Source organism: Pseudomonas cremoricolorata, from assembly GCF_000759535.1.
GTDB classification, from domain to species: Bacteria; Pseudomonadota; Gammaproteobacteria; order Pseudomonadales; family Pseudomonadaceae; genus Aquipseudomonas; species Aquipseudomonas cremoricolorata_A.
The window spans coordinates 3,769,561-3,827,231 of record NZ_CP009455.1 but is presented as its reverse complement, the minus strand read 5'-3'; the positions used below and the strand labels follow the sequence as shown (position 1 = coordinate 3,827,231).

The following is a 57,671-nucleotide window of genomic DNA, read 5'->3' as shown; positions in this document are numbered from 1 at the left end:
TCGACGAGCTGTCGGACGACGCGGTGGCGCATTCAGGCTGAATAAGCCCAGGCGGTGGCTGGCAGGCACGCCCAGCGTGTCGTCAGCCCATCGCCTCATTGCCCGCCCGCGGCAGGCGAATCACGAACTGCGCCCCACCCAACGATGATGGCCCCACGTTCAAGGTGCCGCCCTGCCCCTCGATGGCCCGTCGGCTAATGGCCAGGCCCAAGCCGAAGCCACCGGTGCTGCGGTCACGGCTGCGATCCAGGCGATAAAACGGCTGGAAGATGCGTTCGCGCTCCTCGACGGGGATGCCGATACCGTCGTCCTCCACCGTGAGCTTGCAGCCTCCTTCGGCGTCCAGCTCCACGCGCAGTAGCAGGCGACACTCGCAATAGCGCATGGCATTACGGATCAGGTTCTGTACGGCCCGGGCGGTCAACCGAGGGTCGAGTACAAAGCGCGGCAGATCATCTTCGCTGTGGACTTCCCAACGGATGCCGCGACTGTCGAGCTCTTCGGCAAAACCGCCCAGAACGCTGTCGACCAGCTCCGGTAACGACACCTCGACCCGCTCGCGTTGCTGTTCTGCGTTCTCCAGACGGCTATAGGACAGCAGTTCGAGCACCAGTTCATCCAGTTCACGCACGTGGCCAACCAGCTCCAGCAAACGCTTGCGGCTTGCCGCAGGCACTTCGTCGAACAGCAGCACCAGGCCGAAGTCCAAACGGGTCAATGGCGTGCGCAACTCGTGAGACACCGCATTGAGCAGTTCGCGCTGCTGGTTGAGATGACGCTCCAGATCGCCGGCCATGGTGTCGAAGACCCGCGCCAGCTCGCCGATGTTGGAGTGCGGTGAAATCTGCGTACGTTCGCTGAGCTGTCCAAGGCCCAGACGCCGAGCGGTGTCCTTGAGCCGCTCCAGGTCACGCCAGTGCGGCCATACCCAGAGCAGGATGCAGCCGAGCAATGCCGCGCCGATCAGCACCGTCACGCCCCACGACAATACGTTGATGTCCAGGGGGTCCGGCGGGTTGTACAGGCTCACCAGCCACTCGCGGTCCAGCGGTGCCAGGGCTGTCTGATAGAACCCCCACTCACCCAGGCGGACGACGTTCAGACCCTGCTCCAGACGCGCGCGCTCCTCGCTCGACAGCTGCGCCTGATCCCAACGCAGGCGCTTGACCTCCAGCGGCGCGAAGCGTGAGGCCAGGTCGCGCTCGACCTGCGGCCATTGCTCGCGCGGCGCCAGCTTGAACTGCTCGACCAACAACGATTGCACGCCCTTGGCCATGTCCAGGTTGTAGGCGGTGTAACGGCCCTTGAACACGGTAACGATGGTATCGGGGATGAACAGGATGGCCCCGGCATACGCCAGGATGATCAGCACGTAGAGGCGTACCAGCAGCTTGAGCATCGTCCGTCAAAACTCCCATTCGCTGCGGCTGAACAGATAGCCCTTGCCCCACACGGTCTTGATCTTGCGCGCCTCGCCGGCGCTGTCGTCGAACTTGCGCCGCAGCTTGGAGATCGCCACATCCACCGAGCGGTCGGTACCGTTGAATTCGATGCCGCGCAATTGCTGCAGGATACGGTCGCGGCTGAGCACCTCGCCGGCATTGCGCGCCAGTACCACCAGCAGGTTGTATTCGCCGCTAGACAACTCCACCTGTTCGCCGCGCCAGGTGACTACGCGCTCGGCCAGGTCGATGCACAGGCCGCCGATGTGGATCAGCTCACTGTCCAGGCGCGGTTCGTTGACGCTGCTGCGGCGCAGCAGGGTTCGCACCCGTGCCAGCAGCACTCGAGGCTCGCAGGGCTTGGTCACGTAGTCGTCGGCGCCCATCTCCAGGCCCAGCACCTGGTCATGACTGTCGTCACGGGCGGTGAGCATGAGAATCGGCAGGCTCTGGGTTTCCTGGCGCAGGCGCCGGCACACCTGTAGGCCATCGAGACCCGGCAGCATCAGATCGAGCACCACCAAGTCAGGGCGATGCCGATGCACTTCATCGAGCACCTGGTCACCGCGGCTGATGACCCGCACATGGAAGTCGTTGCGTTGCAGGTAACTGGCGATCAGCTCGGACAACGCGCTGTCGTCTTCGACCAGAAGAATATTCGGCATAGGGGCTTCAAGGATGATGGCAACTTGGGCAGGATAAAGAATCCTACGCAGCATTAGCCGGATTCTTCACACATTTTCACACCTGACCTACAGAGCTTAACAGTCATACCGGGAAGCGTTGCCGTAGCATAGCGACATCATTATTGGGAAGAACCGTATGTACACTTCGTTTCCCTCGCGCCTGCGCCCCATGGCGCTTTTGGCGTTGCTGACCCTCACGCTGTCCGCCTGCGACGATGGCGCCGATCAGGAACAACAGCCGCCCGCGCCGCACGTGCGGGTGGAAACCTTGCAAGAGCAGTCGCTGGCCATCACCACCGAGCTCAGCGGACGTATTCTCGCGCCGCGGGTCGCCGAGGTGCGTGCACGGGTGCCAGGGGTGGTGCTCAAGCGGGTCTACCGTGAAGGCAGCGATGTCAAACAGGGCGATGTGCTGTTTCTGATCGACCCGGCCCCCTTCAAGGCCGACCACGACAGTGCCCGCGCCGCCCTCGCGCGCGCCGAGGCAACCCGCTATCAGACGCGCCTGCAAGACCAGCGCTACCGGCAGTTGGTCGACGACAAGGCCATCAGCCGCCAGGAAGCCGACAACGCCCGGGCTGCCTACCTGCAAGCCGATGCCGCGGTGGCCGAGGCCAAGGCCGCACTGGAACGGGCCAGGTTGAACCTGGGCTATGCCACCGTCACCGCACCGATTTCCGGGCGCATCGGTCGCGCGCTGGTCACTGAGGGTGCGCTGGTGGGCCAGGGTGAAACGACCCCGCTGGCGACCATCCAGCAGCTCGATCCGATCCATGCCGATGTCACCCAGTCGACCCGTGAACTCAACAGCCTGCGCCGTGCCATGCGCGCCGGCAAGTTGCAGCAGGTCGGCGATGAGCAGGCCCAGGCTACCTTGATCCAGGACGACGGCAGCGCCTATCCACTGCCGGGCAAGTTGCTGTTCTCGGACATCAGCGTCGACGCCAGCACCAATCAGATCACCCTGCGCAGCGAGTTCCCCAACCCCGACCTCGACCTGCTGCCCGGCAGCTATGTGCGGGTGCGACTCGAACAGGCCGTGCAGCCCAAAGGCATCAGCGTTCCGCAGCGCGCTATTTTGCGCGACAGTGCCGGCGTGCCCAAGGTGATGGTGGTCGACACCCAGGCCCAGGTCAGTGAGCGCAAGGTCACCTTGGGTACCGCTCAGGGCGATCGCTGGCAGGTACTCGAGGGCCTGAAGGCCGGTGAGCAGGTGGTGGTCGAAGGGCTACAGCACGTCAAACCGGGCGAGCAGGTTCAAATCGATAGCGCCGAGGGCGCTGACGCCCTCGCGCAGAAAAGCGCACAGTGAGGAACTGAACCATGCCGCAGTTCTTCATTGACCGCCCCATCTTCGCCTGGGTCGTCGCCCTGTTCATCCTCCTGGCCGGCGCCTTGGCGATTCCCAAGCTGCCGGTGGCGCAGTACCCCAACGTGGCACCGCCGCAGGTGGAAATCTACGCGGTCTACCCTGGCGCCTCGGCGGCGACCATGGATGAAAGCGTGGTCAGCCTGATCGAGCAGGAGCTCAACGGCGCCGACAACCTGCTGTACTTCGAGTCGCAGAGCAGCCTGGGCAGCGCCACCATCACCGCCACCTTCCAGCCCGGCACCCCGCCGGACCTGGCCCAGGTCGACGTGCAGAACCGCCTGAAGGTGGTCGAGTCGCGCCTGCCGCGCCCGGTCACCCAGCAGGGTTTGCAGGTCGAGAAGGTATCTACCGGTTTCCTGCTGCTCGGCACCCTCACCTCCGAGGACGGGCGCATGGATGAAACCGCGCTGAGCGACATCCTGGCGCGCAACGTGATGAACGAAATCCGTCGTATCAAGGGTGTCGGCAAGGCGCAGTTGTATGGCTCGGAACGCGCCATGCGCATCTGGATCGACCCGCAGAAGCTGATCGGCTTCAACCTCACGCCAACCGACGTGAGCGACGCCATTGCCGCACAGAACGCCCAGGTCGCCCCGGGCAGCATCGGTGACCTGCCCAGCCGGCCGACCCAGGAAATCACCGCCAACGTGGTGGTCAATGGCCAGCTGACCACCCCGGAAGCCTTTGCCGCCGTAGTACTGCGGGCCAACCCCGATGGTTCGACGGTGACCATCGGTGACGTCGCTCGGGTGGAAGTCGGCGCCCAGGAATACCAGTTCGGCACGCGCCTCAATGGCAAGCCATCGACCGCCTTCGCCGTGCAGCTGTCGCCGGGTGCCAACGCCATGGAGACCGCCACGCTGGTGCGCAACAAGATGGAGGAACTGGCCAAGTTCTTCCCCGAAGGCACCCGATACGACATCCCTTACGACACCTCGCCGTTCGTCAAGGTGTCGATCAAGCAGGTAGTCACCACCCTGTTCGAGGCGATGCTGCTGGTGTTCGTGGTGATGTTCGTGTTCCTGCAGAACATCCGCTACACGCTGATTCCGACCTTGGTCGTGCCCGTGGCGCTGATGGGCACCTTCGCCACCATGCTCGCCTTGGGGTTTTCGATCAACGTGCTGACGCTGTTCGGCATGGTGCTGGCCATCGGTATCCTGGTCGACGACGCCATCGTGGTGGTAGAGAACGTCGAGCGCATCATGGCCGAGGAAGGCCTGTCGCCGCGCGACGCCACACGCAAGGCCATGGGCCAGATCAGCGGCGCCATCGTCGGCATCACCCTGGTGCTGGTGGCGGTGTTCCTGCCCATGGCCTTCATGAGCGGTTCGGTGGGGGTGATCTACCAGCAGTTCTCGGTGTCGATGGCGGTGTCGATCCTGTTCTCGGCGTTCCTCGCCCTGAGCCTGACCCCTGCCCTGTGCGCCACCCTGCTCAAACCCCTCGAAAAAGGCGAGCATCACGAAAAACGCGGTTTCTTCGGCTGGTTCAACCGGCGCTTCGCCAGTATGACCGACGGCTACGAACGCTGGGTCGGACATGCCCTGGCGCGCAGCGGTCGCTACCTGCTGGTGTATGCCGTATTGCTCGGCGCGCTGGCTTTTGGCTTCAGCCAGTTGCCCAGTGACTTCCTGCCCACCGAAGACCAAGGCTACACCATCACCGATATCCAGCTGCCGCCGGGCGCCACCCGTGCCCGTACCGAGCAGGTATCGGCGCAGATCGAGGCCAATAACGCCAACGAGCCAGGCATCGACAACACCACGGTGATTCTGGGCTTCAGCTTCTCGGGCAGCGGGCAGAACGCAGCCCTGGCCTTCACCACCCTCAAGGACTGGTCCGAGCGCGGCAGCGACGACAGTGCGCAAAGCATCGCCGATCGCGCCAACATGGCCTTCAGCCAGATCAAGGACGCGGTGGCCTTTGCCGTGCTGCCGCCGCCGGTCGATGGCCTCGGTGAGTCCACCGGCTTCCAGTTCCGCCTGCAAGACCGTGGTGGCCTGGGCCATGCCCAACTGATGGCCGCGCGCGATGAACTGCTCAAACAGGCAGGCAACAGCAAGCTGCTGACCAATGTGCGCGAATCGTCGCTGGCCGAAAGCCCGCAGGTGCAGTTGGACATCGACCGCCGCCAGGCCAACGCCCTGGGCGTTTCGTTCGGCGACATCAGCACGGTGCTCGACACTGCCGTGGGTTCGAGCTATGTCAACGATTTCCCCAACCAGGGGCGCATGCAGCGGGTGGTGGTGCAGGCCGAGGGCGACCAGCGCAGCCAGGTCGAAGACTTGCTGAAGATCCATGTGCGCAACAGCGCGGGCAAGATGGTGCCGCTCAGCGCCTTCGTCAGCGCTCGCTGGGTCAGTGGCCCGGTGCAACTGACCCGCTACAACGGCTATCCGGCGGTGTCTATTTCCGGCGAGCCGGCGGCGGGCCAGAGCTCTGGCCAAGCCATGGCCGAGGTCGAGCGGATCGTGGCGCAGTTGCCGAGCGGTGTCGGCTTGGAATGGACCGGGTTGTCATTGCAGGAACGTCTGTCGGGCAGCCAGGCGCCGATTCTGCTGGCGTTGTCGCTGCTGGTGGTGTTCCTGTGCCTGGCGGCCCTGTACGAAAGCTGGTCGATTCCTACCGCAGTGCTGCTGGTGGTTCCGCTTGGGGTACTCGGTGCGGTGCTGGCAGTGACCCTGCGCGGCATGCCGAATGACGTGTTCTTCAAGGTCGGCCTGATCACCCTGATTGGCCTGTCGGCGAAGAACGCCATTCTCATCATCGAGTTCGCCAAGTCGTTGGTCGATCAAGGCGTACCTGCCCGCGACGCAGCCCTGCAAGCGGCACGCCTGCGCCTGAGGCCGATCGTCATGACCTCGCTGGCGTTCATTCTCGGCGTGGTGCCGCTGGCCATCGCCAGTGGCGCCAGCTCGGCGAGCCAGCAGGCGATTGGCACCGGGGTGATCGGCGGCATGCTCAGCGCGACCCTGGCGGTGGTGTTCGTGCCGGTGTTCTTCGTCGTGGTCATGAAACTCGCGGGGCGCGGCAAAGCCGAGCAGCCTGTACCGGCCGAGCCAGAGCGCGATTGACTGGACAACACGGCGGCGAAGTGGGACGGTTGCCAGCAGTGACGCACGGGGGTGCACATCCTCGTGCGTCGCGGCCTGCGGCGGCCAACCCCGCTGGCCCTCTACGCTGACGGCAACCTGCCAGGAGTCTTTCCCATGCTCGGCAACCCCCCTTGCTCAGTGCTGATCCTCGCCGGTGGGCGCGGCCAGCGCATGGGCGGTCGTGACAAAGGGCTGATCAGCTGGCGCGACGCACCGCTGGTGGCCCATGTGCAGCGTGTCGTGCGACCGTGGAGCGATGACCTGATCATCTCCTGCAACCGTAACGCCGAGCGCTATGCCGATTATGCCGATCAACTGGTCTGCGATGCGCAGACCGGCTTCCCAGGGCCCCTGGCGGGCGTGCTGGCGGGCTTGCGCGTGGCGCGCCACAACTGGCTGGCGGTGCTGGCCTGTGATGCGCCGCGAATCGATGTGGCGTTGCTCGATGGGCTACTGGCCCTGGCCCTGCGCCAGGATGCGCCGGCCATGGTGCGCCAGGGCGAGTACTGGCAACCGATGTTCTGCGTCTTGCCCACGCGCAGCCTGGCCTTGTTGGAAACCGCCTGGAACGAGGGTGAACGCAGCCTGCACAAGGCCCTGCTGCGCGGTCCGGTGGCAGCGCTGGAGTGCACCCAGGGGGATGTTCGCCTGGAGAACTTCAACAGCCCCGAGTTGCTGCAGCGCTAGCCAGGCCGGCGCACGGGGCACCGGCCTGGACTGATCAGCCCTGCTGCACCGCAGCGAAGGCTTCGGCAACCCGGCGCAGGTTGTCGGGACGCAAACCGGCCATGCAGACCCGGCCGCTGTCGATCAGGTACACACCGAACTCGTCACGCAGGCGCCGCACCTGGGCCACGCTGAAGCCGGTGTAGCTGAACATGCCGCGCTGACGCAGGAAGAACTGGAAATCCTGACCCGGCAGCAGTTCGCCGAGCAGGTCCACCAGCCCCTGGCGCATGGCCAGAATGCGCTCACGCATGGCCTCCACTTCACCGACCCACTGCGCGTTCAGCGCCGGATCGCCCAGCACGCCGGCGACCAACTGCGCGCCGTGGCATGGCGGGCTGGAGTAGTTGCGGCGTACGGTAGCCTTGAGCTGGCCGAGCACGTGCTGGGCGCTGCCGGCGTCGTCACAGACCACCGACAGCCCGCCGACACGCTCGCCATACAGCGAGAAGATCTTCGAGAACGAATTGCTCACCAGGCACGGCACGCCGGCACGGGCCATTTCGCGGATGGCGTAGGCATCTTCGACCAGGCCTGCGCCAAAGCCCTGATAAGCGATGTCGAGAAACGCAATCAGCTCGCGCGCCTTGACCACTTCCACCACTTGCTGCCACTGCTGCTCGTCGAGGTCGACACCGGTGGGGTTGTGGCAGCACGGGTGCAGCAACACGATACTGCGGGGCGCCAAGCCCTGCAGCGTGGCGAGCATGCCGGAAAAATCCAGGCCACGGCTGGCCGGGTCGAAGTACGGGTAAGTGTTCACGGTGAAACCGGCGCCCTCGAAGATGGCGCGGTGGTTGTCCCAGGTCGGGTCGCTGACCCACACCTGCGACTGGGGGAAGTAGCGCTTGAGGAAGTCGGCACCGACCTTGAGCGCGCCCGAACCGCCTACCGTCTGCACCGTAGCCACGCGCCCGCCCTGCACCGCCGGGTGCTCGGCGCCGAACAGCAGGGCCTGAATCGCCTGGCGATAGCTGGAAAGCCCTTCCATTGGCAGGTACAGCGACGCTTCATGGGGTTGCCCGGCCAGACGCTGCTCGACCTCGGCCACTGCTGCCAGTTGCGGGACCACGCCAGCCTCGTCGTAATAGAGGCCAATACTCAGGTTGACCTTGTCGGCGCGGAGATCGCCTTTGAAGGTTTCCATCAACGAGAGGATCGGATCGCCCGCATAGGCATCGACATGTTTGAACACAGCGCACAGCTCCTTGGTTCAGGTCAGTTCGGAAAGACTTGCCGAGCATACCTGCACTGCTGGCCGAGGAACATCACTGCAATGCAATGACTGCCTGCGCCCGTGCAGCATGGCGCCGCCCACGCCCGGCTCATAGCGCACGTAACTGGGTCAGCTCCGCCTGGGTCAGCGCCACACCCTGGCGCTGAGCGATGGCCCGCTCCTGGAAGCGGCGCTGACCCGGCAGCCGTGTCAGGCCTGCTGCGTGCATCTGCTCGACCAGGCGCTGACTGCGCAAGGCGAAGCCCTCGCCACTGGCCTTGCTGGGGTCGATGACGATCAACAGCTGGCCGGTCCATGGCGTTTTCGCACCGGGGTGGCGCGACCAGTCGAACTCCCACGAGAAGTGCCCGCCGGTAAGGCCGGCAGCCAGCAGTTCGACCATCATCGACAGCGCCGAGCCTTTGTGCCCGCCAAACGGCAGCAAGGCGCCGCCGTCGAGCACTGCCCGCGGATCACAGGTGGGCTGGCCGGCTGCATCGACCCCCGTCCCAGGCGGCAGTTGCTCACCGGCGCGGGCGGCGATCTGCACGTCGCCGTGGGCCATGGCGCTGGTGGCCATGTCGAAGACGATCGGCGCCGCGCCATGGCATGGCGCGGCGAAAGCGATCGGGTTGGTGCCGAACAACGGCTTGTGCGCACCGTGCGGCACCACGCAGGTCATGCTGTTGACCACGCTGAGGGCGATCAGCCCGGCTTCGGCGAACGGCTCGACATCCGGCCATAGCGCTGCGAAATGGTGCGAGTTGTGAATGGCCAGCACGGCAATCCCGGCCGCGCGGGCCTTGTCTTCGAGCCGTTCGCGCGCCGCAGCCAGGGCCGGCTGGGCGAACCCGCCACGGGCATCGACGCTGATGAAGCCTGCGGCCACCTCGCTGACCTGCGGTTGCGCCTGGCCATCGACCCAGCCGCTGGCCAAGGTCGAGACGTAGCCAGGCATGCGAAATACCCCGTGACTGTGCGCGCCATCGCGCTGCGCACTGGCGCAGTTGTGCGCCAGCACCGACGCCACTTCGGGCGAGCAGCCGTGGCGCTGGAAGATCGCTTGCAGCAGGCGCTGGAGGTCATCGAAGGGCATGCGCGTGATCGAAGCGGTGTCGCTGCTGGACATCTGCGGCTCCTGGGCTGGCAGTGATCGAGTCTTCGAGCATGGCTGCGCATACGGCGCTGCGCAACCGCAGCGCATTGCAGCACACCTACGGGCCGGCTTCATTGCGCCGCTGCAATGAACCGACTGCGGCGCTCTACAACGCCCGCCGCCACAGCGGGCCAAGCCCCGCCAGCACTGGGCTGCAGCGCTTTGAGCGGGGGTCCCAAGCGGACCTGGGCGCGTTTGACATATCGAACGGCTCTGGCAAGCTGTGGACAGCCCGGAACGACGTACTGCGGATGCGGACGTCGGGGTGTCAGGTGTCACACGCGGCTCGCCCCAGGCACCTGCAAGACAACGACAGGCCGGCCTGTCCCAAGGTGACTTATGTCCAACAGCAACAGTGGCAATACCCCCTCTTCCTCGCGCAAACCCGTGGTCCTCATGACCATGGGCAGCCAAGCGCGCAAAGGCCATGACTATCAGGTCATGACCCATAAATACATCACCCCGCTGGTCGAGTTCGGCGGCTGCGTACCGGTACTGGTGCCCACCTGCTGCGGCACCGACGAGCTGGAAACCTACCTGGACATGGCGGACGGTATCTACCTGACCGGCGCCGGCAGCAACATCGATCCAGGTTTGTACGGCCAGGAAAACCAGACCCCTGGCAAGGCGCAGGACAAATCCCGCGATCTATTCGACATTGCCTTGGTGCAACTGGCCTTGGCCCGTGGTTTGCCGATTTTCGGCATCTGCCGCGGCATGCAGGAAATCAACGTGGCGCTGGGGGGTGACATCTACCAGAAGGTCTACGCCGAACCTGGCTTCAACGACCACCGTGAGAACCCTGACGACCCGGTCGAGGTGCAGTACGCCCAGGTGCATGGCGTCGACATCGTTCCGGGTAGCTGGCTCGAGCGCGTGCTCGGCACCGAGCGGATCCGTGTCAACTCGCTGCACGGTCAGGGCCTGCGTACCTTGGGCCAGGGCCTGGAAGCGCTGGCTGTGGCCGACGACGGCCTCGTGGAGGCGATCCATGGTCCGTCCATTTCCCCTTTCCTGTTCGCAGTGCAATGGCACCCTGAATGGCAGGCCGCCAGCAACCCCGACTCCATCGCACTGTTCAAGGCATTTGGCGACGCTTGCCGCGTCCGGCTGAACGCACCGCGCGGCAGCGCGTTGCAGGCCACTTCAGCTTAATGACGCAGGTGCGCAAGGTGGCTATCGGTCATCTGGCGATGAAATCCTGAGCTTGGCGGCCATTCACGCCGCCGAGCCGGTCGCGCCTGCAAACCCTGGGGTAACGCGCCACCTCCCGTGACACCATTTTGCTGGCCCCGACCCTCGCAGTGCGAAGGCAAACTTGCCGCTCTTCAAGCGCTTAGGACAGCAACATGCGGCTTTTTCTACTTCCTCTCGCCCTCCTCACCGCCATCAGCCTGGACGCTCAAGCTCGCCCCATGAGCAAGCACGAGCAAGACCTGTGCAGTTGGGGGGCGCAGGTGGCTGGCCAGGCACAACAAGCCAAGCTCGCCGGGGTGACGCTCTATACCGAACGCAAGCGCCTGCAAAACCGCAAGTTCGCCAAGTCGTGGATGCGCATGACCGCGTTCGGTATCACCGAGCAGACCTACAACAGCCAGTCGCGCCTATCACCCGCCGAGATCAAGAAGACGTATTTCCAGCAATGCGTCTGGCATGCAAAGAATAGAACCTGATCAGTATCAATTAGTTAAAGCTCATTTCTGATGTTGGTTAGTTAATGTGATTTCTCGCTAATTTGCTCTGACCTCAACCGCGTTTGTCCACCCCGCCCTGGCGCGTCTCGAGTCTGGGGTTGGATGTGCAGATCACATGGATCCGGCCCGGCCTTTGACCTCTTTGCAGTCTTGGCAGGTGCTCGATCGGCAGAATCACGCTACATATCTTCGTATTCGATAATCAGATACATGGCATTCCGACATTTAATTTGTGCATGTGAACTCCAGCCCCCTATGCTGCACAGGCTTCCCTGCCCCACGCCGGCCGGCGCGGTTCAGTGCATGGGAAAAGAACAACAAGGTCGAGAATGTCCATGTCCAAGCACTCCTACTTCGCCCCCCACGGTGGGCACCCTGCTCAGACCGAGCTGCTGACTGACCGTGCCATGTTCACCGAGGCGTACGCGGTGATTCCCAAAGGCGTGATGCGCGACATCGTCACCAGCCACCTGCCGTTCTGGGACAAGATGCGTATGTGGGTCATCGCCCGCCCGCTGACAGGCTTCGCCGAAACCTTCTCGCAGTACATCGTCGAGGTAGCCCCAGAAGGCGGCAGCGAGCGCCCTGAGCTGGACGTCAACGCCGAAGCGGTGCTGTTCGTCGTCGAAGGTCAGATCGACATCACCCTGGAAGGCAGCGCCCATACGTTGGGCCCTGGCGGCTATGCGTTCATTGCGCCAGGTGCCGAATGGAGCCTGCGCAACCGCAGCGACAGCAACGTCACCTTCCACTGGCTGCGCAAGCACTATCAGCGGGTCGAAGGCCTCGATCTACCGACCTCGTTCGTCACCCACCGTGACAACGCCCAGGTCATCGAGATGCCCGGCACCGAGGGCTGCTGGGTCACCACACGCTTCGTCGACATGGCCGACATGCGCCATGACATGCACGTCAATATCGTCACGTTCAAACCCGGTGGCGTCATTCCGTTCGCCGAAACTCACGTCATGGAGCACGGCCTCTACGTGCTGGAAGGCAAGGCGGTGTATCGGCTCAACCAGGACTGGGTGGAGGTCGAAGCCGGTGACTTCATGTGGCTGCGTGCCTTCTGCCCGCAAGCCTGCTATTCCGGTGGGCCAGGCAATTTCAGCTACCTGCTGTACAAGGACGTCAATCGCCATGTGCACTTGACCCTTAATCCTCAGCGCTAACCCGCCTCACACCGGCCAGGCCGTGCGCCTGGCAGGTGCCTTGACGCCTGACATTTCTATCAGTTGTCCGCCCCGCAACCCCGCGCAACACTTCAAGCCTTGCATCTATCCCGCAATCGGAGCCCAAGGCCATGCCATCATCCCCTACAACGCGCTTTTTCTATCAAGGCGACAAGCTCGTCACCCTCGCTCAGCCCGGTGACAACCGGACCATCTTTCGCGGCAATGAGCTGCCGCTTGCTGAGCAATCGCCGGACAACGCAGAACCTGCGCAGCTGCTGGGGATCGATATCCAGCAGTCGGTGCTGATCAGCACTGGCAAGGACGATGACTGAACCGCCACTTGCACGCGCTTGAACACGTGCGCCTCCTGCCTGTCGAAACATTACTGTAGGCTGGCCGCTGAGCTGCCCCACGCGGCTCAGCATCCACGACATCGACGGAGCACACGCGTGAACCAAGACATTCTCAAAGCCCACCGCTTTTCCTCGTGGAACCGTGAACAACTTGAGGCCAGCAGCGACTGCGCCTGTTTCTACTGCCTTGAACACTACCCGCCCAGCGAAATCACCGACTGGACGGATGGCGGGCAGACTGCGGTATGCCCGAACTGTCAGGTCGACGCGGTACTGGGCAGCGCCAGTGGCGTGGACCTGGGCAGTGAATTTCTCAAGCGCATGCACGCTTACTGGTTCGACTGAATGCGCAAATCGCTATCGCAATGGTGGGCAAAGGCGGTATTTGCGCTTTACTGACCGTTAAGATCGCAAGCCAATGTGGATGAGCTTATGAAGATCGTGACCATCAGCCTCTTCGTTAACGACCAGGCCAAGGCCCATACTTTTTATCACCATGTACTCGGTTTCGAGCCAAGCATCGATGAGCCTCACGGCCACTATCGACGATTGACGCTCAGTTCACCCAGTGATGCACACGGTATCCAACTGCTGCTTGAGCCAACTACCCACCCTGCTATCCTTGCTTACCAGGCAGCACTGCGTGCTGATGGCATGCCTGTCGCGGCATTTGGGGTGAAGGATGTCAAAGCGGAATACCTGCGCCTGTGCGCGAGCGGCGTGCAGTTCATTTCATCGCCCAGTGAGAGTGACGCCGTCTCCACTGCGATATTCGATGATACCTGCGGTAATTTAATCGAACTGATCCAGCAGCGTTAAGCAGTGCAGTCAGGAGGCCTTGTGCGTTCGTTTGCCGGATTTCTTGACCACTGCACGCGCCGGCGTTTTCTTGGCGGGCAGTTTCTTCGCAGCAGTGTTGCCGGCCAGGCTGCGTTTGAGCATTTCTGTCAGATCAAGAATATGGGCACCTTTACCGGTGCTCGACTTGGCCTTCTTCACCGCGCTCAACTTGCCCTTACGGGCTTTTTCTTCGACCAGTTGCATGATCGTGTCGCGGAATGCGTCGTGATAGTCATCCGGGCTCCAGGGCCCGCTCATGTCCTCGACCAGACGCTTGGCCATGGCCAGCTCCTGCTTTTGCAGCTTGGGCGCGGCGACGCTTGCGTCCAACTCCAGGGTATCGAAGCTGCGTACCTCATCCGGCCAGCGTAAGGTGATCAGCACCAGCGCGTCGCCCAATGGGCGCAGCAGCGCCAAGTGTTGGCGGGTGTGCAGCACCAGGGTGGCGAGCGCCACCTTGCCGGTGTCTTGCAGCGTTTCGCGCAGTAGCGCATAGACTTTGCCGCCGCGTTTGTCTGGGCTCAGGTAGTACGGGGTGTCGAAGTGCTGCAACGGAATATCCGTCGCCTTGACGAAAGAAAAAATGTCGATGGTTTGCGTGGCTTTGGGCCGAGCCTTGCGGATTTCGGCTTCGCTGATCACGACGTAGCGGCCCTTTTCGTATTCCACGCCCTTGACCACGTCGTCCTTGTCGATGTCTTTTCCGGTGACCTTATTGACGCGCTTGTAGCCAACGCGGTCCATGCTGCGTTTGTCCAGCCAGTCGAAATCGATGCGCTCATCCTTGACCGCCGTGTGCAAGCTGACGGGAACATGGACCAGACCGAAGCTGATGGCACCCTTCCAGATTGCGCGCGGCATGGAAACGAGTCCTTGGAGTGTGAGGGTGATGATCGCGAGAGGGAGTTGTGCTGTGAATCGCAGTGCCAGCCGGGCCGGCACTGCGTCATTCAGTGGTCAGGAACGGCCACCTTTGCTGCCTGCCCCACCTTTGCTGGTACCGCCTGAGGATTGGCCACCTTTGCGCCCGGCTTCGGAAGCTTTTTCGCGGTCATTGGCGAAATTGCCGGGGTTTTTCGTCCCACCGTGGCTGCCGGACTTGGTGTCACCCATCTTGCTGTCTTTCTTGTCCATGATCTTTCACCTTGCGTGGCTAAAGAAAATGCACGACAACATGCCGTACGTAGCTGTGAGTGCGAAGGAAGCGGCAGATTCGGTTCGTCGAGCGATCTCCTGACCGGTGGCGCTAAATGCAGCGAACCGCTTTGTTGCTGCACCAAATTTCAAATTCCGCTCAGTCTTCTTTGCCCTGCCGCTCCTCAAGCAGCTGGATGAACATGCTCAGGCTGCGCGACACCGTACCCCGCCGCCACACCAGCCAGGTCTTGAGGTAGCGGAAATCCTCGGACATCGGCCAGGCGCTGACCATGCTGCAGCCGGGCATGTTGTCAAGCATGCTGCGCGGCAGCATCGCCAGCCCAGCCCCTGCGCTCACGCAGGCGAGCATGCCGTGGTACGACTCCATTTCGTGAATCTTGCCGGGCACCGCGTCGTCGCGCACGAACCAGCTTTCGAAGTGGTGACGATACGAGCAGTTGGCCCGAAAGGCGTAGATGTTCTCGCCATTGACATCCTGGGCGCGGGTGATCGGCGCGTGGTTGAGCGGTGCGATGATCACCATCTGTTCCTCGAACACCGGCATGCCTTCCAGCGTGGGATGCAGCAGCGGGCCATCGACGAACGCCGCCACCAGCCGCCCGCCCAGCACGCCTTCGAGCATGGTCCCCGAGGGACCGGTAGTGAGGTCCAGATCGACCTTGGGGTAGCGCTGGTTGTAGGCCGCCAGCAACGCCGGAATGCGCACCGCGGCGGTGCTTTCCAGTGAACCCAGAGAGAACGTGCCCTGCGGGTCTTCGCCTGCGACCGTCAACCGCGCCTCATGTACCAGATCGAGAATGCGCCGGGTGTACTCAAGGAAATTCCAGCCGGCCGGCGACAGGCGCAGGCGACTTTTTTCGCGAATGAACAGATCGACGCCGAGATCGTCCTCCAACTGCTTGATGCGCGTGGTGAGGTTCGAGGGCACGCGGTGAATCTGCTGCGCAGCGGCGCTGATACTGCCGTGCTCGGCCACGGCCTTGAAGATTTCCAGTTGCACCAGGTCCACAGCCATTCTCCAAACGTGAATGTTGCGCTCATTATTATTCAGTTTTCAAAAATAAGCATGACCACTAATCTGGCCCCACTCACTGATAACAACGAGGTCCGCCATGAGCCAGATCAGCAGCCAGACCCACGCCATCTCCACCGACCCGTACAGCGGCGAGCAGATCGGCCATTACCTGTTCGACACCGACGCCGCACAGGAAGCGGCGCTGCAGCGCGCCAAGGCTGGCTATGAACAATGGCGTCGCCTGCCAGTTGCGCAGCGCAGCGAACACCTGCTGGCCCTGGCCGACGCCCTGCACGACGACGCAGAAACCTTCGCGCAGATGATCAGCCGTGAAATCGGCAAGCCGATCAGCCAGGCCCGTGGCGAAGTCAGCAAGTGCGTGGGCCTGTGCCGTTGGTACGCCGAGCACGGCCCGGCGATGCTCGCCCCGGAGCCGACACAGATTGCCACGGCGCGCATCGAGTACCGTCCGCTCGGCTCGATTCTGGCGGTGATGCCGTGGAACTTCCCGCTGTGGCAAGTGCTGCGCGGCGCGGTGCCGGCGCTGCTGGCAGGCAACACCTACGTGCTCAAGCATGCACCGAACGTCATGGGCACCGCCTACCTGATGCGTGAGCTGTTTACCCGTGCCGGCTTGCCGCACGGCGTGTTCGAAGTGCTCAACGTCAGCCCCGAAGGCGTTACCCGCGCCATCAACGACCCGCGCATCGCAGCAGTGACCCTGACCGGCAGCGTGCGCGCCGGCATGGCCATCGGTGCTCAGGCCGGTGCGGCGCTGAAAAAGTGCGTGCTCGAGCTGGGCGGCTCCGACCCGTTCATCGTGCTGGCTGACGCCGACCTCGACGCGGCGGTCAAGGCCGCCGTGATCGGTCGCTACCAGAACACTGGGCAAGTCTGCGCCGCAGCCAAGCGCATGATCGTCGAGGAATCGGTGCTCGAGGCCTTCACCGCCAAGTTCGTCGAAGCCACCCGCGCCCTGGTGGTGGGCAATCCGCAGTCGGACGACACCTATATTGGCCCCATGGCCCGTTACGACCTGCGCGATGAACTCGACGGCCAGGTCCAGGCCAGCATCGCCGAAGGCGCCAAGGTACTGCTGGGCGGGCACAAGCTCGAGGGCGTCGGCAACTTCTACGCACCGACTGTGCTGGGCGAGGTGACGCCGCAGATGACCGCCTTCCGCCAGGAGCTGTTCGGCCCGGTGGCCGCGATCATCGGCGCCCGCGATGCCGAGCATGCCGTGGAACTGGCCAACGACAGCGACTTCGGCCTGACCGCGACCCTCTACACCGCCGACCTGGAGCTGGCCGAGCGCATGACCACGGCCCTGGACACCGGCGGCGTGTTCATCAATGGCTACAGCGCCTCGGACCCCCGCGTGGCCTTTGGCGGCGTGAAGAAAAGTGGTTTCGGCCGCGAACTGTCGCACTTCGGTGTACGCGAGTTCACCAACGCCCAGACCGTGTGGCTGGACCGTAACTGATCCAGCACGGCGCCCGCTCCTGCAAAGATCCCTGCAGGAGCGGACGGTCCGCCGCTGCGGTTTAGCCGCGAACCATCCGTCGGAAGACGCCGACCAGGCCCCCTACTCCCGCCCCTGATCCTTGACCCAATCAAGCATCCCGCCCGGCACGATCAATTCGTGCCGGGCGCGTGAGCAGGCCGTGTACAGCCCAGCCAAAGTCCGCGCACGGGCAGTGCGTCCGCCCGAGGTGGTGGGTGCGGCCATCAGCTCCGGCGAAACCATCACCCGCGCAAACTCACGGTTCTTCACATCCTGCACCCGTGCCAGGAACAGCGTCGGCGCCTGGGTGAAGCGGTAGCGGCTCTTGGCTTTGGCGAAATGCTCGGCGGTGTAGCCCTTGCGCAGCAGGTTGGCCACGGCGACGAAAGCGCGGTCATCGCCCTTGTCCTGTTCCAGCGCCTGCCAGCTGGCGTAGCGGAACAGCATGTGGTGACGCGGCCGTGTGCCGTAGCGGTACAGCTCGATGCAGTCCTCGACGAACAGCTCGAAGTCCTTGCGCGCACCCTTGAGCAGCACGAATGGAACGTTCTGGTGGGTCAGGCGCTGGAACCAGCCGAACAACCCCCACTCATCATCCACCAGCAGCACGGTGGGCTGGGTCGGCACCGTCACGGCGTCGTAGAAGCTGACCCGCGTGTAGTGCTCGGCAGTCCCGCTGAATGCTGCTTGAATGGCTGCTGGATGGGCCTGGATCAGCGGATTGAGTACGCCATCCATGGCCGCGCCGGCGCGCAACGAGCGGCCAATGGTGCGTTGGCGGATGAAACCGCCATGACGCGGGCTCAAGCCGTTGAGGTTCTGCAACTCGTCGCCCAGAGCGATGATCGCCTGCGGGCTGCGGTCCAGCACCGCCAGCATCGGCGCCGACAGCTCGTGGGCCTCGTCGACGATGGCATGGCTGAAGCGGCTGTCGATCACCTCATCGAGCAGCGACAGCAGCTTGATGCGGTGGTAGTCGCGCACCGGCAACTGGATTTCCCGCGCCGAGGGCCGAATCAGTTCCTGCCAGTAGCGCTGGGCCATTTCCAGCAGCACCTGCTGATCCAGCGGGGTGAAGCCAGGGCCGGCCCAGGGCAAATGCTTGAGCTGCAGCGTGACGTGGCTGTCGTGGCAAAAGCTGCGCACGGCAGCAGCGCACAGCGAGACCACCTCCTGGGCGCGCAGCGGGCCGATATCGGTGATGCCCAGCCACTGCACCACCTGGCTGTCCTGCGGGCGCCAGGTCAGCTTGGTGCGGTAGCGCTCTTGAATGCGCCAGCCATTGCGGGTCTGGTCACGGTTGAGGATCAGATCGGCCAGCTGGCCGAAGGTCAGCGCGGTGAACGCCTCGGCATCCTTGACCCGCGCGCACAACGCTCGCAGCTGGCCGTCGGTGCGTGCCAGCAGCAAGGTGCGCTGGGGGTCGAGCAGGCGGGCGAACTGGTGGATGAGAAACGTCTTGCCGGTGCCGGCAAAGCCCTGCACCGCCACCGATTCCTCGACGCCGCCGAGAAACTCGCGCAGCAAGCGCTGCTGCGGATCACTGAGCATCAGCTCGCTGGCAAGGCTAGGCAGATCGGCCGGGTGAAGCGGTGTCAGCTTCTGCCGGTAAGCGATTGAAAAGGCGAAGTTCCAGCCCCCTTCAGCAGTACGCAGATTGGTTTCGTCGATGGCCACTTCGGCATCGAGCAGGCCAATGCCATGCTCGCCGAGCAGGCCCAGACCGCTGGCGAACGCTTGCGCATCGAAGCGCTGGCGCACTTGGGCAAGAAACTGCCCCGGGGCGCTGCTTTCGATCTCATCGGCGATCTGCACCACTTCGGCAAAGCGCCGCTCCAGTGCCTCGGTGCCAAGCGCTCCAGGCGCCTGGCGTGGCAAATTGAGAATGAACAGCAGCGCCGCCGCTTGCAGGACGTTGGCCTGCTCCAGCAGTGAGTGCTCGGCAGTGCCAGCCAACTGATCGGCAAGGTGGCTGGTTAGGGGCAGGTAAAACATCGACACCTCGGTAGGCAATGCCCGGCACGATACCAACAATCGCCTGTCGCTGCAGACCGCGCAGGGCTAACGGTGCTACTGCCCGCGCAGGTCTTCGAAGAACGGCTGACGACCGTCCACCAGGCTGGACGCCCGCGGCAACCGGTGCGCGTCGACGGTCGGACGTTCCACATACCAGTAGCAGTGGCTGACAGCTCGGGTCACGGCCACATAGGCCAAGCGCTGCACTTCATCCTTCTGCGCCGCGTCGAACGGCATCGCATCACCTGCGCGCCCCAGGCCGGCCAGGCGGTAAACCTGATTCTTGTACGGCGAGCTGGTCTGGTACTGGCAATCGCCAAGCATGAACACCGCATCGGCTTGCAGGCCCTTGGCGCTGTGATAGGTCAGCTGGCGCAGCCTGCGCTGGTTCGCTGGCTGCGCGGCTTCAGCCGCGATTACGTCGCATAAATGCTCTGAAATCAACGCTTTATCGCTGGTTTTTCGAAACAGCAGCATCACGGTTTCGCCTCTGTCGTAGTGCGCTTTCAAGGTCTGCGCCAGGGCGACGTCATCGCGATCGAGCACCTTGACCGGCACCTGTTCGAGCCCAGCCGCAAGGCCGCTGGCGCTGGCCTTTTTGCCGGCGATGGCCGGTGTGCCTTTAACCAAATGTTCGGCCGCGTCGATGACATGCTGCTGGCTGCGGTAGTTGTCGGTGAGCATCACCCGCGTGTGGCTCGGCGAGAGGAAGGTCTTGGTGAAGGCCATGAAGAAGCTCGGCGAACTGCCGCGCCAACCGTAGATCGACTGCCAGTCGTCGCCGACGCACATCAGCGACGCGTGCTGGGCGGTGCGTCCAAGGTGCAGCTGCGGGCCACGCCGGCGGATTTCCGCAAGGCTTGCGCGCAACCAGCTGACGATCTGCGGCGACACGTCCTGGAACTCATCGATCAACAGATGGGCCAGAGGGCGCAAAAGGGGGTCGGGCAGCAGTTGCAGGTTCTCCGCGTTGGTTTCACCGAACAGGGCGAACATGCGGTTATAGGTCATCACCGGTGGCGACTGGGCCAGCAGGTGCCCTTCCAGGGCCTGGGCATACAACGCCAGGGCCTCGAAGAACAGCGCGTCCGGATCGCCGGGTGGGAACGTCATCTGCGCCACGGCATTGCCGACTTCCAGGCCCAGGTTCTCGATGAAGCTGCTGGCGGCCATGAACGCGTCGAGCAACGGCACCGCGGCGAGTTCGCCCTTGACCTTGTATTCGAAGCCAGGCCCCGCTACCGCATCCCCGGCCAAGGCAGCGGCCAAGCGTTGCGCAGCTGCATAGTTATCCAACCAAATCAGAGGCTTATCGCAATAAGCTTGAAACAGGGTGCGTTTGACTGCCCACTCGGCGCGTACCGTCAGCTTGGCGCCAGGGCGTTGGTACTGGGCGCTTTCCCGGGGATCGAAGCCGAGCATGACCCAGGCGTCGAGACCTGCCAGACGGCCATGCACATGAAAGCAACTACCACGGATTTCCACGGTTTCTCGGCACGGCTCGATTCCGGCGACGGGCCATGCGCCAGCGGCGAACCATAGATCCTCGATGACGTCGCAGAGTTCTTCATCGCGCTGGGCCGCCAGTTGCGTCACCTGCGCACGCTTCTGCACCTCAGGATGGTCAGGGTCTACAGGCTTGAGTTGCAGCGCCTGGCGGCGCAGTTCACCGACCAGTTCGGCGAAGCGCGGGTTGGCCTTGAGCAGGTCGCTGTAGCACTGATTCAACTGCTGGCGCTGGGCATCGTTCAGGCGCAGATCGAACGGGTTGCTCTCGGCCTCTTGCTCACGCCCAGCGGGCAACTCCCCGCCCAGGGTTTCGAAGGCCTGCAGTTGGCTCAAACCCGGCAGGCTGCGCACCATGGGCAGGATGCGGGAATGGAAGGTGCGCACCAGTTCGCGCGCCTGCACCGGTGTCAGCGCCAGTTGCCACAGGCCGAACACCTGCAGCAGACGCTGGATGAAGTCCTTGCGCGATTCGCGGGTGAAGGTGACCACAGTCATCGCATCGAGCTCGAAACCCAGGTAGCGGTGCAGCAGCAACAAACGCAACACCAGCGAGGTCGACTTGCCCGCTCCGGCACCGGCCACGACACAGGTGCTCGGAGTGTCGCTGAAAATCAGCTTCCACTGCGCTGCGCTGGGCTGGGCGGTGGCCGGCAGGCGCTGGGCGACATCGGCCTTGAAGCGTTTTTTCAGCTCGGCGCTAAGCGGCAGGCGCCAGTCATCGAACAGGTTGAGGTCCTGGCCGGGTACGGCCGGCGTCTGCGCTCGGCTGTCGCGAATCACCAGCACCTGGCGACCCGCCTGCAAGCCTTCGGCGTGACCGCGCTCGAAGCCGACTTCCTCACCCAGCGCATGACCCTGCTGCTGACCACTGGCGTGGCCCAGGGTGAAGGACTCACGGTGCTGCGCCTGCAAGCCGCTGAGGCCGCGCCCCAACAATCGGGCGAACAAGCGGCGCAGCAGCGGCAGCTCGGCAGGAGGCGTCAGCGTCGGTAGCGGTTCGGCGGTCGGATCGGACACGGCGGCTTCCTTGAACAATGGATCAGCCGCGCATGTTCGCCGCATCGACGCAAAAGTGCCAGCGATGGCTTGTAGATCAGTGAATTAGCCGATGAAACGCAGGTAATGTCTGATCCAGCCATCAATCTATGCATTCGATCATTACGAGCCAGAATTTACGCTTTTTTCCGATCTATGCTAAGCGCATCATGGCTCCATTCACTGATTCAAGGAGTCCGCCATGCTGCAACTGCGTCCTTTCGACAGCCTCGGCCACGCCAACCATGGCTGGCTCGACGCCCATCATCATTTCTCCTTCGCCGAGTACTACGACCCTGCGCGCATGCACTGGGGCAACCTGCGGGTGTGGAACGACGACCTGATCGCGGCCGGCAGCGGCTTCCCGGCCCACCCGCACCGCGATATGGAGATCATCACCTACGTCCGCGAAGGCGCCATCAGCCATGAAGACAGCCTGGGCAACAAGGGCCGTACCGAGGCCGGTGACGTGCAGGTCATGAGCGCCGGCACTGGCATCGTGCACAGCGAGTGGAACAGCGAGCCGGTGGATGTACGGCTGTTCCAGATCTGGATCATGCCCGATCGCCGTGGCGAGGCACCCTCCTGGGGCACCCGGCCGTTCCCCAAAGGCGAGCGCGGCGAAGGCTTCGTGACCCTGGCCAGCGGTCGCGACGGCGATGAACAGGCCCTGCGCATCCGTGCCGACGCGCGTCTGGCCGCCGCTACCCTGCGTGCCGGGGAAAGCGCTCGTTACAGCTTCGAAGAAGGTCGTCGCGGCTATCTGGTGCCGGCCCGTGGTGTGATCGAGGTCAACGGCCTACGTGCCAATGCACGGGACGGCGTGGCCATCGAGCAAGAGTCAGTTCTTCAGGTGACTGCCCTTGAAGACAGCGAGATCGTGCTGGTCGACGTCGCCTGATCGAACGCGGTGATATCGCCTGAAGCGTTATCACCGCGCGCTCACTGCAGGCCATTACCCATCATTCAGATCGATAATAACCTTCGCCTTATTCGATTCGTTCCCCGCGCACCCGCCGCGCACACTCCGCCCACTTTCTTCTGGTCAATGGCGGGCTTTTCCCATGGAACGATCACTCAAACCCTTGCGCTATCCCCTCGCCGCCTTCGCGGTCGTGGTGCTTGCCGCGTGCGGTCGTACCCCCGAGGCGGTGCAGGCCCCTGCAGCGCCCAGCGTCACCGTGGCCAAGGTCATCGAGCAGCCGATCAACGAATGGGATGAGTTCACCGGCCGCCTGGAGGCGCCGGAAACCGTCGAAGTGCGACCGCGAGTTTCCGGGCAGATCGACCGCGTGGCCTTCGCCGAAGGGGCCCAGGTCAAGCAAGGCGATCTGCTGTTTCAGATCGACCCTCGGCCGTTCCAGGCCGAAGTCCGCCGTCTTGAGGCGCAATTGCAGCAGGCCCGCGCCGCGGCCACTCGCAGCGACAACGAGGCTCGTCGTGGCGAGCGCCTGCGTGACAGCAACGCGATTTCCGCAGAGCTTGCCGAATCGCGCAGCAGCGCCGCCGCCGAGGCCCGCGCCGGGGTTGCGGCGATTCAGGCGCAGCTCGATCTGGCCCGCCTCAACCTGAGTTTTACCCGCGTCACCGCGCCGATCAGCGGCCGGGTCAGCCGCGCGCAGTTCACCACCGGCAACATCGTCACCGCCGATGTCACGCCACTCACCACGCTGGTCTCGACCGACAAGGTCTACGCCTACTTCGACGCCGACGAACGCGTCTACCTCAAGTACACCCAGCTCGCCCGGCAAGGCCAACGCGGGCAGAGCACCCCGGTGTACTTGGGCCTGACCAACGAAGACGGCACCCCGCACCTGGGGCAGATGAACTTCGTCGACAACCAGGTCAACCCGCGCACCGGCACCATCCGTGGCCGTGCGGTGTTCGACAACCGCGACGGTGCCTTCACCCCAGGCCTGTACGCCCGCCTGAAACTGGTCGGCAGCGCTGAGTACGATGCCGTGCTGATCAACGATGAAGCGGTTGGCACCGACCTTGGCAAGAAATTCGTCCTGGTGATGGACAAGGACAACACCGCCGACTACCGCGCCGTGGAACTGGGGCCCAAGCTCGAAGGCCTGCGCATCGTGCGCAGTGGCCTGGCCAAGGACGAACGCATCGTGGTCAAGGGCCTACAGCGCGTACGCCCCGGTTCGGCAGTGACGCCCAAGGACGCACCGATGGCCAGTGACGCGACCCTCGCCGCCCTCGCCCGCCAACGTCAGGCGCTGGAGGCCAACCGTGAGGCGCCCTCAGCGTCCGGGCATGCCGTCAATGTTGCCAGTGCCTCGGCACCACGCGGTTAAGGACTCACTCCGATGAATTTCTCACGCTTCTTCATCACTCGGCCGATCTTCGCCGCAGTGCTCTCGCTGGTGCTGCTGATCGCAGGCTCCATCGCGCTGTTCCAGTTGCCGATCAGCGAATACCCGGAAGTGGTCCCGCCGACCGTCGTGGTGCGTGCCAACTTCCCTGGTGCCAACCCCAAGGTCATCGGCGAAACCGTCGCCTCGCCGCTCGAGCAGGCCATCACCGGGGTCGAGAACATGCTCTACATGTCGTCCCAGGCCACGGCCGACGGCAAGCTGACCCTGACCATCACCTTCGCCCTGGGCACCGACCTGGACAACGCTCAGGTGCAGGTGCAGAACCGCGTGACCCGCACCCAGCCCAAGCTGCCCGAGGAAGTCACGCGTATCGGCATCACCGTCGACAAGGCTTCGCCCGACCTGACCATGGTCGTGCACCTGACCTCGCCGGATCAGCGCTACGACATGCTGTACCTGTCCAACTACGCCATCCTCAATGTCAAGGATGAGCTGGCGCGGCTCAATGGCATCGGCGATGTGCAGCTGTTCGGCATGGGCGACTATTCGCTGCGGGTCTGGCTCGACCCGAACAAGACTGCCTCGCGCAACCTGACTGCCAGCGACGTGGTCAATGCCATTCGCGAGCAGAACCGCCAGGTCGCCGCCGGGCAGCTCGGCGCGCCGCCAGCCCCCAACGCCACCAGCTTCCAGCTTTCGGTCAACACCCAAGGCCGCCTGGTGAGCGAGGAGGAGTTCGAGAACATCGTGGTGCGCGCCGGCGACAACGGCGAGATCACCCGCCTCAAGGACGTCGCACGGGTCGAGCTGGGCTCCAGCCAGTACGCCCTGCGTTCGTTGCTCAACAACCAGCCGGCCGTGGCCATTCCAATCTTCCAGCGTCCGGGCTCCAACGCCATCGACATCTCCGATGAGGTGCGGGCGAAAATGGCCGAACTGAAGAAGGACTTCCCCGAGGGCATGGACTACAGCATCGTCTATGACCCCACCGTGTTCGTGCGCGGCTCCATCGAAGCGGTGGTGCACACGCTGTTCGAAGCGCTGATTCTGGTGGTGCTGGTGGTGGTGCTGTTCCTGCAAACCTGGCGCGCCTCGATCATTCCGCTGCTGGCGGTGCCGGTTTCGCTGATCGGGACTTTCGCGGTGATGCACCTGTTCGGCTTCTCGCTCAACGCGCTGTCATTGTTCGGCCTGGTGCTGGCCATCGGCATCGTGGTGGACGACGCCATCGTCGTGGTGGAAAACGTCGAGCGCAACATTGGCCTGGGCCTCAAACCGCTGGAAGCCACGCAAAAGGCCATGGGCGAGGTGACCGGGCCGATCATCGCCACCGCCCTGGTGCTGTGTGCGGTGTTCGTACCGGCGGCGTTCATTTCCGGGCTGACCGGACAGTTTTATAAGCAGTTCGCCCTGACCATCGCCATTTCCACGGTCATCTCGGCGTTCAACTCGCTGACCCTGTCGCCCGCGCTGGCTGCCGTACTGCTCAAAGACCATCACGCACCCAAGGACCGTTTCTCGCGCCTGCTCGACCGGCTGCTGGGCAGCTGGCTGTTCGCCCCGTTCAATCGGTTCTTCGAACGTGCCTCGCTGCGTTATGTGGGTGGCGTGACCCGGGTCATCCGCTCCAGCGGCATTGCCCTGTTCGTTTACGCCGGGCTGATGGGCCTGACCTACCTGGGCTTCGCCTCGACCCCCACTGGCTTCGTTCCGGCGCAGGACAAACAGTACCTGGTGGCGTTCGCGCAACTGCCCGACGCCGCCAGCCTCGACCGCACCGAAGCGGTCATCAAGCGCATGAGCGAAATCGCCCTCAAGCAACCGGGCGTGTCCGACTCGGTGGCCTTCCCGGGGCTGTCGATCAACGGCTTCACCAACAGCCCTAACAGCGGCGTGGTGTTCACCCCGCTGAAACCGTTCGACGAACGCACCGACCCAAGCCAGTCGGCCGGGGCCATCGCCGCCGCGCTGAACGCGCAATTCGCCGATATCGAAGACGCCTACATCGCCATCTTCCCACCGCCGCCGGTGCAGGGCCTGGGCACCATCGGCGGCTTCCGCGTGCAGATCGAAGACCGCGGCAACCTCGGCTATGACGCGCTGTACGCCGAAACCCAGAACGTCATCGCCAAGAGCCACGAGGTGCCGGAGCTGGCCGGGCTGTTCACCAGCTACCAGGTCAACGTGCCGCAGGTCGATGCTGCCATCGACCGGGAAAAGGCCAAGACCCATGGCGTTGCGATCAGCGATATCTTCGACACCTTGCAGATCTACCTGGGCTCGCTGTACGCCAACGACTTCAACCGCTTTGGCCGCACCTATCAGGTCAACGTCCAGGCCGAGCAGCAGTTCCGCCTCGACGCCGAGCAGATCGGCCAGCTCAAGGTGCGCAACGACCGTGGCGAAATGGTGCCGCTGGCCAGCTTCCTCAAGGTCAGCGACAGCGCAGGGCCGGACCGCGTCATGCACTACAACGGTTTCATCACCGCGGAAATCAACGGCGCGGCGGCGCCCGGCTATAGCTCAGGCCAGGCCGAGGCGGCCATGGAACGCCTGCTCAAGCAGGAACTGCCCAACGGCATGGTGTTCGAGTGGACCGACCTGACCTACCAGCAGATTCTGTCCGGCAACACCGCGCTGCTAGTGTTCCCGCTGTGCGTGCTGCTGGCGTTCCTGGTGCTGGCCGCGCAATACGAGAGCTGGAGCCTGCCGCTGGCGGTGATCCTGATCGTGCCGATGACCCTGCTGTCGGCCATCACCGGGGTGATCCTGGCCGGTAGCGACAACAACATCTTCACCCAGATCGGCCTGATCGTGCTGGTGGGTCTGGCGTGCAAGAACGCCATCCTCATCGTCGAGTTCGCCAAGGACAAGCAGGCCGAGGGCCTCGACCCGCTGGCTGCGGTGCTGGAAGCCTGCCGCCTGCGCCTGCGGCCGATCCTGATGACCTCCATCGCCTTCATCATGGGCGTGGTGCCGCTGGTGCTGTCGTCCGGCGCCGGTGCCGAAATGCGCCATGCCATGGGTGTGGCGGTGTTCTCCGGGATGATCGGGGTGACCTTCTTCGGCCTGTTCCTGACCCCGGTGTTCTTCTTCCTCATTCGCCGTTACGTCGAGCGCCGCGAGGCGCGCAAGGCCAGCCACGCGCCGGCGCTGGAGAGCCATCCATGAACCTGTTGAAAGCCTTCGCCCCTGCCCTGCTGGCCCTGGCCGTGTCTGCCTGTGCGGTGGGCCCGGACTACCGCGCACCGCAACCGGCCCCTGCGCAACTGGACACCCAGGCGCAGCGCTTCGACCGCAGCCGCTTCGAGGCGCAGTGGTGGCAGCAGTTTGACGACCCGGTGCTGAACCAGCTGGTCAGTGCCTCGCTGCAGGGCAACCGTGACCTGCGGGTGGCCTTCGCCCGGCTCAAGGCAGCGCGTTCGCTGCGCGAAGAAGCCAGCCTCGATCAGCTGCCTGTGGTCACCAGCCGCGCCAGCAGCGAAATCGGCAAGGGCCAGGTGCCGGGCCAGACCGAACGGCGGGTCAATCAGGAACGCTATGACCTGGGCCTGGACATGGCCTGGGAAATCGACCTGTTCGGCCGCATTCAACGGCAGATCGAGGCCAGCCGCGCCCAGGAAGATGCCGCTGCGGCCGACCTGCAACAGTTGCAGGTCAGCCTGATCGCCGAACTGGTGGATGCCTATGGCCAACTGCGCGGCGCCCAGTTGCGCGAACGTATCGCCACAGACAACCTCAAGACTCAACAGCAGTCGCGGCAGATCACCGAAACCCTCAATGAGGCGGGAGTGGGCAATGAACTGGATGTGGTGCGTGCCGACGCCCGCCTGGCTGGCGTCGAAGCCACCCTGCCGCAGCTGCAGGCTGAGCAGGTGCGGGCGCGCAATCGCATCGCCACCCTGCTCGGCGAGCGCGCCGATGCGCTGAGCGTCGAGCTCTCGCCACGGGCATTGCCGGCCATCGCCAAGGCGCTGCCGGTGGGAGACCCCGGCGAGTTGCTGCGCCGGCGCGCGGATATCCGCAGTGCCGAGCGGCAGTTGGCGGCAGCCACCGCGAACATCGGCGTGGCGACGGCGGATCTGTTTCCGCGTGTGAGCCTCAGTGGATTCCTGGGCTTCACCGCAGCGCGCGGCTCGCAACTGGGCAGCTCGGCCGCCAGTGCCTGGGCGCTGGGGCCGAGCATCCAGTGGGCGGCGTTCGATCTGGGTAGCGTGCGCGCCCGCCTGCGCGGCGCCAAGGCCGACGCCGAAGGCGCGTTGGCGCGCTATGAACAGCAGGTGCTGCTGGCCCTGGAAGAGTCGTCCAACGCCTTCAGCGACTACGGCAAGCGTCAACAGCGCCTGCTGGCGCTGATGCGCCAGAGCGAAGCTAGCCGCAAAGCCGCGCAACTGGCCTCGGTGCGTTACCGCGAAGGCAGTGTCGACTACCTGGTGCTGCTCGACGCCGAGCGTGAGCGCCTGGCCGCCGAAGATGCCCAGGCACTGGCCGAAGTGGAGCTTTACCAAGGGATCGTCGCCGTCTACAAGGCGCTGGGCGGTGGTTGGCAACCGCAGGTACTGGCCAGGCGCTGAAGGCGTGTCACCGCTGCTGCGCCAGCCATTCATGGCGCAGCAGCGCGTATTGCTGGGTGTTTTCGTAGATCGGCTGGCCGTGTTCGTCATTGCTGAAGGTGACGTACTCCATGAATACCCCCTCACGGCGCATGCCGAGTTTTTCGCACAGGCGCTGCGAGGCCAGGTTGGTGTCCTCGACGTAGGCGTACAGACGCCGCGCCTGACGCTGTTCGAACAGCTCCCGCACCAGCGCAGCAGCGGCTTCGAAAGCATAGCCCTGGCCCGCGTAACGGGGGTTGAGGTGCCAGCCTATGGAGAAGGTGTCGCCCTCGGCTTCTGCGAACAGGTCGCCGATCAGCGCACCGGTTTCCCGCAGACACACCGCCCGGTAAGACTCACCCTCTGCTCGCTTACGCGCTTCGTTGGCAGCAGCGTCGAGGTCGGCTACGGCCAGCGAGAAAAAACAACTGGCGGTGGGTTGGTGCAGGTAATCCAGCAGCGCTGCGCCATCTTGGGCGCTGAAGGCTCTGAGGGTCAGGCGGCAGGTGTGCAGCGGCTGCATGGCAATCGGCGACTCCGGTCGATGGAGCAAAGCGCGTTGTGCGACGGGTTCATGGCGCCGTGAAAACGGCATCGACCACCCACCCCCACACGCCTGCCCTGCTCACGATAAAAAAAACGCAAGTGATAGGAGTTCACCCTCATCTTGGTTCTCCGCAGGGTACACGCAAGGGTAGAATGCGCAAAACCCGGAGCCTCGATGAACCAAGAACGCCTGCCCGCAAGCGACCACGACGCGATCACCGATGCCGCTGCGCACTGGTGCATGCGCATGCATGCCGATGACTGCACCCGCGCCGAGCGGCAAGCCTTTGAAGCGTGGCTGCTGGCCGACCCGCGGCATGCCGAGGAATACAAGGCCATCGCCAACATCTGGCAGGCCGCAGATCAGTTGCCGCGTCCCAAGGTGCATCTGGCCTACAACCCGCCCTATCGTCCGCCACCGCTGCGCTATCGCCTGCGGCGCCTGGCGCCGACCTTCGCCTGTGCCCTGCTGGCCCTGCCCCTGGCCGGCTGGATCGGTTGGGAACAGGGCTGGTTGCCCAACCACTACGAGCACTTCAAGACCACCGATGCGCTACAGACCGTACAGTTGAGCGACGGCAGCAGCGTCGAGCTGAACCTCAACAGCGAAGTGCGCTATTTCAATTTCAAGGACCAGCGCAAGGTCACCCTGGTCGAGGGCGAGGCGTTCTTCAAGGTCGCCCACGACAACGAGCATCCGTTCATCGTCCACGCCGGACGCGGCCAGACCCGTGTCACCGGAACGCAGTTCAACGTGTGGAAATATCAGGATCAGGTCAAGGTCACCCTGGTGCAGGGCTCGGTACTGGTCAGCAGCGATGGCGACGGCGGCTACCGCCTGGGGCCTGGCATGCAGGCCAGCTACCGCCTGGGCGACTTCGAGCCCCAGCTGGCGCAAAGCCCCGATCAGGACAACAGCCTGGCCTGGCGCAGCGGCAAGCTGGTGCTCGACAACATCAGCCTGCAACAGGCCCTGCCGATCATCAACCGCTACCTCGACAAGCCGCTGCGGGTTGCCGATGACAACACCGGTAAGATCCGCATCAGCGGGGTCTACAACACCCGCGACGTCGGGCGCATGGTCGCGGCGCTGCCCAAGGTGCTGCCGGTGTACCTGACCCGCAGCAAGGACGGCGGCACGGTGCTCAATCGTATCTCCCCGCCTCCGCCGCGCGGCTGAGCCCTAAAGCAGCATCGCCGCCGCCCAGCCGAAGGCCAGCAGCGGCAGGTTGTAGTGAATGAAGGTTGGCACCACGGTATCCCAGATGTGATGGTGCTGGCCGTCGACGTTGAGCCCCGAGGTCGGCCCCAGGGTCGAGTCCGACGCCGGCGAGCCGGCATCGCCCAAGGCGCCTGCGGTGCCGACGATACACACCGTGGCCAGCGGATCGAAGCCCAGCTGCACGCACAGCGGCACGAAGATCGCTGCCAGAATCGGCACCGTGGAGAACGACGAGCCGATACCCATGGTCACCAGCAACCCTACCAGCAGCATCAGCAGCGCGCCGACCCCCTTGCTGTGGTCGATCCAATGCGCAGCGGACTCGACCAGTGCCTTGACCTCACCGGTGGCCTTCATCACTTCGGCAAAGCCTGAGGCGGAAATCATGATGAAGCCGATCATGGCCATCATCTTCATGCCCTCGGTGAACAGGTCATCGGTATCTTTCCAGCGCACGATGCCCGATAGCGAGAAAATCAGAAAACCCACCATGGCGCCGATGATCATCGAGTCGAGCCACAGCTGCACGACGAACGCCGCCAGAATCGCCAGGCCAGCCACCAGCAAGGTCAGCGGGTTGTACTGCACCGCCACCTGCTCGACCTGTTCGATGCGCGCCAGGTCGTAGTCGCGTTTCTTGCGATAGCTCAACAGCACCGCCACCAGCAGCCCGGCGAGCATGCCGGCAGCCGGCAAGGCCATGGCATGGGTGACGTTGACCCCGCTCACGTCGACTCCGGCGCGGGCCACGTTGGCCAGCAGAATCTGGTTGAGGAAGATGTTGCCAAAGCCCACCGGCAGAAAGATGTACGGCGTGATCAGACCAAAGGTGATGACGCAGGCGACCAGTCGACGGTCGATGCGCAGGCGGGTCAGCACGTACAGCAGCGGCGGTACCAGCAAGGGAATGAAGGCGATGTGGATCGGCAGGATGTTCTGCGACGACACCGCCACCACCAGCATCAGGCCGATCAGCAGCCACTTGAGCTTGCCGCCCTCGCCATGACCCTGCCGGTCGATCATCGCCAGCGCCCGGTCGGCCAGGGCATGGGCCATGCCGGACTTGGCGATGGCGACCGCGAAGGCGCCCAGCAAGGCGTACGACAACGCAACCGTGGCGCCGCCGCCCAGCCCGCCGTTGAAGGCCTGCAGCGTGCCTTCGATCCCCAGGCCGCCGACCAGACCGCCTACCAGCGCGCCGATGATCAGGGCGATGACCACGTGCACGCGGGACAAGCTGAGAATCAGCATGACCCCGACCGCAGCAATGACTGCATTCATTTCGTGAACTACCTCGTTACGACAGACAAGAACCTGCCACCGGCGCGGGTCTGCTGGTGCAGGGCCGGGAAAAGGCAGGTTGTTATTGGAGGGCGCACACTCTGAAGCAGCCCCGCCTGCTTGTCAAAGCGCGCGAGCCAGACCTGCTGATACGGTTTTCTTGAACGCTTGATAAAGAAAGCCAGGGCCTCGTCGATACAGATGCGTGCCCTAACCCGTTTTCATGAGACTACCCCCCATGCCACTGCGCCAATTGTCCATCCAATGGAAGATCACCCTGCTGGCTGGCTTGTGCCTGGCCAGCATCGTCACCCTGCTGGTCGGCCTGTCGCTGTATCGCATGAATGCCAGCGCAGGCCTGGTGGAAGCGAGCAGCATGCAGATGCTCGGCAAGGTCGCCCAGGCCCGCCTGGAGGCGCAAAGCCAGGCCCAGGGCCTGAATGTGAGCCGCCAGTTCATGGACGCCTATCAATACGGCGCCGGCGTCAGCCGCCAGGTCATGTTCGCTCGCGAGCAGGCGCGCAAGCGTCAGATCGAGGCTCGCGACCTGCGCCAGGACCTCACCGAGCAGGTGCACAAGGCGCTGCAGGGCAACCCCGAGCTGCTGGGCTTTTCACTGGTGTTCGAACCCAACGCCCTCGATCAGCGTGACAGCCAGTTCGCCGGTGACGATGCCCTGGGCAGCAACGCCGAGGGCCGCTTCGCCCTGTACTGGTCGCAGCCTCGCCCCGGCCAGCTGACCGCCATGACGCTGCCGGAAAAAGACATGGCCGACACCAGCATCGGCCCCAGCGGCGAGCCAGCCAACACTTGGTGGGTGTGCCCGCGCAGCACTGCCAAGGTGTGCATCAGCGAACCCTACTTCTATGCCATCGACGGCCAGCAGGTGCTGATGACCAGCATCGTCTTCCCGCTGATCGAAGGCGACAAGGTGATCGGCACACTGTCCACCGACATCAACCTCAACAGCCTGCAGGCCATCAGCGAGCGGGCCAGCGCCGGACTCTACGACGGTCGCACCACCGTGGGCATTCTCAGCCCGGCTGGTCTGCTGGCCGGCTACAGCGCCGACGCCAGCAAGCTGTCGCAACGCTACGAGCAGGTCGACCCTGCCCAAGGCGCTGAACTGGTGCGAAACCTCAGCCAGGGTCAGGCGCAGCAGGTGGTCGAACACGAAGATCGGCTCAAGGTGCTCACCCGCTTCGAACCGGTGCCGGGCAGCAAGCCCTGGGGCGTGCTGCTGGACCTGCCAAAAAGCGTGCTGACTGCCCCGGCCGAAGCGCTCAAGAGCGAACTGGATACGGTCAACAACCAAGGCATGCTCATACAGCTGGCACTCGGCGTGGCAGCGGCCCTGGCTGGCCTGCTGCTGGTTTGGCTACTGGCCCGCGGCGTGACCCGGCCGATTCTCGGCGTGGCGGCGATGCTCAAGGACATCGCCAGTGGCGAAGGCGACCTGACCCGCCGCCTGACCTACGACAAGCGCGACGAGCTCGGCGAACTGGCCAGCTGGTTCAACCGCTTCCTCGACAAGCTGCAACCGACCATTGCCGAGGTCAAGCAGTCGGTCCAGGCCGCGCGTGGTACCGCCGATCAGTCGGCCGCCATCGCCAGTCAGACCAGCGCCGGCATGGAGCAGCAGTACCGCCAGGTCGATCAGGCCGCCACCGCCTCCCATGAAATGAGCGCCACCGCCCAGGACGTCGCGCGCAGCGCCGCCCAGGCTGCACAAGCCGCCCGCGAGGCGGACCAGGCTACTCGTGAGGGACTGTCGGTGATCGAACGCACCACCCAGAGCATCGACACCCTGGCCGCCGACATGAGTACAGCCATGGAGCAAGTGGTCGGCCTTGCGCAGAACAGTGACAAGATCGGTTCGGTGCTCGAGGTGATTCGTTCGATTGCCGAGCAGACCAACCTCCTGGCCCTCAACGCTGCCATCGAGGCTGCCCGTGCCGGTGAAGCCGGGCGTGGCTTTGCGGTGGTCGCCGACGAGGTGCGCAACCTTGCCCGTCGCACCCAGGAGTCGGTGGAAGAAACGCGCCAGGTGATCGAAGCGCTGCAAGCCGGCACCCAGGAAGTGGTCGGCGCCATGCAAGGCAGCCACCAGCAGGCGCAAGGCGGGGTCGAGCAGGTGTCAGCGGCAGTCACCGCGTTGCAGCGCATCGGCCAGGCCGTTTCGGTGATTACCGACATGAACCTGCAGATCGCCAGCGCCGCAGAAGAACAGAGCGCGGTGGCCGAAGAGATCAACAGCAACATCGCCACCATTCGCGACGTCACCGAGTCGCTTTCCGGCCAGGCCAACGAATCGGCGCGGGTCAGCCAGTCGCTCAACCAGCTGGCCAACCAACAACAGGGGTTGATGGATCAGTTCCGCGTCTGACGCGCGTTGCCTAGGCGCGGCCGGCCAGCGCCGCGCGACGCCGACGGTAGACCTCACGGCTCAGGCTGATCAACAGCAACAGCCCACCGGCGATACCCAAGGTCTGCGGCGCACCCAGGTGCGTCGCGGCCAATCCCGCCAGCAAGCCGCCGATCGCCTCGAAGCCAAAGCGCAGGGCAATGTAGAACGACACCACTCGCCCGCGTAGCGCACTGGGCGCGCCGCTTTGCAGCTGCATGTTGGTGCTGACGTTGCTGACGGTGATGCCAAAGCCCAGCAGGCCCAGGGCCAGCAGCGCCACCGCCAGCGGCGCCGGTGCAGCCAACCCGAGCAGGCCCGCCGCACAGAGCAAGGCGCCGGCCAAGATGAAGCGTTGCAGACGCGATGCCGAGCCACTGAACGCCAGCACCAGGGTGGCGAGAAACGCCCCCGCCCCCGCCGCGCCCCAGAGCCAGCCTAACGTTTGCGCATCGCCCTGGTACACCGCTTTGGCCAGAATCGGCAGCAGCGCGGTGTAGCACGAGGCAAGCACGTTGACCACCACCACGCTGACCATCAGCCGGCGCACTTCAAGGGTTTGCCACAAGTAACGCAGGCCCTCGCGGAAGACCTCGCCCGTAGAACCGCTGGCCTTGCCGCTGGGCTTGCCACGCACCTTGAACAGGCCCACCAGCAGGCCGGAAAACGCCAGAGCCGTGAGGGCAAAGCACAGCGCCTCACCGGCCCAGGCGATCAGCACCCCGGCCAGTGGCGGGCCAACGAAGCGCGCGGCGTTGATCAGCATGGCATTGAGGACCAGGGCGTTGGGCAGATCGGCCGGGTCGGAGACGAAACTTGCAATCAACGACTGACGCAGCGGTGTTTCGAAGGCATTGAGCAAGCCGAGCAGTAACGCCATGGCGAGAATACTGCGGGCGTCGAGCCAATGCCCATAGGCAAGCACGGCCAGGGCCAGCGCCTGCAACGCGAGGATCGACTGCACGATGATCAATAGCCGGCGCTTGTCGTGACGGTCGGTCCAGGCACCGGCGATCGGGCCGATCAGCAGTTGCGGTGCCAGGGTAACGAAGGCGATGGCGCCCAGCAGCGCCGCAGAACCGGTGACGTGGTAGGCCAGCCAGGACAGGGCCACCTGCTGCAGCCATTTGCCGAGGGTGGAGATGGCCTGGCCGCTGAAGTAGACCTGAAAGTCGCGATGGGCCAAGGCCCGCACAGCGGCGGGCCAGGTACGGCGAGAAGCGAGACGTGACTCAGGCAAACGATTCCTCCGAATGGGTCGATGGCCGCCTGCCAGGCCTGGTCTGTACCTCAGGCTTCAGGGCAGCAGGCAGCCTTTTTTCTTCAGCGACTCCAACACCCAGCTGCGGTCGTTGGTGCCTTGGGCGATCTGCTCGAGCTGGTGCTGCTCGGCGGCGTGCTTGGCGGCCGCGCGGTCGTAGACTTCAGCCACCTGATCGAACGGCACGCAGAGCAGGCCGTCGTCATCGCCAATCACCAAATCGCCCGGCTCGATCACCATACCATCGATAGCGATCGGCACATTGATCTCGCCGGGGCCGTCCTTGTAGGGGCCGCGGTGGGAAATGCCGGCAGCGAACATCGGAAAATCACCTGCGCCAATGGCGCCGGCATCGCGAATCGCACCGTTGATGACGATGCCGGCCACGCCGCGCTTGATGGCGTAGGCCACCATCATTTCGCCGATAAGTGCATTGGACAGATCGCCGCCAGCATCCACTACCACCACGTCGCCGGGCTCGGCGATGTCCAGGGCGTAATGCAGCATGAGGTTGTCACCCGGACGGGCCTTGACGGTCAGCGCGGCACCGGCCAGTACTCCTGCGCGGTGCATCGGGCGAATCCGTGCTCCGCCTGCGGTCATGCGGTTCATCGAATCGCTGACGTTGGCCACCGGCACTTCGCGGTAGCGCTCCACCCACTCGGCGTCGACTTTGCGCGCACGCTGCAAGACCCTGAATCCAATGCTCATGTGACGTACCTCTATTGATGTTATTCGATGTCGCTAGCGTAAGACTTAAGCGTTTTTTCAGAATGCCATTTCATTTAACGCAATGCAATACACGATTATCCATCAGAATGACCATTCGCGCCTTTTGTGATTATCGATATTGCAACGTCGTTTCATTGGAAGTAGTGTTGGTGCGTCCCGATGTCGCCCCCGGCATCTGCGCCACTCATAAGAACAAGGTAACGACCATGACCAGAACCGTTCTGCTGACCGGGCCCGCGCTTGCCGCCGATGCCATGCGCCTGGCCGAAAGCGAAGGCGTACGGGTGATCCCCACCACGCCGTACCTGCCCGCCGATGAACTCGAAGCGATCATCCGCGCCGAGCAGCCCGACGCCATCATCGTGCGCCAGGGCGAACTGACCGAGGCGATGATCGCCGCCTCCAGCAAGCTCAAGGTCATCGCCAAGCACGGCGTGGGCTACAACACCATCGACATCAAGGCTGCCGCTGCCCGCGGGATTCCGGTGACCATCGCCGTCGGCGCCAACGCCCAGTCGGTGGCCGAACACGCCTTCGCCCTGCTGTTCAGCGTGGCGCGGCAGACCGCCCTGCTCGATGCGCGCATGCGCGACGGACACTGGGACAAGGCCTCGGCCAACGGTGTCGAGCTGTTCGGCAAGACCCTCGGCCTGGTCGGCCTGGGTTCGATCGGCAGCATCCTCATGGACCTGGTGGCGCCGTTGCAGATGAAGGTCAAGGTGTACGACCCGTTCCTGCAGCAGCTGCCCCAGCGTGAGCATGTCGAACGCGAAGAGGATTTCGATCGGCTGCTCAGCGAAAGCGATATCATCAGCCTGCACTGCCCGCTGACCGATACCAACCACAACCTGATCGGTGCCGAGCAGCTCGCGCGCATGCGCCCAGGCAGCATCCTGATCAACACCGCCCGTGGCGAGCTGATCGACACCGCGGCGCTGATCGCCGCACTGAGCGAGCGGCGTATCGGCGGTGCCGGCCTGGACACCTTCAATCCCGAGCCACCGCCTGCCGACAGCCCGCTCTGGGGGCTGCCGACGCTGGTCGCAACGCCGCATATCGGCGCTAACACCAGCGAATCCCGTGACCGCGTCGGCCTGGTCGCGCTCAGGCAGATCTTCGCCGCGTGGGCGGGCAGCGAGCTTGACCCGCGCTGCGTGGTCAACCGCCAGTTGCTCGGCCACTGAATACCCTGCGCGCACCCGCCGACCGGGTGCGCTTTCGTTTCGCGTGACTCCAGCAAAAATAACAATTGGAGAGCCCCATGACTGCAACCGCCGCCCCCATCAGCGAACTCGAACGCAGCACCATGCGCCGGGTCGCCTGGCGCATCCTGCCGTTTCTCATCGTCTGCTACCTGATCGCGATCATCGACCGCGGCAACATCGGCATGGCCTCGCTGCAAATGAACGAAGACCTTGGCCTCACCGCCAAGGTCTTCGGCTTTGCCAGCAGCCTGTTCTTCTTCGCCTACTTCCTCGTCGAAGTGCCCAGCAACCTGGCCATGCAACGCTACGGCGCGCGTATCTGGATCGCCCGGATCATGGTGACCTGGGGCCTGATCTCGGCCGGCACCGCGTTCGTCACTGGCGCCAACTCGCTATACGTGATGCGCTTTCTGCTGGGCGCCGCCGAAGCCGGATTCTTCCCTGGCGTGCTGCTGTACCTCACCTACTGGCTGCCAGCGGCCTACCGTGCACGTATGGTGGCGATCTTCATGGTGGCCATTCCGGCGGCCAACTTCATCGGCTCGCCCCTGTCGGGCCTGCTGTTGAGCCTGGATGGCTGGATGGGCATGCGCGGCTGGCACTGGCTGTTCATCATCGAGGGCATTCCCGCAGTGCTGCTCGGCATCGCCTGCCTGTTCGTGCTCACCGACCGTCCTGAACAGGCCAAATGGCTGAGTGACGAGCAGCGCGGCTGGCTGATCCAGCGCCTGGCCAGCGAGTCGGCGAAGAAAACCGCCATCGGCCACATGTCGCTGTGGAAGCTGCTGCGGCACAAGGACATCTGGATTCTGGCGCTGATCTACTCGGGTGCGTCCGCCGCAGGTAGCACCATGAGTGTGTGGGCGCCGCAGCTGCTCAAGACCTTCGGCCTGACCTCCATGGAGATCGGCTTGGTCAATGCCATCCCTTACGGTATCGCCTCGGTGTTGATGATCGTCTGGGGGCGCAGCTCGGACCGTACAGGCGAACGTCGCTGGCACACCGCGATGACCATGCTGCTGATTGCCGCAGGTTTGCTGATGACGCTGTTCACCTCGTCGCTGCCGGCGACCATCGTCATGCTGACCATGGTGCTGGTCGGCGCCTACTCGATGAAGGGGCCGTTCTGGGCCCTGGTATCGGGCTGGCTGTCGTCTTCCACGGCTGCGGCAGGCCTGGCTGCGGTAGGTGCCCTGGCCAACCTGATCGGCGGCGGCATCATGGTCAACGCTTATGGTGCGATCCACGACGCCACCGGCAGCTACGCCATCGCCCTGATGCCGCTGGCGACGCTGTGCACCATCGCCGGGATCATGGTGCTGGTCATTGGCCGCAAACGTCAGCGTGAGCAGGCGCAGATGGCCGAGACCGCCACCGTTAAATAATCGCTGCCGCACCGACCCGATGCCCACGCTACGCCGTGGGCATCGTCGTTTAGACCCACAACAACAAGGAACGAACCATGTCTTTGACCCGCCGCCGCTTCATTCAGGCCAGCAGTGCACTAGGCGCTCTGGTCTCATTTGGCGCCTTGGCGAAAACGCCTTTCAGCCTCGGCGACCAGCCGCCAAGGCTGATACCTCCCGCTGGCAGCGTCGACTGCCATATGCACCTATACGACGACCGTTTCCCTACTGCTGCGGACGCCACCCTGTTTCCACCCAATGCTTCACTGGCCGACTACCAACAATTGCAACGACGCCTGGGCCTCAAGCGCATGGTCATCGTCACGCCTTCTACATATGGTACGGACAACCGCATCATGCTCGATGGCCTGGCGCGCAGCCAGGGCGCTGCAAGGGGTATTGCCGTGGTCGAGCGCAACATCAGCGATCAGGCCTTGCAGGCAATGGATGAGGCGGGCGTACGTGGCATCCGCTTCAATCTCAGTGTCGGTGGCGCTGCGCTGGAAGGGTTGGAATCGCTGGCGGCACGCGTACAGGACCTGGGCTGGCACGTACAGCTGGCAACAGGTCCGCGTCTGGCGGAGCTGGCCGAGCGACTGAGCAAACTGCCTGGCAAGCTGGTGATCGACCATTTTGGCCACGTACCTCAGCCTGAGGGAGTCGATTCTGCTGCCTTCGCGGCACTGCAGCGGCTACTCGACCAGGGCAATACCTGGGTCAAGCTGTCTGCACCTTACCTGCGTTCGCAGGTGGGTGCGCCGGGCTATGGTGATGTCGGCAAGGTGGCGCAGGCGCTGGTCGAGCGCAATGTAGAGCGACTGCTCTGGGGCAGCGACTGGCCGCATCCAACCCTGCCGGTGGATGGCAAGCCGGATGATGCGGCGATTTTCGATCTGCTGTCGGTGTGGGCACCCGAGCCTCGGGCCCAGGCGCAGATTCTGCGCGACAATCCGGTGTCACTGTACGGTTTCTGAATTCTGACCTGCACGCACCTCGGTGCCCTTGCAACCGAGGCTGCGCATCAGTTCGCGGGCGGTGACGAGCATGGTTTCCCTGAGAGTTTCGGCGGTCTCCTCGGTAAGCCGGCTGGCCGGCCCGGAGACCACCAGCGCGCCCATCAGCTCGTGTTGCGCGCCGTAGATCGGCAAGGCGATGGAAGCGGCATGGGGGTCAGTGGCACCACGCGAGTAATAGGGTTTGTGTAGCGCCATACCGACCGCATAAGGCGCACGCAGCGCCTGGGCACCAGCGGCTTCGTCCATGGGGCGCATGTCGCCGGGCTGCAGGTGCAGGCGCAGGCGGTGGGTGGAATTGACCCGGTACTGGCACATCCGATAGGCACCATGGCGCACATAGAACGAGGCGGTTTCACCGGTCAGTTCCGACAACTGGTGCAGGCGCGGCATGACATGCCGCTCCAGATCCAGCGCTTCCTGATACACCGCGTTGAGGCGCATGACCTCACTGGCCAGCTGGTAACGGCCATCGGCCATGCGGGTGATGAACCCGTGATTTTCCAGAGAAACCATCAAGCGCATGATTGTGCTCTTGATCAGGCCGGTGCGCTCGACCAGTTCGACCAGACTCAACGCCGTATCGCCGATGCGAAACGCCGTCAGCACGGTCAGAACCCGATCAGCCGACGCCACACCATTCACCGCTGGCCGCGGCCGCGCTTTTACCATTGGACAAACCTCTGTTGCTGGAAACGTGTAGGAGCGGACGGCCGGCGCGGCTATCTGCGTATGAACTGCGCCCCGAACCGTGCACACCTGTGCCAGTGTTCGGGGCAGCAGTGATTCAGTCCGCCAGCCGCCAGGTCGTCGTGCCTTTGCTGTCTTCCAGCACCACGCCCAAAGCCGTGAGTTGATCGCGAATGCGGTCGGATTCGGCCCAGTTCTTCTCGCTGCGCGCTTGCAGTCGCGCGGCGATCAGCGCTTCGACCTCGGCCGCATCGACCTTGCCTTCGGCACCGGCCCGCAGGAACGCGTCGGCGTCCAGTTGCAGCACGCCCAGCACATCGCCCAGCTCGCGCAGGCGCCCGGCCAGACCAGCAGCAGCCTGTGGGTCGCTGTCGCGCAGGCGGTTGATCTCGCGCACCAGGTCGAACAGCACGGCGCAAGCTTCAGGCGTGCCGAAATCGTCGTTCATCGCCGTGGCGAAACGTTCGACGAAGGCCTCGCCGCCCTGCGCTGCCACTCGCGGGAGGCCGCGCAGGGCATGGTAGAAGCGCTCCAACGCACCCTTGGCGTCGCGCAGGCTGTCTTCGGAGTAGTTGATGGCGCTGCGGTAGTGGCTGGCCACCAGCAGGTAACGCACCACCTCGGGGTGGTACTTGGCCAGCACGTCGCGAATGGTGAAGAAGTTGTTCAACGACTTGGACATCTTCTCGCCATTGATACGGATCATGCCGCAGTGCATCCAGGCATTGGCGTAGGGCTTGCCGGTGGCCGCCTCGCTCTGCGCGATTTCATTCTCGTGGTGCGGGAACTCCAGGTCGCTGCCGCCGCCATGGATGTCGAAACTCTCGCCCAGGCAGCAGGTGGACATCACCGAGCACTCGATATGCCAGCCTGGCCGGCCTGCGCCCCACGGCGATTCCCAGCTCGGCTCGCCGGGCTTGGCGCCCTTCCACAGCACGAAGTCGAGCGGGTCCTGCTTGGCTTCACCGACTTCGATGCGCGCGCCGATGCGCAGGTCTTCGATCTTGCGCCGCGACAGCTTGCCGTAGCCGACGAACTTGCCGACCCGGTAGTACACGTCGCCGTTGCCAGGGGCGTAGGCGTAACCCTTGTCGATGAGGGTCTGGATCATCGCGTGCATGCCGGGAATGTGATCGGTAGCACGGGGTTCCTGATCGGGGGGCAGGATGTTCAGGCGACGTTCATCTTCGTGCATGGCATCGATCATGCGCGCGGTCAGTTCATCGAAACGCTCGCCGTTGTCGTTGGCGCGGTTGATGATCTTGTCGTCGATGTCGGTGATGTTGCGCACGTAGGTCAGCTCATAGCCGCTCTTGCGCAGCCAGCGGGTGACCAGGTCGAAGGCCACCATGCTGCGACCGTGGCCCAGGTGGCAGTAGTCGTACACGGTCATGCCGCAGACGTACATGCGCACCTTGTTGCCATCGAGCGGTTTGAAGGCTTCTTTTTGCTTGCTCAGGGTGTTGTAGACGGTTAGCACGACGGTTCCTCAGCTGCCCCAGGAGTCACGCAGGGTGACGGTGCGGTTGAACACCGGACGGCCAGGCTGGCTGTCCTTCAGGTCGGCGCAGAAATAGCCTTCGCGCTCGAACTGGAAGCGGTCTTCAGGCTCGGCCTGGGCCAGCGACGGCTCGGCGCGGCAGCCTTGCAGCACTTGCAGCGAGTCGGGATTGATGTTGTCGAGGAAGCTGCCGCCGTCTTCGGTTTTCTCCGGGTTCGGCGAGCGGAACAGACGATCGTACAGGCGCACTTCGCATTCGACGCTGGCCTCGGCCGGCACCCAGTGGATCACGCCCTTGACCTTGCGCCCTTCGGGGTTCTTGCCCAGGGTGTCGGGGTCGTACGAGCAGCGCAGTTCGATGACATTGCCATCGGCATCCTTGATCGCCTCGTCGGCGCGAATCACGTAGCTGCCGCGCAGACGCACTTCACCGCCTGGCTCCAGGCGCTTGTAGCCCTTGGGCGGGGTTTCCATGTAGTCGTCGCGGTCGATGTACAGCTCGCGGGCGAAGGGCAAGGTGCGCACGCCCATGTCTTCCTTGGGGTGACGGGGCAGCTCGAGCTGTTCGACCTGGCCTTCGGGGTAGTTGCTGATCACCACCTTCAGAGGTCGCAGCACGCACATGGCGCGGGGCGCGGTGCGGTCGAGGTCGTCACGGATGCTGAATTCGAGCATCGACATGTCGACCACGCCGTCGGAACGGTTGGTGCCGACCATGTCGCAGAAGTTGCGGATCGAGGCCGGGGTGTAGCCGCGACGGCGATAGCCCGACAGCGTCGACATGCGCGGATCATCCCACGAGTCGACGTGCTTTTCGTCCACCAGCTGCTTGAGCTTGCGCTTGGAGGTGATGGTGTAGTTCAGGTTCAGGCGGCTGAACTCGTACTGGCGCGGATGCGCCGGCACCGGCAGGTTGTCGAGGAACCACTCGTACAGCGGACGATGACCTTCGAACTCCAGGGTGCAGATCGAGTGGGTGATGCCCTCGATGGCATCGGACTGCCCGTGGGTGAAGTCGTAATTGGGGTAGATGCACCAGGTGTCGCCGGTCTGGTGGTGATGGGCATGGCGAATGCGGTAGAGAATCGGGTCGCGCAGGTTCATGTTCGGCGAGGCCATGTCGATCTTGGCGCGCAGTACGCGCTCGCCGTCCTTGAACTCACCGGCTTTCATGCGCGCGAACAGGTCGAGGTTCTCGGCGACGCTGCGCTCGCGGAACGGGCTGTTCTTGCCTAGCTCGACCAGGCTGCCACGGTATTCCTTGGCCTGCTCGGGGGTCAGGTCGCAGACATAGGCCTTGCCCTGCTCGATCAGCGCCACGGCCCAGGCGTGCAACTGGTCGAAATACTGCGAGGCGAACCGCACCGGGCCGGCCCACTGGAAGCCCAGCCACTGTACGTCACGCTGGATGGCGTCGATGTATTCCTGGTCTTCCTTGGCCGGGTTGGTGTCGTCGAAGCGCAGGTGGCAGTCACCGCCGAACGTCTCGGCCAGGCCGAAGTTGACGCAGATCGACTTGGCATGGCCGATGTGCAGGTAACCGTTGGGCTCTGGCGGGAAGCGCGTGACGATGCGCGAGTGCTTGCCCGAGTCCAGGTCGGCCTGAACGATCGGCCGCAGGAAGTTCGCAGGGGCGGCGGGGGCGCCTTTGGCAGCGGCGTTGGGCGCGTTGTCGGCAGTGGGCTTGCTCATAGGATCCTTGAATGCACGTGTCTGGCCCGGGTAGGCCGATTCAATCAAAACGCCTATCATAGCCGATGCAGTCAAGCGGCTGACAGCCGCTGGCCGCAAACGACCGCTATTTGTCACCCTTTGCCCCATGGCACGGCACTGACGACGTGTCGCCAGGGTCAGACGCTGCGTCAGCCAACGGCACGCGCCCGGCGCAGCCCTCTACTTACCTGCCTTGAAAAGCGAGTTTCTCCATGTCCAAAGTCAAACTGACCACCAACCACGGCGATATCGTTCTGCAACTCAATGCCGAAAAAGCCCCGCAGACCGTCGAGAACTTCGTTCAGTACGTCAAGGACGGCCACTTCGACAACACCGTCTTCCACCGCGTCATCAAAGGTTTCATGATCCAGGGCGGCGGCTTCGAGCCTGGCATGAAACAGAAGCAAACCCGCGCCAGCATCCAGAACGAAGCCGACAACGGCCTGAAGAACATCAAGTACAGCATCGCCATGGCCCGCACCATGGAGCCGCACTCGGCCTCGGCGCAGTTCTTCATCAACGCCTCGGACAACGATTTCCTCAACCACAGCGGCAAGAACGTCCAGGGCTGGGGCTACGCCGTGTTCGGCGAGGTGATCGAAGGCCGTGAAGTGGTCGATGCCATCGAGAAAGTCGCCACCGGCTCCAGCGCAGGTCACCAGGACGTGCCGAAAGAGGATGTGATCATCAAGAAAGCCGAGATCATTGAGTGATTCTGCTGATCTCCGATCTGCACTTGCAAGAACAACGCCCGGACATCACCCGGGCGTTTCTCACTCTGCTCGAGGGCCCGGCGCGCGATGCCCAGGCCTTGTACATTCTCGGTGACTTTTTCGAAGCCTGGATTGGCGATGACGCCATGACGCCCTTCCAGCTAAGTATCTGTCAGGCACTGCGAGCCTTGAGCGACAGCGGAACCGCGGTGTTCGTGATGCACGGCAATCGTGATTTCCTCATCGGCCAGGCGTTCTGCAAGGCCGCTGGCTGTACTCTGCTCGCCGACCCAAGCGTGATCGAGCTGGCCGGGCAGCGGGTGCTGCTGATGCACGGCGACACCCTCTGCACCGGTGACGTTGCCTACATGAAATTGCGGCGTTACTTACGCAACCCGCTGACGTTATGGGTGCTTCGTCACCTGCCGTTGGCCACCCGACAGCGCCTTGCACGCAAACTGCGCAGCGAAAGCCGCGCCCAGACGCGCATGAAGGCCAGCGACATCGTCGACGTCACACCCGAGGAGGTGCCCAAGCAAATGGCCGCCCACGGCGTGCGCACATTGATCCATGGCCATACCCACAGGCCGGCCGTACACCCTTTGCACGTTTCAGGTGAACCCGCGCAGCGCATCGTGCTGGGTGATTGGGACAGCCTCGGCTGGCTGGTGCAGGCCGATGAACAGGGCCTGCACCTGCGCTCGTTCGCCTTGTCCTGAGGCGAACCCGCGCAAACCGACTACTCCGACCCCGTCACCTTGGGCTGGTCGTTTTCGTTGATGACGTCGCTGCGGTAGTGTGGATCGGCCTTGATCTGCGCCTCGGTGAACGGCAGCGGTGCCAGTTGTCTGGCCGCGAACGCGCGGGTCTGGTCGGCGAAGTGCGCCGAAGCCGCTTCACTCGACAGAGAGAACGCCAGCAAGCCCTGCGCCTGCGGACCCTGGTCGGTGAAGCTGACCACCTGCAGATAGCTGGTGCCGCCCACCACCAGGCGCTTGCCCGGCGCGCTGGGCACGCTGACCATGGCGTTGTACACCCCCAGCGCCTGCGGCCCGCCCGCTACCGGCGTGCCACTGGCGGCTTGCTGGATCTGCCCCCAGGTGGCGTCATTCGGCACGCCTTGCGCCTTCACGTGTTCCAGCGACGCTAGCGCCGCTTCACGCAGTAATGTCCGTACTGCCGCTTGTTCTACCGCAAGACCTCGCGGGGTGTGCTGCGGGTCAGCGGGATCGAATCCCACACGCCAGACCTCGGGATGATCGGCCAGAGCCTGGAAAATGTTCTGGAAATGCACGAACCCGATACCGCTTTCGGCGTCTGCCTTGCCGTTCCAGGCGCGCAGGCTGTTGCACAGTTCGGCCAGGTCCTGCTGCACGCCTTCGCACCACTGGCGCAGTTCGGGCAGTACCAGCTCAGCCAGGTACACGTCATCGTTCAGAACCAGGTCGCGCAGCGCCTCGGCATCAAGCCGCGCCGCGCCGTGCAAGCGATTCAAGGCAAAGCGGCTGCGCAACCCGAGTGGCTGGTCAGCGCGACTGACCAGCGGCGAAAAACCAGTCAGAGGGTGCGCTGGATTGACCATCCAGGCCGAGTCGTTGGAATTCTGCACAAAGTCCCGGCGCATCAGGCTGGGCAGTTGGTTGGCCGGAAAAATGCCCGGCTGCGCGGCCTGCGCATCGACTTTCCAGGCACAGGCGCTGCGCGAGCCGTCGAGTACCACCAGTGGGCTGTCCGCGGCCGGGTCACTGCATCGAGCCAGCAATGCGTCGTCCACATAGGGCACCACCGACTGGTTCAGGTACAGCGCCTGGCCGCCCTCGTCCACCGCCAGGGTGTTGACCCACGGAATGCCCTGGGTCTGGCTCACCGAGCGTTGCAGCGCGGCGAGGCTGCCTGCGCGGTTGATCTGATCCCACTGCTGTAACACCCGCGTATTGTCGAGGTTGGCGTCACGCAGGGCGTAGGCATGGCGATGGTCCCAGTCGAGCTTGCCGGGCCACTGCAGCAGCGGCCCGAAGGACGAGGTGTAAAACTGGCGCTCGACCTGCTCGAGGCTGCCATCGGCCTGCCTGACAGTGACGCTCAGGCGCTGGGTTTGCAGCGGCCTGGAGACACCATCGAGCAGGTATCGGGTGGAGTCCTTGGGATCGAGCTGCAGGCGGTAGAGCGTGAAATGCCTGGAGGTATCGACAGTGTGAGTCCAGGCCAGATGCGCATTGAAGCCGATATTGATCATCGGCAAACCCGGCAGCGCAGCGCCCATCACGTCCAGTTGCCCCGGTATGGTCAGGTGCATCTGGTAGAAGCGCAGACCACCCAGCCAGGGAAAGTGCGGATTGGCCAGCAGCAGACCGCGGCCGTTGGCCGAGCGCTGCGATCCGACTGCGATGGCATTGCTGCCGCGCTCGCTGGCAAAACGCTGCTGGCGTGCCAGGGCACTGGCGAAGCGTAACTCATCAGCGCGTGCGGCCAGCCCTGGGGGGGTGGCCGCCACCAGGGCTTCGGCGAACTGCCCCGCCCCGCCCTCGGCGAGCATGCGCCGGGTCAGCTTGACCAGATCGCGGCTTGTGATTGGCCGCAGTCCTTCGCCGGCGCCGCATTCGGCGGGCAAGCCGGCGCTTCGACGTTCGGCGAGTATGCGGTTGAAGCCGCTGGCGTAGCCTTCCAGCAGCGCGCGTACCTGGGCCGGTTGCGCTTGCAGGAACGCGTCCACCGCTTGGGGCGTATTGAGCCAGGTGAAGAACAGGTCGCTGTCCAGGTTAGTGCGCTGCTCGAGGGTAGTGGCCTCGGCGCCGTAATGCCGCGAACGCTCACCGTTGACAGTCAGCACTTCATCGGCGAGCAGGCACAGGTTGTCCTGACCATAGGCATACCCTACGCCATAGCCCAGACCGCGGGAGTCAACGGCCCGGATATGCGGCACGCCAAAAGTGGTGCGGCGAATCTCGGCGCTGGCCTGTCCTGAAGACTGGGCTGCCTGCGCAGCGCAAGAGGCGACGAAGATGGCCGTCAGGCCGAGGCACGCCACGTGGCGTGAAGATGTGGTCACAGGCACTCCTGATGAATCTGCGGGTCATCATGAGCAGACGAGTAGCGCGCAGTGAGGTTTAGGCGTGCCGGACGCAACCTGTAACAACCGAGTGGGAAAGTTTTTTCCACTCTGGTTGCAGATTTTTCGTTTTCATCCGTCTTACTTATTCGAGGCACCCAAAAAAACAATCGGGACAGTCCACGAAAAGGAGCATTCACATGTACAACCCGCTACCCGCTTCGCAACGCCCCAAGCCCGGCGGCAAATCCGCCAACTGCAGCGGCGAGCCCAGCGAAGAGCGTCTGGGCAACGAGCAGATTCGTGAGTTGCTGCGCGTCTACGGCCTGCGCACCAGCCTGATTCGCCTCAAGGTGATCGACGCCCTGCACGCGGCCGACCGCGATGGACGCAGCATCGGCGTACGCGGTGTGCACGCCCAGCTCGAGCAGTTGGACATCCCGTTGTCGTTCCTCAGTGTGCGCGAAGTGCTCAAGCGCCTGTGCGCAGAAGGGGTGATCGCGCTGGGTAGCGACAAGTGCTACAGCCTCAATGCGCAGGCGCGCGCGGTGCTGGAGCAACGCTGAAGCGCCGGCCGACCAATCGGTGGCCGGCCTGCGGGTATCACGAACGCTTGACCTTGCGCCGCAGTACGCCGTTGATCACCACCACCAACACGGCAATGGCGATCGCCAGGTACTGGAAGGTCTGCTCGGTGATGGTGCCCTGCTTCTGCAGGTGAGAAAGCCCCAGCATCGCGACGAACATCACCACGATGATCAGGATCGAGTACTTCAGGCGCTGCATGTGTGTCATGGGTAAACATTCCTACTGCATCGAAGGCAAAAGGCTCGAATGAGCTGCGCGAATGATACCCCGGTGATCGTTTGTGTAGGGCGTTGGAGCGTGCATTTCGGCGCCTTGCGCTGATTCAGCGAGGGTCATACAAGCCTCGATGCGGTCGATTTAGCTACGCCCCTCGAAAAAACAACGGCTGGACCACCTCCGAGCGGACTCTTCCTACACGCTAGTCTCACGCTGCCTGCAAACTTGGCCCCAATATGACTACAGAAGGCGGCCCGATTGGCGCCTAGCGACCCCTCAGACGCTACTCGACAATTCGCTCACGCCTCGGCCGTTCAGCGCCGTAGGCCGCAGATGTCTTCGTTCGTTACTGAGGAAATTCTTATGCACATGCCCGATCTTTCCCGCATCGACACCGAACAACTTCCCGAGTCCCTGCAATCGCTCATCGAATGCGTTGGCATTGAAAACGCCTATCGCCTCACCTATGCCTATGGCGGCAGGCCCAAGTACATACCCAAGCACCGCGAACGCACCCGACTGATCGAGATCCTGCCGGGCGATGCTCTGGATTCACTGATCAAACGCTTTTCGGGAATGGCCCTGGAAATTCCCAAGGTCGATCATTTCCAGCGGCAACTGCGCAACCTGCAGATCATCGAAGAAAGCGCCAACGGCCTTTCCCGGAGCCTGCTGGCTGACAAGTACGGTTTGAGCCTGAGGCAGATTGGGAACATCCGTCGTCAGCACTGACGCATCGCCAGCGGACCCCGCCCCATGATCCTGCCGACACGCCGGGACACACCTTGCGATGCGTCCCGGCCAGGCCGGCAAGTACCCTCCTCCCGTCGCGGTCGATGCGCCGCAGGCGTTCCTCAGAAGTCTCGCTTGTAGAAGATATCCAACGAACTGGCCAGACCGCTGGCCGCCTCCAGATACACCATCTTGCTCAGCTTGTAGCGCAAGGCGATGGTATTGGCTGGCTCGAAAACCCCTACCCCATAGCGCAAGCTCAGCTTCTCGGTGAGGTTGCCGCTGGCCACCACACTGGTGCTGTTGCCGCTGCCTTCGGTATCGAGCTGGAAGTCATCGATACCCAGTCGATTGGCGACGTTCCCAGTCAGACCAGCACTGCCTGCCAATCCCAGTCCCAGCGCAGCCTGCGCAAGCATGTTGTTGTCTTCACCCGTGGTGCCCAGCGGACGACCCAGGACCAAGTACGACAATGCCTGCTCCTGGCTCATGGCCGGCTCGGCGAACACCGTGGTGGTGGGTTGCTCGGCGTTGCCACTGAGGCGAACACCAGCCGTCACGTCATCGACCTGACGGATCGCTTCGATGTCCAGAAACGGCTGGTCGATGGGCCCGGCGAACAACAACCGTGCGCGGCGGATGGTCAGGCGCTGGCCATAGGCGCGGTAACGTCCGTCGGCCAGGCTCAGTTCGCCGCGGGTGTCCATGTTGTCACCCACATGGACGCCGCCCTTGAGGTTGGCGGTCAGGCCGAAGCCGCTGAACGAGAGCTTTTCTCGACCGACCTCGACGTCGACGTCCATCGCGATCTGCATCGGCGGCTTACCCTGTTCGGTCTGCTGGCCAACGATCACGGTATCGTCGGAGACCTTCACCGTCGAGGGCGGCAGCTCGCGCACAGTGATCTTGCCCTTGGGCACCTGCACCTTGCCGACCACGGCCAGCTTGTCGTCGACCAGACGAATGTTCAAGTCAGGTGCGACCTCAAGCGTTGCATAGGGCTCGACCGTCACCGGTAGCTGCTGGCCTTGCAGACGGACATCGACACCCAGCGCCTGCCCCCAGGTCAGGTTGCCACCGATCTGGCCACGTCCGGCGGCGCCACTGCGCCAGCCACCACTGAGCTCGACCCGCTCCCCGGCGATCATCGCCTGCACCGACAGATCCTGCAGGCTTATCGGCAGCTCGGCGCCGCTGACTTCACCCCCACTGAGGGTGAGGTTGCCATTGACCTGCGGGGCCATCAGCGTACCCGACAAGCGTCCGCTGCCGTTGAGCTGGCCGGCCAGACGCTCGACCATCGGCGCGAAGGGCCGCGCTACCCCGATGTCCAGCCCGCTCAGGCGGAAGTCGCCCGACAAGGGTTTGTCGGCGGCCATGGGATCGATGCGGGTAGTGAGGTTCAACGAACCCAGACCCTGGCCCTGGAAGGTCAATTGAGTATCGACCCGGCGTGGCGCCAGCGTACTGTCCAGGCGCAGGGCCTGATACGGGAAGGCAATCCAGCGATCCTGGTCGCGCAGGCTCAGGGTGCCGCCACTGGCATCGACCCGCACCGTGCCTTTCGGGCCGCTGGCCGGGATGTCGAGGTTGATGTCTGCGCTTAGCAGGCCTTTCCAGGCGAAGTCCTTGGGCATCCACTGTGCCAGGCTGTCGAGCGGGAATTGCTTGAGGTGATAGCGAATGCGCGGCTCTGGGGCCAGGCGCTGGTCATCACCACACAGGCTGGCCTGGCCAGAGCGCCAGCAGTGGGCGCCGAAATCCACTTGCCCGCTGGCCAGACGCTGCAGACGTGCCGGCGCCTGTAGACGCCAGTCCTGGCCACCGGCCTGGATGCGGCCACTGGCCAGGCGTCCACGCCAGTCACCGTTGCCCAGGGTGCCGTCCACGCCCAGATCGAGCTTGAGCTGCGGGCCATCCAGGCCCAGCGTCAGCGCCTGCTGGCGACTGTCGCCCTTGCCGTTGGCGACCAGCGTGCCCAAGGCGGTTTCGCCGACGCGAATGGCACTGGCCTTCAGATCGATCAAGGCACGCTGCGCGGAGTCGAGCTTGCCGTTGAGGTCCAGGCGCTGGATGCGGTTGTCGTCCTGGGCCAGCTCGGTGCCGAGCAACTTGACCGTCCCCTGGGGCGCGTCGAGGGTGCCGGCGACATCCACCTGGCCTTTGACCTGGCCTTGCAGGCCCGGCCACAGCTGGCCAAGGCGTGGCAAATCGAGGTCGATGCGCCCGGCCAGCCGCTGCTCCAGACTGCCGCTGCCGTTGATGCGGTTGGCGCCCAACTGCACCGCCAGCGCGCCCAGCGTCCAGCGCTCGCCGGCCCCTTGGGCATCGACCTTGAGCAGCGCCGGCTGGCCACGCAGGCGGCCCTTGAGGTCGAGCTTGGCATCCAGGCTCAGCCGTTCGTCCTTCATTTCGCCGGTGCTGCGCAATGGGCCGGCCAAGGTGCCAGGCAGTTCGGCTACCCAATAGGCCGGATCGAGCGCTGAAAGCTGCAGGTCGACGTCCCAGGCCAAGGTTTGGGCAAACCGCACGCCGACACTGCCCGCGGCCTTGCCCTGCCCCGCGGTCAGTGCCAGCTTGGGCAGCTTCACCTGGGTCAGATCACCTTCGAATGGGCTGGTCAGGTTGAAGGCACCTGCCGGGCCGTCCAGATCACCGTTGAAATCACCGCGATACTTGCCATCGTCGTACTGCACCTGCGCCTTGAAGCGCTTGAGGGTGACTTGCGGCGGCTGCTCCATCGGGTACAGGCGCAACCACGGGAAGTCCAGCCAGTCGAGCTTGGCATCGGCCTTGATGCCCTGTTGCCAGTCGGCATTGGCCTGCAACTTGACCCGCTCTTTGTCGCCTGCGGTCAGGTCCAGGGCCTGCACCTGCGCGCCCTTGGCATCGGCACGGCCATTGAGCGCCAGGGCGATCGGGCCTTTTTCGGCCGGCAGATTGGCGACGCCGGTCAAGGCGAAGCCATCGAGCAGGTTACCGCTGGCATCGAGCTGCAGTTGTTGCAGACGCAGGGTGTCAGGCAGCGCCTGGCTTGGCTTGAACGATTCGGAGCGGATGCGCACGGTCGCCGGCAGGTTTTCGGCCAGAGCCTGTACCTCACCGGTGAGGGTGGCATCGAGGTAGCCCTGGGTGGTGGCGTTGAGGGTCAGAACCTTTTGCAGCTCACCCTTGACCTGCAGTTGCAGTGCCAGCGGCTGTTCGTCGACCGGCGGCAACTGCGCGCTGCCGCTCAATTCCAGCGGCCAGTCGCCATTGGGCTGCACCAGGCCTTGCAGACGGGCATGGAGGTCTTCGCGCTGCACTTCCAGGCGGTCGATGCGCAGGCCCTCGGGGGTCCAGTGCGCCACCAGTTGCAGATCGCCCAGCAGTTCGTTGCCGTCCAGACGCAGTTGCCCGACTTGCAGCTCCTCGATCTCGATCGACACCGGCAGATCGAGGCTTGGCAGTTGCAGCGGCCCGGCATTCGGGTCTGGCTCGCTCGGCGCGAAAGCCATGTCGATGCGTTCGGCTTGCAGGCGACGAATGCACAAAGCCCCGCGCAGCAGACAGCCCGGCGTCCAGTCGAACTGCGGCGCCTGCACCTCTACCCGGCTTTCGCCGCTGATCCAGCGCAGTTGGCTGGCCTGCCACTGACCGCCCAAGTGACCTTGGAACTCATCGACCTGCAATCCCGGCACCAGCCCCAGCGCCCAGCGGCTGCCGGCCTGGCTGCCCAGCACCACGGCAAGCGCCACCAGCAGCAACACCAGCAACCCGACAATCCCCAGCGCGCCGCCCTTGAGCGCGGTTTTTACCCCACGCCTCACAGTTCCGGCCCCATGGAGAAGTGCAGGCGGATGCCGCCGTCATCATCCAGCGCCTTGGCCAGGTCCAGGCGCAGCGGGCCAATGGGCGAGACCCAGCGCACGCCGAAACCGACCCCGGTCTTGAGGTTGGAAAAGTCCGGGGTATTGAAGGCGTTGCCCTGGTCGATGAAGGTCGCCACGCGCCATTTCTCCGTCAGCGAATACTGGTACTCGGCGCTGGCTGCGAACAAATACCGGCCGCCGATGCGGTCACCGTCGCTGTTTTTCGGCGACAGGGTCTGGTAGTCGTAGCCGCGCACGCTCTGGTCACCGCCGGCGAAGAAACGCAGCGATGGCGGAACATTCTTTTTGTAGTCGTTGGTGGCACTGCCGCCGAACTGCACACGGCCGAGCAGGCGGTGGTTCTGCGCCACCGTGGTCAGGCCCTTGAGGGTGACGTTGCCGTACAGCAGGTTGGTGTCGGAGACCAACCCTTCCTTGGCGACCTTGGCGTCGAACTGCAAGCGGTAGCCGTTGTGCGGATCGATGCGATTGTCGCTGCGCAGGTAGGAGTAGGTGACGCCGGGCATCAGCAGGTTGCTCAGGCCCGAATCGTCGCCCAGCTTGTACTCTTCACGCTGGTACTTGAGCGACAGCACCCGTTGCCAGCCACTGGGCAGCTTGCTATGCCACTCCGGGCCAACCGTGAGCAACTGGCTGACCGTGTCGGTACCGGCGATTTCCTCGTTCTGGTAGCCGCCTGCGAAGCGCAGTTTGTCGGTCAACGGCGGGTCGAGGGGGACGTCATACCAGATGCCGACGTTCTGCCGGGGCGCCGACAGCTCGGTTTCCCAACCGTAACTGTGGCCCTGCGGATTGACCCAGTGCCGCGTCCAATTGGCTTTGCCGCGCGGACCAACGTCGGTGGAAAAACCCAGGCCAAGGCCCATGGTGCGCGGTTTGCGGGTTTCCAGGTTGACCGCCACCGGCACTTGCTGGTCGACCGCAGCGGTGGGCGCCGCGTCGACCCGAACGCCCTCGAAATAGCCGCTGGACTGCAAATCGTTGTTGAGTTCAGCGATCAGCTCGGAATCGTAAGGCGTGCCCGGTTTGAACGAGACCATGCGTTGCAGCAGGTCCTGGTCGAGCGGAGTATCGCCGCCGAAGGTGACTGCACCGAGGCGATAGCGCGGACCACTCTGATAGACCAGGTCGATGTCGGCCACGCCGGCGCGTGGATCGATCGCCAGTTGCTGGCGGGTGAAGTGACCACTGAAGAAGCCATAGCGCGACGCCTGGTTCTGGATCAGGCGCTTGGCATCTTCGTAATAGCCGTGGTTGAGCGGCTGGCCTGAGCGCAGCAGCTTGCTGTCAGGGACACGGAACGAGGCCAGCCCGCTGGCCGGACCCTCGACGCGCACGTTGACGTTGCGCAGGCGCACCGGCTCACCCGGTTCGATGGTCACCAGCAGTCGCGGTGAGGCCTCGGCATTGGCCGGGGGCTGCACCTGGGTGTCGATCTGTGCCTGGTAATAACCCAGCGCCTGGGCCGCCTTTCGCGCCTGCTCCTCGGCACCGCGACTGAAACGCAGCAGCGCTTCTTCGTCACGGTTACCCAGGCTGCCGATGTAGCCCTCGACATTGGCCTTGAGCGCCTTGTTGGCCGGTTTGATCCGCACCACCAATTCGCTCTGCCCCCATGCGGTAAAACTGGCGACCCAGATGATCAGGCCCCAGGCAACTCTTCCTGAATATTTCATGCGCGGCATGCTACCAGAGGCGAGCGTCGATGAAAGCCGTTTGCGGGTCACTCATGTCGGTACGGCACGTGAGGAGGTCGGTGCAGAGTGGAAAAACACCTGCTCGATGACCGGTCCGATGGTCACTTCACCCAACGCTTCATAGCCCTGGCGCTGGAGGAACGCGACGGCGTGAGGGTTGCTGGTGTTGAGCACCACGCCCTCGGTGTACGGGTCTTCAGCGCACCAGTCATGCACCTCCTGAAGCAGACGATCGGCATAGTGCTCACCTTGAAACTCAGGGTGGATACCCAGCAACGGCAACACATGAACCTGCTCGGTGGGCAGCCAGCTGGACAGTGCGGCCTGGTAATCCAGGTAACGTCGGGTACTGCGCAGCCCGGCGCGAATCATCATGCGCAGGCGCCAGCCCCAACTGTCGGCCACCCCCAGGCGGCGCTGCGGCGGCACGATCAGCGCGACGGCCACCAGACGGTCGTCCACCAGCAGGCCGATGGCCGGTAGTTTGAAGTTGAAATGCTGGCGTACCCATTCGCGGATGACCACCCGCAAGCGCCGCTCGTAACCGCCACGCTGGGCATCGAACAAAAAGCCGTAGGCCGGTTCACGGCGATAGGCCTCGAACAGCAAGGCACGCACCTCACGGGCAAAGCCATTGTCGAGCATGCAGACCTGCGGTTCGGACGGGGATGACATGGCGAGCGGACCTCCTGGAATTGACGTTTAGCCTTGGAGGCGCGCGCGTGGCCATCGTTCACCGCTATAGCAGGCAAATACGCGTGCCAGGCGCGATGCTGGTGGTTGCGGCGTGACTCCGTTAGCATCCGGGCTTTTACCAGGGCAAGCCTTTCCCATGAAGATCGTCTGTTTCAACATCAACGGCCTGCGCGCCCGTCCGCACCAGCTGGCGGCGTTGATCGACAAGCACCAGCCCGATGTCATCGGCCTGCAGGAAACCAAGGTCAGCGACGAACAGTTCCCGCTGGCCGAGGTGCAGGCGCTGGGTTATCACGTGCATTACCACGGACAGAAGGGCCACTACGGAGTCGCGCTGCTCTCGCGCCAGGCGCCGCTGGCGCTGCACAAAGGCTTTGCCGGTGACGAAGAAGACGCCCAACGGCGCTTCATCTGGGGCACCTTCGCTGACGCCAACGGCAACCCCATCACCATCATGAACGGCTATTTCCCCCAGGGTGAAAGCCGCGATCACCCCACCAAGTTCCCCGCCAAGCAGCGTTTCTACAACGATTTGCAGGCGCTGCTCGAGGGGCAGTTCAGCAACGACCAGCCGCTGATTCTGATGGGTGACCTGAATATTTCGCCGCAGGACTGCGACATCGGCATCGGCGCCGACAACGCCAAGCGCTGGCTGAAGACCGGCAAGTGCAGCTTCCTGCCAGAAGAACGCGAGTGGATGGAGCGCCTCAAGGGCTGGGGACTGACCGACAGCTTCCGCCACCTGCACCCGCAGGTCGACGATCGCTTCAGCTGGTTCGATTACCGCAGTCGCGGCTTCGAGGATGAGCCCAAGCGTGGGCTGCGCATCGACCTGATCATGACGTCGGCGGCATTGGTGCCGCGGATCAAGGATGCCGGGGTGGACTACGAACTGCGCGGCATGGAAAAGCCTTCCGATCACGCACCGATCTGGCTCGAACTGGGCTGATCGGCAGGAAGCGTAAGGACCGCCAGGCCGCCCATCGCCGCTGCGGTGAGCCGCGATGGGCTGCAAAGCAGCCCCAATAACCTTGGACGTCGCTTACTTGACCACACCACAGGCCATGCGCGCACCGCCGCCACCGAGTTTTTCCGGGTGGTCGCTGTGGTTGTCGCCACCGGCGTGGACCATCAGCGCGTGGCCTTTGAAATCGCTGGCCTTCAGGCGCGGTGCAAGGACCGGATAGGTGGCCTTGCCGTCGGCACCGACGTAGAGGGCTGGCAGGTCGCCGCGATGGCCGCTGTCGTCGTAAGGACCTTTGTGTGCCTTGGTGTCATCCGGGTCCCAGTGACCACCGGCCGCGCCTGCAGGGACCGTCTTGCCGTCTTCCTGGGCAGGATCGCACGAGGCCTTGGCATGCAGGTGGAAGCCGTGCACGCCTGGCGGCAAGTCTTTCAGATCAGGGGTGAGCAGCGCGCCGTACTTGTTCTGCTCGATGCTCACGGTGCCGATCGACTTGCCCGCGCCATCGGGACCGGCAAGCTTCAGCTCAACGGTTTCGGCCGCCTGGGCCAGACCGGCGCTGGCCAGCAGGGCGGTCATTAACAGTGCTTTCATGGTGGTGTCTCCTTGGCATTGATCAGTCGGGCGTCGTACCCGGTATGACAGGTCCTTGCAGAACCCGCGTGAAGCATCGGACTACACACAGGCGCTGCGATTCCATCGTGCTACACGTTGAAACAGTTGCCTCTCACCTAAGCGACCGCGCTGCGCGCGCTCAGTGACACCCAGTAGCGCGTGTGGTACTGCACCCGCAACGGCAGACTGGCAGCCAGCAAGGCGAGGATACGGTCGGTGTCATCAAGGGCGAAGGTGCCGGTGACGGCCAGGCGTTCGAGGCTCGGCTGCCAGCGCAGTACGCCAGGGCGATAGCGGTCCAGCTCGCGCAGAAAGTGCCCAAGTGGCTGGGCCTGGACGATCAGCACGCCTTGCTGCCAGCTCGGCATCTGCGGGTCGAAGGCCTCGACGCCTTGCACCTGGTGCGCACTGAGGCGTGCACGCTGCCCGGACTCGAGCACGGTTTCACCGCCCTGTCGCGGCAACAGGCGCAGTGCGCCACGCAGCGCTGATACCTCGCAGTCCTGCTCGCCTTCGCGTACGCAAAAGCTGCCAGCGCCGGCAAGGATGCGGCCATCGCGGGTCTGCACCTGCAAAGGGCCGACGCTGTCCACAGCGATCTCGCCGCGCAGCAGATGCAGGCGTGGCCGGCCCGCTTC

Annotated in this window: 48 protein-coding genes and 1 pseudogene (2 of these 49 only partly in view); 26 read left to right on the top strand and 23 right to left on the bottom strand. The window is 64.0% G+C overall.

The features are described from left to right. Window positions 1-41 carry the 3' portion of an LTA synthase family protein gene (locus LK03_RS17375; protein ID WP_038413653.1) on the top strand. It extends 2,170 nt beyond the left edge of the window, so 41 of the gene's 2,211 nt are visible here — the last part of the coding sequence; the start codon falls outside the window, past its left edge; its stop codon occupies window positions 39-41. Window positions 42-82: 41 nt separating this feature from the next. Here LK03_RS17375 and LK03_RS17370 read toward each other — a convergent pair whose 3' ends face one another. Both LK03_RS17370 and LK03_RS17365 read right to left on the bottom strand, forming a co-directional pair. Further along, on the bottom strand, window positions 83-1,399 hold the full coding sequence (locus LK03_RS17370; RefSeq protein ID WP_038413652.1) for an ATP-binding protein: 1,317 nt from the start codon (window positions 1,397-1,399) through the stop codon (window positions 83-85). A gap of 6 nt (window positions 1,400-1,405) precedes the next feature. After that, complete coding sequence (locus LK03_RS17365) at window positions 1,406-2,107, bottom strand: response regulator transcription factor (RefSeq protein WP_038413651.1); 702 nt, start codon at window positions 2,105-2,107, stop codon at window positions 1,406-1,408. A 157-nt stretch (window positions 2,108-2,264) separates the two neighbouring features. On the opposite strand from LK03_RS17365, the gene LK03_RS17360 reads away from it, so the two are divergent. From LK03_RS17360 to mobA, 3 genes are all read left to right on the top strand, one after another. After that, window positions 2,265-3,440 carry an efflux RND transporter periplasmic adaptor subunit gene (locus LK03_RS17360; protein WP_038413650.1) on the top strand — a complete coding sequence of 392 codons (1,176 nt, stop codon included), beginning with the start codon at window positions 2,265-2,267 and terminating at the stop codon, window positions 3,438-3,440. A gap of 11 nt (window positions 3,441-3,451) precedes the next feature. Continuing rightward, entirely contained in the window at window positions 3,452-6,577 is a 3,126-nt protein-coding gene (locus LK03_RS17355; protein WP_038413649.1) for an efflux RND transporter permease subunit, read from the top strand. A gap of 135 nt (window positions 6,578-6,712) precedes the next feature. After that, the gene (gene mobA, locus LK03_RS17350; RefSeq protein ID WP_038413648.1) at window positions 6,713-7,285 is read left to right on the top strand and encodes a molybdenum cofactor guanylyltransferase MobA; all 573 of its coding nucleotides are present in this window, start codon (window positions 6,713-6,715) and stop codon (window positions 7,283-7,285) included. A 34-nt stretch (window positions 7,286-7,319) separates the two neighbouring features. Here mobA and LK03_RS17345 read toward each other — a convergent pair whose 3' ends face one another. Both LK03_RS17345 and LK03_RS17340 read right to left on the bottom strand, forming a co-directional pair. Then, window positions 7,320-8,519, bottom strand: coding sequence for an amino acid aminotransferase (locus LK03_RS17345; protein WP_038413647.1), 1,200 nt, complete (start codon window positions 8,517-8,519; stop codon window positions 7,320-7,322). A 130-nt stretch (window positions 8,520-8,649) separates the two neighbouring features. After that, on the bottom strand, window positions 8,650-9,669 hold the full coding sequence (locus tag LK03_RS17340) for an Ldh family oxidoreductase (RefSeq protein WP_038413646.1): 1,020 nt from the start codon (window positions 9,667-9,669) through the stop codon (window positions 8,650-8,652). 366 nt (window positions 9,670-10,035) lie between these two features. Between LK03_RS17340 and LK03_RS17335 the strand changes: the two genes are divergently transcribed. The 6 genes from LK03_RS17335 to LK03_RS17310 all read left to right on the top strand — a co-directional run bounded on the left by LK03_RS17335 (window position 10,036) and on the right by LK03_RS17310 (window position 13,737). Further along, window positions 10,036-10,851, top strand: a complete 816-nt coding sequence (locus LK03_RS17335) for a gamma-glutamyl-gamma-aminobutyrate hydrolase family protein (protein ID WP_038413645.1) — start codon at window positions 10,036-10,038, stop codon at window positions 10,849-10,851. Between the two features lie 194 nt (window positions 10,852-11,045). Next, on the top strand, window positions 11,046-11,369 hold the full coding sequence (locus tag LK03_RS17330; protein WP_038413644.1) for a hypothetical protein: 324 nt from the start codon (window positions 11,046-11,048) through the stop codon (window positions 11,367-11,369). A gap of 356 nt (window positions 11,370-11,725) precedes the next feature. Next, complete coding sequence (locus LK03_RS17325; RefSeq protein WP_038414803.1) at window positions 11,726-12,562, top strand: bifunctional allantoicase/(S)-ureidoglycine aminohydrolase; 837 nt, start codon at window positions 11,726-11,728, stop codon at window positions 12,560-12,562. 131 nt (window positions 12,563-12,693) lie between these two features. Further along, entirely contained in the window at window positions 12,694-12,897 is a 204-nt protein-coding gene (locus tag LK03_RS17320) for a hypothetical protein (protein ID WP_038413642.1), read from the top strand. Between the two features lie 117 nt (window positions 12,898-13,014). Then, window positions 13,015-13,263, top strand: coding sequence for a hypothetical protein (locus LK03_RS17315; protein WP_038413641.1), 249 nt, complete (start codon window positions 13,015-13,017; stop codon window positions 13,261-13,263). A gap of 87 nt (window positions 13,264-13,350) precedes the next feature. After that, entirely contained in the window at window positions 13,351-13,737 is a 387-nt protein-coding gene (locus tag LK03_RS17310) for a VOC family protein (protein ID WP_038413640.1), read from the top strand. A 9-nt stretch (window positions 13,738-13,746) separates the two neighbouring features. Here the strand turns inward: LK03_RS17310 and LK03_RS17305 are convergent, their stop codons facing one another. The 3 genes from LK03_RS17305 to ptrR all read right to left on the bottom strand — a co-directional run bounded on the left by LK03_RS17305 (window position 13,747) and on the right by ptrR (window position 15,925). Further along, window positions 13,747-14,619: a Ku protein gene (locus LK03_RS17305; RefSeq protein ID WP_038413639.1), complete on the bottom strand. Its 873-nt coding sequence runs from the start codon at window positions 14,617-14,619 to the stop codon at window positions 13,747-13,749. Between the two features lie 96 nt (window positions 14,620-14,715). Next, the gene (locus LK03_RS17300; RefSeq protein WP_028694219.1) at window positions 14,716-14,892 is read right to left on the bottom strand and encodes a general stress protein; all 177 of its coding nucleotides are present in this window, start codon (window positions 14,890-14,892) and stop codon (window positions 14,716-14,718) included. Between the two features lie 160 nt (window positions 14,893-15,052). Further along, window positions 15,053-15,925 carry a putrescine utilization regulator PtrR gene (ptrR, locus tag LK03_RS17295; RefSeq protein ID WP_205621248.1) on the bottom strand — a complete coding sequence of 291 codons (873 nt, stop codon included), beginning with the start codon at window positions 15,923-15,925 and terminating at the stop codon, window positions 15,053-15,055. A 103-nt stretch (window positions 15,926-16,028) separates the two neighbouring features. Between ptrR and LK03_RS17290 the strand changes: the two genes are divergently transcribed. After that, the gene (locus LK03_RS17290) at window positions 16,029-17,414 is read left to right on the top strand and encodes an aldehyde dehydrogenase family protein (RefSeq protein WP_038413636.1); all 1,386 of its coding nucleotides are present in this window, start codon (window positions 16,029-16,031) and stop codon (window positions 17,412-17,414) included. 102 nt (window positions 17,415-17,516) lie between these two features. Here LK03_RS17290 and LK03_RS17285 read toward each other — a convergent pair whose 3' ends face one another. Together LK03_RS17285 and LK03_RS17280 are read right to left on the bottom strand one after the other, a co-directional pair. Then, window positions 17,517-19,430: a hypothetical protein gene (locus tag LK03_RS17285; protein WP_038413635.1), complete on the bottom strand. Its 1,914-nt coding sequence runs from the start codon at window positions 19,428-19,430 to the stop codon at window positions 17,517-17,519. A 75-nt stretch (window positions 19,431-19,505) separates the two neighbouring features. Next, entirely contained in the window at window positions 19,506-22,022 is a 2,517-nt protein-coding gene (locus LK03_RS17280) for a UvrD-helicase domain-containing protein (RefSeq protein ID WP_081951629.1), read from the bottom strand. A gap of 175 nt (window positions 22,023-22,197) precedes the next feature. Between LK03_RS17280 and LK03_RS17275 the strand changes: the two genes are divergently transcribed. The 4 genes from LK03_RS17275 (at window position 22,198) to LK03_RS17260 (ending at window position 28,896) form a co-directional block, all read left to right on the top strand. Further along, window positions 22,198-22,896, top strand: a complete 699-nt coding sequence (locus LK03_RS17275; RefSeq protein ID WP_038413633.1) for a pirin family protein — start codon at window positions 22,198-22,200, stop codon at window positions 22,894-22,896. 163 nt (window positions 22,897-23,059) lie between these two features. Beyond that, complete coding sequence (gene mexE / locus LK03_RS17270; protein ID WP_038413632.1) at window positions 23,060-24,301, top strand: multidrug efflux RND transporter periplasmic adaptor subunit MexE; 1,242 nt, start codon at window positions 23,060-23,062, stop codon at window positions 24,299-24,301. Between the two features lie 12 nt (window positions 24,302-24,313). Next, window positions 24,314-27,493, top strand: a complete 3,180-nt coding sequence (locus tag LK03_RS17265) for an efflux RND transporter permease subunit (protein ID WP_038413630.1) — start codon at window positions 24,314-24,316, stop codon at window positions 27,491-27,493. Next, on the top strand, window positions 27,490-28,896 hold the full coding sequence (locus LK03_RS17260; protein ID WP_038413629.1) for an efflux transporter outer membrane subunit: 1,407 nt from the start codon (window positions 27,490-27,492) through the stop codon (window positions 28,894-28,896). The genes LK03_RS17265 and LK03_RS17260 overlap by 4 nt, the downstream gene beginning before the upstream one ends. Before the next feature lie 7 nt (window positions 28,897-28,903). On the opposite strand, the gene LK03_RS17255 is transcribed toward LK03_RS17260, so the two are convergent. Then, on the bottom strand, window positions 28,904-29,440 hold the full coding sequence (locus LK03_RS17255; protein ID WP_038413628.1) for a GNAT family N-acetyltransferase: 537 nt from the start codon (window positions 29,438-29,440) through the stop codon (window positions 28,904-28,906). Window positions 29,441-29,638: 198 nt separating this feature from the next. Between LK03_RS17255 and LK03_RS17250 the strand changes: the two genes are divergently transcribed. Beyond that, complete coding sequence (locus LK03_RS17250) at window positions 29,639-30,643, top strand: FecR family protein (RefSeq protein ID WP_038413627.1); 1,005 nt, start codon at window positions 29,639-29,641, stop codon at window positions 30,641-30,643. Window positions 30,644-30,646: 3 nt separating this feature from the next. On the opposite strand, the gene LK03_RS17245 is transcribed toward LK03_RS17250, so the two are convergent. Then, window positions 30,647-31,966 (bottom strand): Na+/H+ antiporter family protein, encoded by a 1,320-nt coding sequence (locus tag LK03_RS17245; protein ID WP_038413626.1) that lies wholly within the window; start codon window positions 31,964-31,966, stop codon window positions 30,647-30,649. Window positions 31,967-32,189: 223 nt separating this feature from the next. Between LK03_RS17245 and LK03_RS22920 the strand changes: the two are divergent. Then, window positions 32,190-33,494 (top strand): annotated as a pseudogene (locus LK03_RS22920) (HAMP domain-containing protein); the annotation flags it as partial. A gap of 102 nt (window positions 33,495-33,596) precedes the next feature. Further along, window positions 33,597-34,352: a methyl-accepting chemotaxis protein gene (locus LK03_RS22915; RefSeq protein ID WP_430962085.1), complete on the top strand. Its 756-nt coding sequence runs from the start codon at window positions 33,597-33,599 to the stop codon at window positions 34,350-34,352. A gap of 10 nt (window positions 34,353-34,362) precedes the next feature. Here LK03_RS22915 and LK03_RS17235 read toward each other — a convergent pair whose 3' ends face one another. Further along, entirely contained in the window at window positions 34,363-35,610 is a 1,248-nt protein-coding gene (locus LK03_RS17235) for an MFS transporter (RefSeq protein WP_430962050.1), read from the bottom strand. A gap of 57 nt (window positions 35,611-35,667) precedes the next feature. Then, a complete protein-coding gene (locus tag LK03_RS17230) occupies window positions 35,668-36,342 on the bottom strand; it encodes an RraA family protein (protein ID WP_038413623.1) in 675 nt (224 codons plus the stop codon). Between the two features lie 227 nt (window positions 36,343-36,569). Here LK03_RS17230 and LK03_RS17225 point away from each other — a divergent pair, with 227 nt between their 5' ends. The 3 genes from LK03_RS17225 (at window position 36,570) to LK03_RS17215 (ending at window position 39,948) form a co-directional block, all read left to right on the top strand. Continuing rightward, a complete protein-coding gene (locus LK03_RS17225) occupies window positions 36,570-37,547 on the top strand; it encodes a hydroxyacid dehydrogenase (protein ID WP_038413622.1) in 978 nt (325 codons plus the stop codon). 77 nt (window positions 37,548-37,624) lie between these two features. Next, on the top strand, window positions 37,625-38,953 hold the full coding sequence (locus LK03_RS17220) for an MFS transporter (protein WP_038413621.1): 1,329 nt from the start codon (window positions 37,625-37,627) through the stop codon (window positions 38,951-38,953). Between the two features lie 77 nt (window positions 38,954-39,030). Then, window positions 39,031-39,948 carry an amidohydrolase family protein gene (locus LK03_RS17215; RefSeq protein WP_038413620.1) on the top strand — a complete coding sequence of 306 codons (918 nt, stop codon included), beginning with the start codon at window positions 39,031-39,033 and terminating at the stop codon, window positions 39,946-39,948. Here the strand turns inward: LK03_RS17215 and LK03_RS17210 are convergent. The 3 genes from LK03_RS17210 to LK03_RS17200 all read right to left on the bottom strand — a co-directional run bounded on the left by LK03_RS17210 (window position 39,931) and on the right by LK03_RS17200 (window position 43,870). Then, a complete protein-coding gene (locus LK03_RS17210; RefSeq protein ID WP_038413619.1) occupies window positions 39,931-40,659 on the bottom strand; it encodes an IclR family transcriptional regulator in 729 nt (242 codons plus the stop codon). The genes LK03_RS17215 and LK03_RS17210 overlap by 18 nt on opposite strands. 115 nt (window positions 40,660-40,774) lie before the next feature. Continuing rightward, a complete protein-coding gene (cysS, locus tag LK03_RS17205; protein WP_038413618.1) occupies window positions 40,775-42,157 on the bottom strand; it encodes a cysteine--tRNA ligase in 1,383 nt (460 codons plus the stop codon). Between the two features lie 9 nt (window positions 42,158-42,166). After that, window positions 42,167-43,870, bottom strand: coding sequence for a glutamine--tRNA ligase/YqeY domain fusion protein (locus LK03_RS17200; RefSeq protein WP_038413617.1), 1,704 nt, complete (start codon window positions 43,868-43,870; stop codon window positions 42,167-42,169). Window positions 43,871-44,103: 233 nt separating this feature from the next. Here LK03_RS17200 and LK03_RS17195 point away from each other — a divergent pair, with 233 nt between their 5' ends. Both LK03_RS17195 and lpxH read left to right on the top strand, forming a co-directional pair. Beyond that, window positions 44,104-44,604, top strand: coding sequence for a peptidylprolyl isomerase (locus LK03_RS17195; RefSeq protein WP_038413616.1), 501 nt, complete (start codon window positions 44,104-44,106; stop codon window positions 44,602-44,604). Next, on the top strand, window positions 44,601-45,323 hold the full coding sequence (lpxH, locus tag LK03_RS17190) for a UDP-2,3-diacylglucosamine diphosphatase (protein ID WP_038413615.1): 723 nt from the start codon (window positions 44,601-44,603) through the stop codon (window positions 45,321-45,323). Before LK03_RS17195 ends, lpxH begins: the two co-directional genes overlap by 4 nt. A gap of 20 nt (window positions 45,324-45,343) precedes the next feature. Here lpxH and LK03_RS17185 read toward each other — a convergent pair whose 3' ends face one another. Beyond that, a complete protein-coding gene (locus LK03_RS17185) occupies window positions 45,344-47,653 on the bottom strand; it encodes an acylase (protein ID WP_038413613.1) in 2,310 nt (769 codons plus the stop codon). A 200-nt stretch (window positions 47,654-47,853) separates the two neighbouring features. Between LK03_RS17185 and LK03_RS17180 the strand changes: the two genes are divergently transcribed. Next, entirely contained in the window at window positions 47,854-48,219 is a 366-nt protein-coding gene (locus LK03_RS17180) for a fe2+ zn2+ uptake regulation protein (protein ID WP_038413612.1), read from the top strand. A 37-nt stretch (window positions 48,220-48,256) separates the two neighbouring features. Here the strand turns inward: LK03_RS17180 and LK03_RS17175 are convergent, their stop codons facing one another. Further along, window positions 48,257-48,448 carry a hypothetical protein gene (locus tag LK03_RS17175; protein ID WP_038413611.1) on the bottom strand — a complete coding sequence of 64 codons (192 nt, stop codon included), beginning with the start codon at window positions 48,446-48,448 and terminating at the stop codon, window positions 48,257-48,259. Window positions 48,449-48,826: 378 nt separating this feature from the next. Between LK03_RS17175 and LK03_RS17170 the strand changes: the two genes are divergently transcribed. Continuing rightward, complete coding sequence (locus LK03_RS17170) at window positions 48,827-49,189, top strand: transcriptional regulator (protein WP_430962090.1); 363 nt, start codon at window positions 48,827-48,829, stop codon at window positions 49,187-49,189. Between the two features lie 122 nt (window positions 49,190-49,311). Here the strand turns inward: LK03_RS17170 and LK03_RS17165 are convergent, their stop codons facing one another. The 3 genes from LK03_RS17165 to LK03_RS17155 are packed head-to-tail and all read right to left on the bottom strand — an operon-like array spanning window position 49,312 to window position 55,433. After that, the gene (locus LK03_RS17165) at window positions 49,312-52,959 is read right to left on the bottom strand and encodes a translocation/assembly module TamB domain-containing protein (protein ID WP_430962084.1); all 3,648 of its coding nucleotides are present in this window, start codon (window positions 52,957-52,959) and stop codon (window positions 49,312-49,314) included. A 35-nt stretch (window positions 52,960-52,994) separates the two neighbouring features. After that, a complete protein-coding gene (locus LK03_RS17160; protein WP_038413605.1) occupies window positions 52,995-54,737 on the bottom strand; it encodes an autotransporter assembly complex protein TamA in 1,743 nt (580 codons plus the stop codon). A 51-nt stretch (window positions 54,738-54,788) separates the two neighbouring features. Then, complete coding sequence (locus LK03_RS17155; RefSeq protein WP_038413604.1) at window positions 54,789-55,433, bottom strand: GNAT family N-acetyltransferase; 645 nt, start codon at window positions 55,431-55,433, stop codon at window positions 54,789-54,791. A gap of 157 nt (window positions 55,434-55,590) precedes the next feature. On the opposite strand from LK03_RS17155, the gene xthA reads away from it, so the two are divergent. Continuing rightward, window positions 55,591-56,403, top strand: coding sequence for an exodeoxyribonuclease III (gene xthA, locus LK03_RS17150; RefSeq protein ID WP_038413602.1), 813 nt, complete (start codon window positions 55,591-55,593; stop codon window positions 56,401-56,403). Window positions 56,404-56,496: 93 nt separating this feature from the next. On the opposite strand, the gene sodC is transcribed toward xthA, so the two are convergent. Both sodC and LK03_RS17140 read right to left on the bottom strand, forming a co-directional pair. Further along, window positions 56,497-57,012, bottom strand: a complete 516-nt coding sequence (sodC, locus tag LK03_RS17145; RefSeq protein ID WP_038413601.1) for a superoxide dismutase family protein — start codon at window positions 57,010-57,012, stop codon at window positions 56,497-56,499. A 137-nt stretch (window positions 57,013-57,149) separates the two neighbouring features. Then, window positions 57,150-57,671, bottom strand: the 3' portion of a protein-coding gene (locus tag LK03_RS17140) for a FecR domain-containing protein (RefSeq protein WP_038413599.1). Its footprint extends 426 nt past the window's final position; 522 of the gene's 948 nt are visible here — the last part of the coding sequence; its start codon lies beyond the right edge, outside the window; it ends in the stop codon at window positions 57,150-57,152.

What these genes read in the sequence shown, in the direction of transcription:
- LK03_RS17370 (WP_038413652.1), bottom strand. Translation starts at nt 1,399, where the DNA reads ATGCTCAAGCTGCTGGTACGCCTCTACGTGCTGATCATCCTGGCGTAT.
- LK03_RS17365 (WP_038413651.1), bottom strand. Translation starts at nt 2,107, where the DNA reads ATGCCGAATATTCTTCTGGTCGAAGACGACAGCGCGTTGTCCGAGCTG.
- LK03_RS17360 (WP_038413650.1), top strand. Translation starts at nt 2,265, where the DNA reads ATGTACACTTCGTTTCCCTCGCGCCTGCGCCCCATGGCGCTTTTGGCG.
- LK03_RS17355 (WP_038413649.1), top strand. Translation starts at nt 3,452, where the DNA reads ATGCCGCAGTTCTTCATTGACCGCCCCATCTTCGCCTGGGTCGTCGCC.
- mobA (WP_038413648.1), top strand. Translation starts at nt 6,713, where the DNA reads ATGCTCGGCAACCCCCCTTGCTCAGTGCTGATCCTCGCCGGTGGGCGC.
- LK03_RS17340 (WP_038413646.1), bottom strand. Translation starts at nt 9,669, where the DNA reads ATGTCCAGCAGCGACACCGCTTCGATCACGCGCATGCCCTTCGATGAC.
- LK03_RS17335 (WP_038413645.1), top strand. Translation starts at nt 10,036, where the DNA reads ATGTCCAACAGCAACAGTGGCAATACCCCCTCTTCCTCGCGCAAACCC.
- LK03_RS17330 (WP_038413644.1), top strand. Translation starts at nt 11,046, where the DNA reads ATGCGGCTTTTTCTACTTCCTCTCGCCCTCCTCACCGCCATCAGCCTG.
- LK03_RS17325 (WP_038414803.1), top strand. Translation starts at nt 11,726, where the DNA reads ATGTCCAAGCACTCCTACTTCGCCCCCCACGGTGGGCACCCTGCTCAG.
- LK03_RS17320 (WP_038413642.1), top strand. Translation starts at nt 12,694, where the DNA reads ATGCCATCATCCCCTACAACGCGCTTTTTCTATCAAGGCGACAAGCTC.
- LK03_RS17310 (WP_038413640.1), top strand. Translation starts at nt 13,351, where the DNA reads ATGAAGATCGTGACCATCAGCCTCTTCGTTAACGACCAGGCCAAGGCC.
- LK03_RS17305 (WP_038413639.1), bottom strand. Translation starts at nt 14,619, where the DNA reads ATGCCGCGCGCAATCTGGAAGGGTGCCATCAGCTTCGGTCTGGTCCAT.
- LK03_RS17300 (WP_028694219.1), bottom strand. Translation starts at nt 14,892, where the DNA reads ATGGACAAGAAAGACAGCAAGATGGGTGACACCAAGTCCGGCAGCCAC.
- LK03_RS17290 (WP_038413636.1), top strand. Translation starts at nt 16,029, where the DNA reads ATGAGCCAGATCAGCAGCCAGACCCACGCCATCTCCACCGACCCGTAC.
- LK03_RS17285 (WP_038413635.1), bottom strand. Translation starts at nt 19,430, where the DNA reads ATGTTTTACCTGCCCCTAACCAGCCACCTTGCCGATCAGTTGGCTGGC.
- LK03_RS17280 (WP_081951629.1), bottom strand. Translation starts at nt 22,022, where the DNA reads ATGCGGCGAACATGCGCGGCTGATCCATTGTTCAAGGAAGCCGCCGTG.
- LK03_RS17275 (WP_038413633.1), top strand. Translation starts at nt 22,198, where the DNA reads ATGCTGCAACTGCGTCCTTTCGACAGCCTCGGCCACGCCAACCATGGC.
- mexE (WP_038413632.1), top strand. Translation starts at nt 23,060, where the DNA reads ATGGAACGATCACTCAAACCCTTGCGCTATCCCCTCGCCGCCTTCGCG.
- LK03_RS17265 (WP_038413630.1), top strand. Translation starts at nt 24,314, where the DNA reads ATGAATTTCTCACGCTTCTTCATCACTCGGCCGATCTTCGCCGCAGTG.
- LK03_RS17260 (WP_038413629.1), top strand. Translation starts at nt 27,490, where the DNA reads ATGAACCTGTTGAAAGCCTTCGCCCCTGCCCTGCTGGCCCTGGCCGTG.
- LK03_RS17255 (WP_038413628.1), bottom strand. Translation starts at nt 29,440, where the DNA reads ATGCAGCCGCTGCACACCTGCCGCCTGACCCTCAGAGCCTTCAGCGCC.
- LK03_RS17250 (WP_038413627.1), top strand. Translation starts at nt 29,639, where the DNA reads ATGAACCAAGAACGCCTGCCCGCAAGCGACCACGACGCGATCACCGAT.
- LK03_RS17245 (WP_038413626.1), bottom strand. Translation starts at nt 31,966, where the DNA reads ATGAATGCAGTCATTGCTGCGGTCGGGGTCATGCTGATTCTCAGCTTG.
- LK03_RS22915 (WP_430962085.1), top strand. Translation starts at nt 33,597, where the DNA reads ATGGAGCAGCAGTACCGCCAGGTCGATCAGGCCGCCACCGCCTCCCAT.
- LK03_RS17230 (WP_038413623.1), bottom strand. Translation starts at nt 36,342, where the DNA reads ATGAGCATTGGATTCAGGGTCTTGCAGCGTGCGCGCAAAGTCGACGCC.
- LK03_RS17225 (WP_038413622.1), top strand. Translation starts at nt 36,570, where the DNA reads ATGACCAGAACCGTTCTGCTGACCGGGCCCGCGCTTGCCGCCGATGCC.
- LK03_RS17220 (WP_038413621.1), top strand. Translation starts at nt 37,625, where the DNA reads ATGACTGCAACCGCCGCCCCCATCAGCGAACTCGAACGCAGCACCATG.
- LK03_RS17215 (WP_038413620.1), top strand. Translation starts at nt 39,031, where the DNA reads ATGTCTTTGACCCGCCGCCGCTTCATTCAGGCCAGCAGTGCACTAGGC.
- LK03_RS17210 (WP_038413619.1), bottom strand. Translation starts at nt 40,659, where the DNA reads ATGGTAAAAGCGCGGCCGCGGCCAGCGGTGAATGGTGTGGCGTCGGCT.
- LK03_RS17200 (WP_038413617.1), bottom strand. Translation starts at nt 43,870, where the DNA reads ATGAGCAAGCCCACTGCCGACAACGCGCCCAACGCCGCTGCCAAAGGC.
- LK03_RS17195 (WP_038413616.1), top strand. Translation starts at nt 44,104, where the DNA reads ATGTCCAAAGTCAAACTGACCACCAACCACGGCGATATCGTTCTGCAA.
- LK03_RS17180 (WP_038413612.1), top strand. Translation starts at nt 47,854, where the DNA reads ATGTACAACCCGCTACCCGCTTCGCAACGCCCCAAGCCCGGCGGCAAA.
- LK03_RS17175 (WP_038413611.1), bottom strand. Translation starts at nt 48,448, where the DNA reads ATGACACACATGCAGCGCCTGAAGTACTCGATCCTGATCATCGTGGTG.
- LK03_RS17170 (WP_430962090.1), top strand. Translation starts at nt 48,827, where the DNA reads ATGCCCGATCTTTCCCGCATCGACACCGAACAACTTCCCGAGTCCCTG.
- LK03_RS17160 (WP_038413605.1), bottom strand. Translation starts at nt 54,737, where the DNA reads ATGAAATATTCAGGAAGAGTTGCCTGGGGCCTGATCATCTGGGTCGCC.
- LK03_RS17155 (WP_038413604.1), bottom strand. Translation starts at nt 55,433, where the DNA reads ATGTCATCCCCGTCCGAACCGCAGGTCTGCATGCTCGACAATGGCTTT.
- xthA (WP_038413602.1), top strand. Translation starts at nt 55,591, where the DNA reads ATGAAGATCGTCTGTTTCAACATCAACGGCCTGCGCGCCCGTCCGCAC.
- sodC (WP_038413601.1), bottom strand. Translation starts at nt 57,012, where the DNA reads ATGAAAGCACTGTTAATGACCGCCCTGCTGGCCAGCGCCGGTCTGGCC.